This window comes from Candidatus Clostridium helianthi, from assembly GCF_045310795.1.
Classification (GTDB): domain Bacteria; phylum Bacillota; class Clostridia; order Clostridiales; family Clostridiaceae; genus Clostridium; species Clostridium helianthi.
This window is the reverse complement of record NZ_JBJIAB010000022.1, coordinates 1-57671: the sequence shown is the minus strand read 5'-3', so window position 1 is coordinate 57671 and position 57671 is coordinate 1. Positions and strand designations below refer to the sequence as shown.

Sequence of the window (57671 nt, the reverse complement as noted above, 5' to 3'; positions counted from 1 at the left end):
AACTTGATGTCCAAAATTATCATTTATATTTTTAAAATCATCTAAATCTATAAAAAGTAGTGCAAATTTTTTATCTTTATTTTTTAATAGCTCATTGATATTTTCTAACATCATTTTTCTATTAGGAATTTCTGTGAGAGCATCATAATATACATAATGACGTATTTGTTCTTCTGCACGTATTTTATCTTTTATTTGATCTATAAGTTTCGAATTTTTTCTTTCTAATTTTAAAGTGTATTTCTTTTCTAGCTCTGCTATTCTCTTTCTTTCTGAAATATCATGTATCAAAATTACAATACCTAGTTTATCGTCATACTCATCATATATAACTGTGCTTGATAATTCACATTCAATATATCCTTCATTTTTTTGTTGTAAATTAACCTCTACATTTTTCACATAACTATTTTTTATTATAGTATTGAAATCAATATTTTCATAAGATATTAAATCGCTGAACATTTTTCCTTCTAATTCTTTAAATTTATAATCAGTTATATTTGATGACGCTTCATTACAATTTTGGATTGCAAAATTCTCATCTAAAATAAATATTGGGTTCTTAACACTATTAAAAATGTATTCTGATAAATACTTCGAAGTAGTCAACATAAACCTATGCTTACTTATTGCATAGCAAACACCACCTAAAGCTATAGTTCCACTCAAAACTGCTGAAGGAAAGACAAGAATTCCAAACATAGGTAAAATAATATCTGTTAATACCCCTATGGTAATGCTTATAAAACATGTCCATAAAATAATTTTATTTTGCTTTCTTATTCTATTCTTTTTTGAATATCTTCCTCTATTAAATAGCATTACAAGACCTAATACATAAAAAATTATAGAACATATGCTGTATGCAATTTGACCAAATAAATTTGGAGCCACATCAATCCATCCATAAGGTCTTCTAATCATAGCTGAAGATGGTTCAACCATAATATTTAGCATAAATAATAATGCAACAGGAACGTGGGCTAAAATTATTATAATCCGATTGTATTTACTTTCTTTCTCATTATTTAATACAAATGCAAAATACAGCCAGTTACCAGAAAAAAAACAATACCCAAAAACAGAAACTGCCCTCCAAAAAAACGCTATATTTATATTTTCACAAGTCAGCATCATTGCATATCCAAATGCCCAAACAGCACAACACATGCTTAAATTTAAAAATATTTGATTAGCTTTTGATTTTTTGTCCATTCTGTATCCGTATATACCAATAAACGAATAAAAAACGCAACATAACATTAATGAAATAAATAAACTAATATAAATAAAACCACCTCCGGCATAAAATATTTTAATAAATTTTTACTTTATATAATTATTGAGAAACTATAACTTAAATTTTATACGTTTCTAATAAATAATCTCATATTTCAACATTTTCTGTCATTATATCATTTTATTCTTAATTTCATAAATATTCAAGTTCTGTAAATCTATACATTGCAAAAATTTTATCTTTTTACCAATAAATTTCATTTACATACATAAATACTTATTAATTAGACTTTTAGCAGTGCATATATAAGTTCTAAATGATATACTCACACCTTATAAAACCATTCACCTTGCATCATCTCATAGTTAAGATAGGCTTTTATAAATTAAACTTTTAAGAATATAGTATATTCCTAAAATAAGATTACAATACTTTAAATACAATAAATATAGAGGATGCAGATTTTTATAAACTTCAGCGTCCTCTATTACTAATTCCATTTCTTAAATAGTATTATTTATCTTCTCAAATATATTTCACATTTTTTATTGGTGACTTGAAAACTCTCGTGAGTTTTTCCTAAATTCTGTTGGAGTCATACCCTTTTTAGCCAAAAATTGTTTTATAAAATATGTATCATATTCAAAGCCAGTGGCACGTGCAATTTCGTTTAAGCTCATATCGGTATGAGTCAATAGAGTCTCAGAAACCTTTAATCGGTATGCTAGTAAGTAGCCCATTGCTGTGCATCCACATAAATCCTGAAAACTTTTATTTAGTGAAACACGATTTAAATGCGCACATCTTGTTAAATCTTCCAAGGTTATTTTGTCAGAATAGTTTATATGTATATATTCTAAAACTAAATTAGCAGGTGATTTTTCGCTATTGTGGTTTAGCTCTTCAATCACCCCCAGTATTTGGATTAAGTATTTTTTTATTCTGCAGACCCAAAGCGAATCACTTTGGGCATATACTTCTGTTCCCATAATAAAAAACCATTCATATAATTTCAAATATATTTTCTCATCTACAGCATATACCCTAGTATGAATTTTATCTTCTCCAAAAAGTAAAAGACCAGTTTTTATTTTTAGATTAGTTGACAGATATCCAGTAGTTTCTGAGAAATGAGCTGTATTAAAAAAATCTGGATGGAAACAAAATGATTGCGAAGAAACATTTTGTTTTTCAATAACTTCTATTTTATCCTCCATTGATAAACAAAGAATACTTGGAGCGACAATTTTCAAAGGGCGATCATTTAGTTGTAAATTCATGCTTCCACTCGTAATAAAAGTTATAGTTAAACGCTCCTTATAAGGAAGATTTACAAAGTTTTCATTTGCAATAAATTCTATATATACAGTTCTATTCTTGTGACGGTCTGCCTGCGGCATAAACATTCCTCCATTGGGTACATTAAAATAAATAATAAATTTAAATTACCATTTATATTTTCATTAATCAATAGCAAAATCTAAGACAAATGCTAAAAAAATCCCTATATCAAAAGTCGACGATTCCACAGTCGCCTTTGAGATTTTGTTCTTGTTCTTTTACAAATAGTATAGTTAAAAGCTTCATTTATGACATTGTATCATATTTTCTAAATGGTAGACTATTATTAAGAATTAAAGAAAGTTATGCAAAATAAGTCCATTAATAGCTTAATGTTCATAACTTATATGAAAGGAGAATTATTATGTCAATTAAAAAATTCAATATCCAAGTATCTGATGAGGTACTTAATGATTTAAAATACAGATTGGATCATATACGCTGGCCTGAGCTGCTAGAAAACTCAAGTTGGGAACGAGGCACTAATATAAATTATTTAAAATCACTTGTTTCATATTGGAAGGATGAATTTGACTGGCGCGCACAAGAAAAAGAATTAAACCGTTTTTCTCATTTTCGTTGTAATGTGGATGGGATAGATATTCACTTTATACATGAAAAAGGAAAAGGACCTAATCCAACACCAATTATACTTACTCATGGATGGCCTGATAGTTTCATACGTTATCAAAAGATTATCCCACTTCTTACTGACCCTGCAAGTTATGGTGGTGATCCTAATGATTCTTTTGATGTAATTGTCCCTTCATTACCTGGTTTTGGTTTTTCTAGTGCTTCAAAACATAGTGGCATGAATAATTATCGTGTTTCTGAGCTTTGGGCAAAGCTAATGACTGAAAAACTTGGCTACAGTAAGTTTGCTGCTGCAGGTGGAGATATGGGTTCAGGTGTTACAAGATACTTGGCATTAAATCATCCAGAACATCTAATAGGAATCCATCTAACTGATATTGGAATTATCAGAGATCTTATGATATCAGATGATACAAAGCTTTCAGAAGATGAATTGAGTTATAAGAAAATTGCTTCAGAATGGATGTCAAATGAGGCAGGTTATATGTCTATTCAATCTACAAAACCTCAAACCATTGCCTATGGACTTTCTGATTCACCAGTAGGCTTGGCTGCATGGATTATAGAAAAATTTCGCGGTTGGAGTGATTGTAATGGTGATTTAAATAAAAACTTTAGTAAAGATGAACTTCTCACTAATATAATGATCTATTGGGTCACAAATACCATAGGCTCATCAGCAAATGCATATTATGAAAATACACATTCATTGCCACCGATGGGACACATAGATGTACCAACTGGCATGGCTTTATTCCCAGCTGATGTATTGCTGCCACCAAAAGAATGGGCTATGCGCAATTTAAATATCACCCGCTGGACTACAATGCCTAAAGGAGGACATTTTACAGCCATGGAAGATCCTAAACATTTTGCTGAAGAAGTTCGCACATTCTTTAGAACTTATAGGTAAGCTTGAACTTATGTCATGGCTTACCGAAATTATAAACTTAAAGTTTCAACAAATTTGTGAATATGTTCATACAATAAATCTATATTTAAATTGTTTTGAAATTGGGAGCAATCGTTATTGATGCAACCTGCAATTTAGCACTTTCAGAGAAATTTTCATAGTCCTGCGAAATAACAATGTTTCTGTTTTCGGTGGATTATCACATAAGTCTCAAGTTAATTTAACCTTTAAACCTATATGTTTATTCATTTAGGATCCTCAATTAAAAGAAAATTAATTTAAATTCTAGGAGGTTTTAGTTATGGAATATTTTTACTTATGTCGTTTTTAACTGAAAAAAATGTTACTAAATTTGAAATTACTAAATAGTTAAATTCCAAAACAAAAAGTAAGCTGCTCCTTTACCTTATTCCTTTTACCCTTCATTAATAAAAGCGTTCTAGTTTACTAAAAGTGTTTAACACTTTATAGAACTAGAACGCTAATTAATAACTTATGCTATTATTCTATATTTCCGTACTTATCTTTTGAAAGCTCAATAAATTCTTTTAGAGCTTGAGAGACATACCGATTTTTTTGGTATCCAATAGCTAATGTGCCATGAGTTTTGTTGTACTTCAGATGATAAAGATTAACTCCAGTAATTGTATTCTTATCGAATATTAAATGTTTATTATTCATTAGAGTTTTTGGATAGAAAGTAATTCCCATTCCTTTAACTGAAAGTGCCAATACTGTTTCAATGCTTTCTGTCTCCAATATAATATTGGGTTTTATTTCTTTTTCATTAAACATTTCATCTGCAATAATTCTAACTCTATTTTTAGCATTAACCATTAGAAATGGGCAATCTTTTAGTAATGTAATATCCATATCTTTTTCAAGTTTTTGTTTTACTTCCTTATAATTGTTAGGAAAATATTTTACTAATATATTATCTGGAACAACCATCAGAACTTCTTCATTACAAAGTGGAACTATCTCTACATTTTCAACATTAAAAGGTAACATTCCTATTATTAAATCTACGTCACCTTTTAATAAAGCTGCATCTAGTTCCTTTGAGTTTCCTTCAAGTAAATGTAAATTAATATTAGGAAACTTTTCATTATAATAAGGAAGAATTTCTGGCAAAAAAGCTCGTCCCCTTGTATGTGAAGCTCCAATAAACAAATCTCCACGTTTGAAATCTTTAATATCTGCCAATTCTTTTACTGACTGCTCTTTTAAATCTAAAATTCTTACGGCATTTTTCACTAAACTTTTCCCCGCTGGCGTCAATGTTAATGGCACTGTACGATTAAATAATTCAACCCCCAAATCATTCTCCAATTTTGAAATATGAGAACTTAATGACTGTTGAGAAATAAACAATTTTTTTGCCGCTTTTGTAAAATTCAGCTCTTCTGCTGCTGTTAAAAAATACTCTAAATTAAGAAAATTCATCATAACGTAACACTACTCTACCTTGTATTTAATATAAATATATTGCATCTATAGATAAACCAATTATAAGCTAGATATATACTGTAAAATATATTCCAACTAGAAATATATGCATAAGTTTTAGGCTTAGTTGGTTTATCTATAATTTTACTTGATTATTTATCATCAAACGTATTTACTTTCCTAGCGTGATCTCTTCAAACTATATTCTAAAACATTCTATTCTCTTAAAGCTTTCTAGAAATTAGTACGCTTAATAACTCTTCTATTTTATCATATACTTCTTTTTCCTTGCAATCCAGAGTTTTCCCTATAAATTTATTTAATTTAGTATTTCTCCAGTAGAGTTTTAAATTTATAAATAAATTCTTTACATATTTTAGAAAAATAAATTTCTGTTTTAACAAATAATCTTTCGTTTTCTAGCTCCTAGTTTTAAATATCATCTCTACGTCATATTTTTTGCTTAAAGATTCTTATATACTTCTGCTAAATGCTTTGTTAACTTTGTATTTTCTCTATAATCAACCTGACAATCAATAATTACTGGCACATCTTGCTTAAAGGCTTCCTCTAAAATTGGTATTAAGTCTTCTGACTTTTCCACTCTATATCCTTTTGCATACATACTTTCGGCCATTTTAACAAAGTCTGGATTTGTGAATTCTACATAGCAGCTCTTGCCGTACTGATCTTCTTGTTTCCATTTTATTAACCCATAATTTCTATCGTTAAAAATTAAAACGACAATCGGAGTACCTATACGAAGTGCTGTTTCTATTTCCTGATTATTCATCATAAAACCACCATCACCAACAATTGCTAATACTTTCTTACTAGGATTTATTAATTTTGCTGCAATTGCACCTGGAACTCCTATTCCCATCGTTGCAAAACCATTAGAAATTATACAGGTGTTTGGCTCATAGCAATTATAGTGCCTTGCAATCCACATCTTATGTGCTCCAACATCTGAAACCACAATGTCATGGGGGCCCATAACTTTTCTGACATCACTTAAAATTTTCTGAGGTTTCATTGGAAAACTTTCATCCTCTGCATAGATTTGATGTTCATTAACCATTTTTTCTTTGATTTTTAGTGCGTCAACTGGCTCTTCTTTTCTAGATGTTCTTCTCATTATATTATATAAAGCATCTGAAATATCACCAACTACTTCAACTATTGGCTGATAAAGCTTATTGATGTGTGATGGTCTGGTGTCGACATGGACAATTTTAGTATCTCCATTTACATTCCATTTTGCTGGTGCATATTCTACAATATCATAACCAATTGTAACTACTAAATCAGCATCTTCAATAACTTTATTTACATAATCTTTCTGGGGAATTCCTATTGTCCACATTGAATATATATTATCAAAAGGAATTATTCCTTTTGCCATCATAGTATTTATTACTGGAATCTTTAAATTACTTGCGAATTCTGTAACTGCTTTTGCAGCATTATTACGAATAGCTCCACTTCCAGCTAAAATAACTGGATTTCTTGCTTTAAATATCTCACTTGCAGCTTCTTCTATTGATGCTAAGGCTGCATATTCTTTTGGTGGAATTTTCTTTTCTAATGGTTTTTCACAAATACTTACAGGCATCTTCGAAATATTTACAGGTAAGTCTATATGACAGGCTCCAGGTTTTTCGCTTTCAGCATATTTGAAAGCAATTCTTACAATTTCATTTACTGTATCTGGTCTAACAATTTGCTTACTTCTCTTAGTAATTGGTTCAAACATTTTACAAAGATCCAAAAATTGATGCGATGTTATATGCATTCTTTCAGTTCCAACCTGTCCAGTTATTGCAACTACAGGGGCACCATCGCTATGTGCATCTGCTACTCCTGTTACTAAATTAGTTGCTCCTGGACCAAGTGTTGATAAGCATACTCCTGCTTTACCTGTTAACCGTCCATATAAATCAGCCATAAATGCAGCCCCTTGTTCATGACGAGTCGTAATAAACTTAATACTTGACCCTTCAATAGCATTCATTACTTCTAAGTTTTCCTCTCCTGGAATTCCAAAAATATATTCTACTCCTTCTGCTTCCAAGCATTTAACTAACAGCTGTGCTGTATTTAATTGAGCTTTTTCATTTTTTTCTGTCCCCATAATAAACATCCTCTAATCTATATATTTTAGTATTATGCTTAATGCATTAATATTTTCTCAAACATCATACTTCAATTAAAAATGTTTTTCCAACAACTTTTTTCCTATTTAATTACAATAAAATGGTTGTGATTAAATGAGGAAAATCAAATAATTTATTTAACAACTGTTTAGTTGTAGTTCTACAATAAAAAATTTGTTTGAATGATGTTTAGAATAATGATAAAATTGTTTTGGTAAATATATTTAATTTTAAATAAATTCTTGAAAAAAATTTATTTTTTATGTAAAATTATAATTAAATAGTAAGACAATGGAGTCATTTATTAAAATGGCTCTTTTTTTATATTTATTCTTTTTAACTTACAGATGTTAATAAAAAACTTAATATAAGAATTATTTTTAAGGGGGAATAGTTTATGTACAAAATAGATTTAAATTCAGATCTTGGGGAAAGCTTTGGTGCTTATAAAATTGGCTCTGATGAAGAGATTCTTAAGTATGTTACTTCAGTAAATATTGCTTGTGGATTTCATGCAGGAGATCCGTCAGTTATGAGAAAAACTGTTAAAAACGCTCTACTCAATAATGTATCAATTGGTGCTCATCCTGGTCTTCCAGATTTAATTGGTTTCGGAAGAAGAAATATGTCAATCACTCCAGATGAGGCATACGACATGGTAATATACCAAGTTGGAGCCTTATACGGATTTATAAAAGCTGAAGGTGGAACTATGCAGCATGTAAAACCTCATGGAGCATTATACAATATGGCTGCAAAAGATGAAAAATTAGCAATAGCAATAGCACAAGCAGTTTATGATATAAATCCAGAATTAATTTTATTTGGTCTAGCAGGAAGTGAATCAATTAAACAGGGGCGTTTAGTTGGCCTTAGAACAGCTAGTGAGGTTTTTGCAGATAGAACATATCAAAATGATGGTTCTTTAACACCAAGAAGTCAAAGTGACGCTATGGTAACTGATGAAAAAGAATCTATAGAACGCGTTATACGTATGGTTAAGGATAAAAAGGTTAAATGTCAGCAAGGTAATGATATAGGTATTGAAGCTGAAACTGTATGCATTCATGGGGATAGTGCTAAAGCTTTAAACTTTGCTCTTGAAATAAATAACACTTTAACTAATTCGGGTATAGAAATTATTTCTTTTGAGTAATTTTTAAATTATATATGAAGAACTTATATTTATATCAATAAAAAATTTATATTATAAGGGGGCTATAATATGGAAGAATTAAAAGAATTAAAAGAAAGTCCAATCACGGAAGAAATAAGTGGGTTTAAAAGTACTTCTAAACTAAAATCTTATTTGGGTGCAATTTTTCTAATGGCAATCACAGCAATAGGCCCTGGGTTTTTAACTCAGACCACAGTATTTACTCAGAAATTAGGTCCTAGTTTTGGTTTTGTAATATTGGCATCAATAATACTTGACATTGGTGTTCAACTTAATGTTTGGCGAATTATTGTTGCTTCAGGGAAAAGAGGTCAAGAAATTGCTAATTTGGTCCTTCCTGGGCTTGGATATGTTGTTACAACTTTAATTGTAATTGGAGGTTTAGCTTTCAATATTGGTAATGTTGCGGGAGCAGCTCTTGGATTAAATGTTTTATTTGGAATACCATTTAAAGCTGGAGCCATAATCACTGCATTTATTGCACTATCTATTTTTTTATTTAAGCAAGTTGGAGAAATAATGGATAGATTTGTGAGGGCTTTTGGAATCGTCAGAATATTATTAGCTATATTTGTCATGATAGCTGCTACTCCGCCAGTAGGACAAGCTGCTGTGAAAAGTATTTTTCCCGATTCAATTGATATGATGTCTATAATCACACTTGTAGGAGGAACTGTAGGAGGTTATATAACTTTTGCGGGTGCTCATAGACTTATAGATGCAGGAATAAAAGGAAAAAACTTAGTTCCAGAAGCAACAAAAAGCTCTGTAACTGGAATTTTAATTACTGGAGTTATGCGCGTAGTTCTTTTCTTGGCTGCTCTTGGTGTTATTACAAAAGGATATGCGATAGACCCTACAAATCCTGCTGCTTCTGTTTTTCAAAGTGCCGCTGGAAATATAGGCTATAAAATTTTTGGAATAGTATTATGGTCAGCTGGAACTACATCAGTTATAGGTTGTGCTTATACTTCAGTATCATTTATGAAATCTTTCAGTGAAAAAATAGATAAATTCTATAGCAAAATTATAATTGCATTTATTGTTTTTTCTACTATTGTTTTTGTAATAGTAGGACAACCAGCAAAAGTTCTTGTTATTGTTGGGACAATAAATGGATTCGTACTTCCTATAACACTTACTTCTATTTTAATTGGTGCTCATAATAAAAAAATTGTTGGAGAATATAAACACCCTATCTGGATGACTATTGCTGGATTCATAGTTGTAGCAATTACAGCATATATGAGTGTTCATACTGCTCTTACGCAGCTTTTCTAATTATTAGGTTACTATCAAAGAGAATGAGGTTCCACTATTTTGGGCCTGTGGTGTAAACTCCACAAGCAGTTGCTATGGAAGTTAAACCAGAGATTATAATCACCCATTCTCCAAGGCATATGTTTATAACTGATATAAATGATGAACAGTTTAGTGTTTTATAATTTTCAAAAATCTTTGGAGGCTAATATACTATGGATAAAAATAAATTTGAAATTTCTCAAATAAGTGAAACATCAACTTTAGTTGAATTCGGGAAAGAAATTAGTGCAGATATAAATAAGAAAGTTCGTACTTTCTGTTCATATCTTGATAAACATCCTTTCACTGGAATGGTAGAATATATACCTGCCTTTGCTAGTGTTTCTATTGTTTATAATCCTTTAAAACTTAATACCGACTCTCCTTATGATGATGTAAAATCTATTTTAAATGATATATTGTCTAAGCTTGACTTTACTTCACCTGACAAGGAGCACATTGTTGCAATCCCGGTATGCTATGGAGGAGAATTTGGCCCAGATTTAGAACATGTGGCTAAAATTAATAATCTTACAGTAGATGAAGTAATTAAAATTCATTCAGAAGGAAACTATTTAGTATATATGATCGGATTTGCACCAGGTTTTCCTTATTTAGGAGGAATGTCTGAAAAAATTTCAGCACCAAGACGCGAGTCCCCAAGAGCAGCAATACCAGCCGGATCAGTTGGTATTGCTGGAATGCAGACAGGAGTATATCCAATAGAAACTCCTGGTGGATGGCAGCTTATTGGCAGAACCCCAATAAAATTGTTTAATTTAGATGGAAATCCTAAAAGTCTTTTAAAAGCTGGAGATATAGCTAAATTCTATCCTATTTCTTATGAAGATTATTTAAAGCTAAAGGAGGAAAATTAGTGAATATATCTGTTTTAAGTTCAGGACTCCTCACAACTATACAAGATCTTGGAAGAATTGGCTATCAAAAATATGGAGTTATAGTCAGTGGTGCCATGGATACTTATGCTATGAGACTTTCTAATATTATGGTTGGAAATGATGAAAATGAATCTGTCTTAGAAATGACATTAATTGGACCTTCCTTAAAGCTTGAAAAAGGAACTTTATTTTCATTAACTGGTGGAAATCTCTCCCCTACCATTAATGAAATAAAAGTTCCTATGGGAAGACCTATTTATTTAACTAAGGACTGTATCCTAAAATTTGGCCCATGCATTAAAGGCTGCCGATCTTACTTGGCTGTTGCTGGAGGCTTTGATGTTCCAAAGGTTATGGGAAGTAAAAGTACATACTTAAGGGCTGGATTTGGTGGTTTTAATGGAAGAGCACTAAGAAAAGATGATGTACTTAGCATTGGTGTTAAAAGTCAGCTATCACATGAAATAATAAAAAAAATGAAAGATATTGAGGGCAATGGAGACTTTGTTTCTTCAGGCTGGTATATGAAAAACTTCATGATGCAAAACCCTGATAGTACAGTTATTAGAGTATTTGAAGACAGACAATTTAATGCGATCTCTGAAGAAAGCATAAATAAATTCTTTAATTCAAAGTTTAACGTAGAAAATCAGTCTGATAGAATGGGTTATCGTTTATCTGGTGAAAAAATTGAACTTAAAGAAAAATTAGAAATGATATCTGAAGAAGTATCTGTTGGAACTATTCAAATTCCTCCAGATGGCAATCCAATCATTCTTTTAGCCGATAGACAGACAGCTGGAGGATATCCAAAGATTGCTCATGTTGCATCTGTAGACATACAAAAAATAGTTCAGCTAAAACCTAACGATAAAATTACATTTAAGAAAATCACACTAAAGGAAGCTGAAAAACTATATTTTAAAAGAGAAAAAGATATTATAGAGCTAAAAAAATCCATGAGATTAATAACTATATAGAGTTTAATGAGTGCATATATTATATAGTAGGAACTTTTAAAACTAAATTTTTAGAAATAAATAAAGATTTATACTAATGTACCTTTTTATCTTTTTAAATTCTTACCTTTTTAAATTGTAAAAAATTTAAAAAGGTAAGAATTTTTGATCTTTTAAAGTTTTATATATATATTTCTAGCATCATTTACAGATAAAAAATTTAAGAATTCAACTTATTAGATGAGAATATTTATAAAATTGCTAAAACTTTAGATTCATATCTTCACTAGAAATAATAAATATATTTGTAACCACAAGTGGCATAATAAGGATAAAATATTTGAAAATGAGCTGTTAAATATTTCGGTAAGTTACTACATAAGTATAGATTATAGCTGAAGAATTTGATTTATACTTTGCAATAAATACCATTCTAAAAAGCAGAAACATTTTTATGCAGCAAGCATTAATGGTGCAACCTGCAATTTAGCACTTTCAGCGAAATTTTCACAGTCCTGTGAAATAACAATGTTTCTCCTTTCGGTGGATTATTGCATAAGTCTATGTTATATATTGTTTATCTATAAATTTTTTGCTTTAATTAAATCAATCCATTTTTTTGTAGAAATTCTACAGCAACATCTTTAGGATCTTTTTTTAATTCATCTACTTCATAGTTTAATTCGCCCATTACATCATTATTAAGTAAATCTCCTACTTCTTCTACAAGCGGTTGAATTTCAGGATATTTCTTTAATGTCTCAGCTCGTACAACCGGAACCGCATAATATGGAGGGAAGAAGTTTTTATCATCTTTTAAAACACTTAAATCATATTTTTTTAATAATCCATCTGTTGAAAATGCATCTATAACATCACTTTCTTTATTCATTAATGCCGCATACCTAGGACTACCATCTATGCCTACAGTATTCTTAAGATTCAAATTATATTTTTTAGCTAAACCTACTAATCCATCTTCCCTATTCAGGAACTCTAAGGTTGTAGTTGCAGTAATGTCATTTGAAACTTTAGATAGGTCACTTATTGTTTTGAGATTATATTTTTTAGCAGTTTCTTTCGTTACAGCAAGTGTATAGGTATTATTAAATCCCATCTGTTTTAATACTTCTATATTATACTTATCTTTAAAATCTTTTTTTACTGTATTATAAACTTCTTCTACATCTGATATAGGTTTATACTTTAATTCATCTCCATAGGCTGTACCCGTATAATCTACAGACATATCAACATCTCCATTTTGCATAGCTGAAAATATAACCTGAGTACCACCTAATGCAAATTTACGATTAACTGAAATATCTGTTTTTCTTTCAATAAGCTCTGATAATATATTTCCTAAAATCTCTTGTTCAGTAAAGTCCTTGCTACCAATTGTAATAACTTTTTTATTAGAAATCTTTTTAGATAATCCACTTACTGCAAAAATCCCAATAAGTACACATGCAGTGGCTGCTAATATACCCTTTTGTATTTTTCTAGATCTTATTTTTGCTTCTTTGGATTTATTATTAGCTTTTTGCAAACTGATTGGTGTAACAAGTTTTTCCACAATACTAAATAATCCATCTACTAATAATGCTAATACACATGCAGGTATTGCTCCTGCTAAAATTTGATAATTGTTAACAGTTCTTATACCAGAAAAGACTAAATATCCTAGACCACCGCCACCAATAAATGCCGCCATAGTCATAAGTCCTACTGCTGTAACTGCTGAAATTCTTATTCCTGACATTATTACTGGTAGTGCTAATGGAATTTGAACCTTAACTAAAACTTGAAATTTAGTAAGTCCGATTCCCTTTGACGCCTCTAGCATGTCTGAATTTATACTATCAATCCCTGTTGTTGTATTTTTTATAATTGGCAATAATGAGTATAGTACTACCATTACAATCGCTGGCGGTGTACCAATCCCTAAGAACGGTATTGCAAATCCTAGAAGTGCCAGGCTTGGAATTGCTTGTACAACACTAGCTATTCCTAAGATTGGCTTGTTTAGCTTTTTCACATAGCTTGTAAGAATTCCTAGTGGCATACCAATTATTATTGCTATCCCAACGGATAATGCTGTAAGCTTAATGTGTTCAAGCAGTAATGTAATTATCTGATCTTTTGATGTAAATATATAATTTAAAAATTCGTTCATACTAATTCACCTCTTCCATATCTAAAAACTGACTACTTAGAGTTGTTACCAAGCTACTTTTGGTAATTATACCTTTTAAAACTCCAAAGTCATCAAGAACAGGTACTTGCCCTATTTTATGTTCTTTTACAAGTTCAAGAATGTCTATAATTGAATCATCAGGCTGTACACTTATAAATTTATTATTCATTATCTCTTCAACAGGAATATTTCTATCAGTTTTATTTTGAATCTGCTTTGCTGTAATAATTCCTAAAAGATAACTTTCTCTATCTATAACCATTAAACTATCAACTTTTGAACTTCTCATTTTTTCAATACATCTTAAAAGTGATGCATTTTTAAAACAAACAACAGGATGGTCAATCATTATATCCTTAGCTCTTATAAATTCTGGTGAAGACCATATTCTATTCTTCCCTATAAATTCACTTACAAAATCGTTTATAGGATTTTTAAGTATATTTTCAGGCGTATCATATTGCACAATTTCACCTTTATTCATTATGCAAATCTTATCTGCTATTTTTATTGCTTCATCCATGTCATGAGTTACAAACACAATAGTTCTTTTTAAGTTACTCTGTAAATCAATTAACTCCTCTTGAAGCTGAACTCTAGTAATTGGATCTAATGCACTAAAAGGCTCGTCCATTAAAATTATTTCTGGATTAGTAGCAAAGGCTCTTGCAACGCCGACTCTCTGCTGCTGCCCACCACTAAGTTCTGTTGGATATCTATCTAAAAAGTCATTACTGTTTAATCCAACCATATCCATAAGTTCAAGAGTTCTTTTTTCTATACTTACTTTATTTAACTTTTCAACTTTAGGAATCATCTCAATATTTTCTCTAATTGTAAGATGCGGAAACAATCCTGTCTGCTGTATTACATATCCAATATTTCGTCTAAGTTTTATCACATCTTTTGAAGCAATATCTTCTCCATTAATAAAAATCTTACCTGACGTTGGCTTAATTAGCCTATTTATCATTTTTAAGGTTGTGGTCTTTCCACATCCACTTGATCCTATAATAGCAACAAGCTCTCCTCTATTTATCTTTAGTGTAATATCCTTGAGTATTGTTTTGTTTTTAAAATCTTTGCGAACATTTTTAAATTCTATCAAAAATTCCACTCCCCTTCCGTTAACAACTTTCTATCTATATACAAGTTGTTACTTTTTATAGTTTTAGTAACAACTTAATTGTAATATAAGGTTGTTACTTTTGTCAAACTTGAACTTTTTTGCTTTTTGTGTTATAGAGTTTCATATTGAAAATCTGAGATACTACAAAGAGCGAAATTAGATAAATATTCATAAACTATTGAATCATAACATTCAATAAGCATCGGAAGTGAGCTGTTATATATTTAATTTTGATTTGGATTAAGATTTTTCACGCTAAAATTATAACGGGTAATATACTAACCATTTTTATAATCTAAATGGTTAGTATATTACCCGTTACAAATTAATTCAGAGATATATTATGGATATAAGAATTTATTTACTCTCTCATAGCAGCTTTCATCACCGACAAAATAAAAAATATCATTATCACGTAACACAGCATATGGTCCTGGTGACATTTCTAGACATCCATTTCTTTTAATACATACAATTGTTGCAGAGGTATTATGCCAAAAATTAATTTCAGCTACATTTTTATCTATGTAGGGGGTCTCCTTAGTTATACGTATCTCAAATGGTATGAATGGATTTATAGACTTAAATCTATCAGTCCTATCTAATAAATCAATTATTTGTTCTCTTAATAAATCATTTTCTTTTTTCTGTTCTTCTAATTTATCTAATATATCATTTCTTAAATCATTAACCGTCTTAACATCATTATACTGCTTGATAAATTTCATGGCATTTTCAGTTGATTTTATTATTACACCACTGCCCTTATTGGCATCTACAATATCCACATCCGCAAGTATTGCTATAGCTCTTCTAGCCGTTTCTGCTGAAACTCCATATTGACTTGCAAGTACAGAACGCGCATATATTTTTTCACCAACTTGATAATGTCCACTTGCTATTTTTGAAGCAATATCTGTGGCAATCTGCTGATAAACAGGACTAACTATTCTTATTTTTTTTTCCATCTTTTCTTCTATCCTCTTATTAAAATAAAATTTAAATACCTTTGAAAATATTACGGAATACTTCCAAAGGTATTTTATCATATATTTTTATTTTCTGCTATTTTTCTTAACTTATTATAATCTAACTTCATATAATTTATAAAATCCAGAGAATCAAAACCTTATAAATTTTAAAGCCTAAATAAATAACAAAAAAGTTTCATTACTACACTACTAATTTTTACTTAAAAGTTCTAAATTCATACCCTTGACCCTTTAAATACTCTATTATTCCTGGTAAGGCTTTAGCTGTTTCTTCTTTACCATATGTGTCATGCATTAATAGTACTACTTTTGTTTTGTTTTCAACAGTCTTCTTAACCTCTTCTATTAATTGATCTGCATTTTTATGAGGGCCTTCTGCATCTTTTGATAATGCATTCCAATCTACATAATGATAATCTTTTTCCTTCATTATTTTATCCACTTCCCCAGTATTTTTCCAAGACATATGCCCCCCTGGAAATCTAATAGCCCTTGTAGAAAAATCCTCTCCTAAAACTTTCTTTAATGACTCATTAGTTTTATTAATCTCCGACATGAAGTTATTTGTGTTGACACTTCCATTCGGATATAAGTACTTGTAATTATGTGAATATGAATGATTTCCTATAGCATGTCCTTCTTCAAGTTCCTGCTTTAGCAAATTTTTATTAGCTTCACTTTTGTCTATCGCTTTTCCAAGAACAAAAAAGTTGCCTTTACATTTTCATCCTTAAGAGTCTTTAATATTGATGGAGTATTAGTTTCAGATGGTCCGTCATCAAAAGATAAGTAAACGACTTTTTTACCATCAGTATCTTCAATTTTCTGTCCTTTCGCTTGTTGCGTTAAAAATTTCTCTACAGATGCAACATCATCAACATAAGAATCATTTTGCACTTCAGCATTTGTGTCATCTTCTTTGGGTTTACTAGCTTCATCATCTTGATTTGACCCAACAGCCTCATTAGATGCAAGTGCTTGTACATTTTTATCCTTTGAAAAAAATTTATCATCTATTATAGATGCAGCTAAACCGCCTAATGCCACAATTATAATAGTTAAAATTAATATTCTCTTTCTTCGTATGCGAGCATTTCTGTTATATCTACTATATCTGTAATTGTTTCTCATTTCCTTATCCCCTCGTATTTCCTATTATGTATATTACAAAAATAATCCTTTATAAATAATTCTAAAATATTACAAGAATTTTAGCTGCAATTCTGAATTGTAAAATATGTATTGTGAATTACAGCATATATAATATCTTTCCATAATTATCATTTAACTACTAAAAATTATACCTCATTATATAAGAAAATTGTATCATATAACAATAATCGCCAAAATATTTTTTATTCCGTGCAAAAACCAACACCTCAATAAGCCATATCAATATTTTAATTTAAAATACTTAATTATTTGTAACAAAAATATTACAATTTATTAACTTAGTTATTTGCCGTAATATATTGCAAGAATTTTAGCCATAATTGTGAAATATGTATTGTGAATTTCAGCATATAGATATCCAAAACAAAACTTAGACTTGTGCAATAACTTTCCGAAAGAAAAGATACTCTGTTGTTTCGGTTACTGAGAATATGCTGAGGCTTTCTAACCTCATAAGTTGCACCATTTCATCATGTTCCCAAGCAAACTCGTGACAAGCAAAACTAGAACAATTTTATATCTAATTTCTAGTATAATTCCCAAAAACTAAAGTATATGGATATCTATACATTACTAAAATAAGAAAAAAAGCTGAAACAACCTATTATTTTTTAGGTTATTCCAACTATTTTTAAAATTAATCCTATGTTATTTAGTTGCATTTCCATATAGATAACACAATCATAAACTATACTTAGACTATGAAATATCTTCCAACCAGAAATGAGTAATATACTTTTGTGGAATGTTTCATTGGTAATTTTGATGGATGTGATTCTTTGGCTATAAGTTGTTCCAAATGTGCTAGTTCAAAGCTTGTTCTTTGAGGCTAGCACTTTGGGTGCAACTTTATAGCCTTAGAATCACCCATCAGAATTACCTAGGAACTGGAACAAAAGTATGTTATTCATTTCGGTAAGTTATGACATAAAATTAGTTACTGCTAAGTACCCAAGGTTTTTCAATACTATTTTTTAGGATATTATAAGTATCGATAAGATTCATTAGTGAGTTATCTAAATCCTTACTCTTTAAAAGTTCAGCTTTGTAGTCATTTTCAGTTATTATTCCTAAATCTACTTTTGCTTTTAGAGACCTAAGCTTTGTATTATTAGATATAATCTGTTCATTTAGTCTCTTTATTTGATTTTCTAAGTCACATAATGTTGAATAATTCTCTTTTAATACATTTTTAAGACTTTTCTTTGAATCATCTAATTTAACCTTGGCTTCTGCCAAACTGTATCTGCCTTCTAAATAGGACTGATAATTATTAAATGCATTTAAGTATTGCTGCACATAGCTAACAATGGCTAAACAATATTCCTGAGTATTGAAAGTTTTGTTGCCATCACCATCAATCTCGTAATAATCATTCTTATTAACCTTCACCACTTTATTTTCATAATAACTAAGCTTATTCATATCCTCTTCTCGTAGCTCATGCATATAATCATCAGTAAGTTTAATAATTTCATCATTATACTTTAAATAACTATCTATTTTATCATCTAAATATTCATCTAGCGAGCCATCTATTTTTAAGATTTCATAACTAATACTTGAATCCAATGTATAATCTGATAAATTTAGATTTGTTAATACTCCTAAATAATCTAAATTATTTCTTAGTGAGTTTTCTTTAGCCTTTATCTCATCTTGTGCCTTATTCAATTCAATTTGCTTGTCCTCTAACTGATTAGGAATTGCAAGCCCTACTGAAACTTTCATTTTTAAAGCATCTAAATCATTATTTTTGATTTCTAAACCTGTTTTTAATTTGTCTATATCAATCTTTTTTAAGATGATTGAATTATATCTCTTTGTAACATCATTTGTTATTTGATCCTGCAAAAAAGCTTCAGACTGAGCAGTTTGTTTCTTTTGAAGTTTAAGCTTATCAGATGGAAAATCATCTACTTTATCATTGCCAGTCCTTAAATTATTATCATCAGAGAAATCATCTTTTTCATCCTGAAGATCCAACTTATCATCATACAGCTTCAATTCTTTTTCTTTCAAAGCTAACTTATCACTATTATCAACAGCAGATTTTATAAGCTCATCTAATGTAATAATCTTCTTTGTTTTACTAGTTTGTCCGCCTAAAGTATTAGTGTTTTCATCTGATGTACTTGAATTTAATACAATAGAATTATTTTTATCTTCCACTGTTTTCGTATTTTCAGCTGCAAAAGCAGGAATAATCGCTCCATTAATCATGCTAACTGTAATACCAGCTGCAATTACTTTATTTATCTTCCTATTCATTATTATTCACCCACTCAATTAATAATTTGATTTGTTACTCTTTCATATTTCTTGTACTAAATTTTTTCGTGTCTATAGCTTGCCCAGAAGCACTCATTAATGAGTTAAATATTTAAAATTAGAAATATCCCAACCACAGAAATTTGATACACATAAGTTCACTTCTCACTGAATAACACTATAGATAAACAATCTAATAATTTGATTTATACTTTGCAATAAATACCATATTAGAAAGTAGAAACATTTTTATGCAGCAGGCATTGAAAATGAGCTGTTAAAAGTTCTTAATTGTAGGTTGTTCCATTAACGCTTGTCACAATGAAATTGGGAGCAAGCATTAGTGGTGCAACCTGCAATTTAGCACTTTCAGCGAAATTTTCATAGTCCTGTGAAATAATAATGTTTTTACTTTCGGTAGGTTATTACATAAGTCTAAGTTATATACTGTTTGTCTATATATTTAATACAAATTATTCATTCTCGCCTTCATTAATAATTTCCTCCTCCTTTATTTCTACTTCTTTATTCTCTAGAACAATTTTATTTTCAGGCTTTTTGTCTACTTTGTACCAAGAAGCATAAATAACTGGAAGTACAAACAAGGTTAAGATAGTTGCTACAAATAGTCCTCCACTCATTGCCACTGCCATAGGGCCCCAGAAAGTATTTTTAATTAATGGTAACATCCCTAAAATTGCAGCTACAGCAGTTAAGATAATTGGCCTAAATCTTAAGATAGTCGAATCTATAATAGCTTCACGGACAGATTCTCCAGTCTTAATATGATTTGCAATTTGATCAACTAAGATGACAGAATTTCTTATGATTATACCCATTAGTGCTAAAATACCTAACACTACGACAAACCCCATTGGACTGTTAAGCATAAGTAAAGCTAATGTTACCCCAATTATTCCAAGTGGTGCTGTAAGTAAGGTCATTATCATCTTTGGTACGTTTTGTAGTTGAAGCATCAAGAGAATTACCATTAAAACTATCATAATAGGAACAACATCTCTAACCTGAGCCAATCCTTTATTACTTCTTTCAAGAGCTCCACCCATATCTATGCTATATCCTGAAGGGAGAGTCTTTCGTAAATCTTCAAGCTGATTGTATATATTTGTCTCAGCATCATTTCCTGTTATGCCTGGTAATACTTCTGCTTGGACTGTTATAGTCGGTTTTAAATCTCTTCTTACTATATAGCCATCTTCAGCATCATAATTTATTTTAGCAATTTGATCCATTGGTATAAACCCGCCGCTTGGTATTGGAATATTTATATTCTTTATATAACCAAGATCACTAATGTTAACTGAATCCATTTTAACTACTATATCTACTGTCTTATCATCTTGTCTAAATTGAGATACTGTAGTGCCTGACAATTGTCCTTGCAAGAATAATGAAATTTGTTGACTGTCTAAACCAAGTGCCCTAGCTTTATCCTGGTCCACTTCAATAGACATTGCTTTTGTTTTTTCAAACCAGTCGAAATTAATATTGTATAATTTCTGATTAGATGCCATGGCATCTCGTACTTTTCCTGCAATTTCACGCACTTTGTCATTATCATAACCTGTAACCCGAAACATGACAGGATAATTACTAGGAGGACCATTTTGGATAACCTTTATATGACTTTGAATATTTTCAAACCCACTATCAAGCAATTGCTGAACATTCTTATTTACCCTTTCTCTTGATGCAATATTTTTAGTAAATATAACAAACTGTGCAACATTGCTATTCTGTGAGGCAGGCTCTAAAGATAAAACAAATCGTGGAGCACCTCTTCCAACATAATAAGAATAATTAACAATGTCTTTATTTCCTTTTAAAGCTTCCGATAAACGATCTGCAGCTTCTTGAGTTGCACTAATTGATGAACCTTGTGGTAAAGTCATATCTACTAAAAGTTCAGGCCTTGTTGCCGCTGGGAAGAACTCTTTTTGAACATAATGTGAAAGTGCATAACCAGAGGTACAAAACAATATTAATGTTGTTGTTATTACTAATTTTCTATGATTTAAGCACCAATTTAAAACGCCACGAAATTTATTATAAAACTTGCTGTCATATACATCAGATTTTTTATTTTCATTATTTTTAATCTTTATTAAATCAAAACCTAATACTGGAACAAAGCAAACTGAAACAACCCATGAGAAAAGCAATGATATAGTAACTACAGTAAACACGCTTCCAGTATATTCAGATGCACTTCCCTTAGAAAATCCTATTGGTGTAAAAGCAGAACAAGTAATCAATGTACCTGTAAGCATAGGAAAAGCTGTTGATGTAAAGGCGAAACAACCTGCTCTAAACCTATCCCATCCTTCCTCAAGTTTAACTGACATCATTTCAATTGCTATAATTGCATCATCAACTAGTAGTCCAAGTGCAATTATTAAAGCTCCAAGTGATACTTTGTGAAGTGGAATCCCCAAAAAGTACATTCCAACAAACACCCCTGCAATAACCAGTGGAATTGATATTGCAACTACTAATCCTGTCCTAAAACCTAAGCTTACAAAACTTACTACCATTACGATAACAAGAGCTAAAACAAAAGTTTCTAAGAAATCATTAATAGAATCTGTAACAGCCTCAGGCTGATTAGCCACCTGATCTATATTTAAGCCAAGAGGTAAATCGTTTTTAATCTCATCTAGTGTTTTGTCTAAATTTTTGCCTAAGTTTAAAACATTTCCTCCCTTTTCCATGGAAACTGCAATTCCTATTGATTCCTTTCCATTAAAAAACATTTTAGGATCTGGAGGATCAGAATAGCCTCGTGTAATAGTTGCTATATCTCCTAAACGAAAGGTTTGATTACCTGCTTTAATTGGTAAGTTTGAGATATTATCAACATTATCAAACATTCCACTTACTCTAAGATAAACATTATCTGTTGATGTCTGAATCATTCCAGATGGTATAACAGAATTCTGTGTCTGTAGAGCACTGCTGATTGTATTAGGACTAATACCAAGTTGCGCCATTTTAGTATTTTCTATCTGAATAGATATTTTTTCTGTTTGAACACCTATTAAGTCAACTTTTTTAACATCTTTTACATTTAATAAAGTCCTACGAATATTTTCTGCTTTTTCTCTCATTTCTTCATAAGTATAGTCATCAGATGTTAATGCATAAACACAACCATACACATCATCATATCTATCATTGAAATTAGGGCCAACTATATTGGATGGCAAGTTACCTTTCATATCATTAATGTCATTACGAACTTCAACCCAAGTGTCTCTAATTTTATCTGAAGCCACGTCATCTTTTAAATCAATGAAAATAACTGATCTTCCAGGAAAGGAATAACTTTTTATATAGTCCTTATTAGGTATATCTTGAAGTCTTCTCTCTATTTTATCTGTAACCTGCTCCTCAACCTGACTTGCAGTTGAACCTGGCCAAACGACAGTTATGTACATCTCACGAATAGTAAATTCAGGATCTTCATTTCTTCCAAGTTTGGGATAAACAAAAATCCCAGACACAATTATTGTAATAGCTAAAAAATAAACCAGTTGTTTTCTATTAAGACACCACTCTGTCAGATTGAAACCCTTCATTAATTATCCCCCCCTACTCTTACTTCCTGACCTTCGCGTAGTTTGGTAATGCCGGCTGTCACCACTACATCTCCTTCGCTTAAACCCTCACTTACTGTAACCTGATCACTACCGAAGTCCTTTACTGTAATATTTTTTAGGGTAACTGCATTATCTTTAACAACCCAAACAGCAGGAGATGAATCTGGCTGATATACGGCTCCAAGTGGTATCCATATTTGACTTGATGAGTTATTTTCGTTAATAGACACACTAGAAGACATTCCTATTTTTATGCTAGGAGGTGGATCTATAAGATTTATTCTAACTCTATAAGTACGTGATGCATCATTAGCTACTGGAGAAATTTCTCCTAAAGAGCCTTTCAATTTAACATCTGATAAAGCCGAAAAGCTTATATTGATTTCTTTAGCACTTTTTAATTGGTCAATTCTATTTTCAGGAACATTAATTTCTACTTCTAATTGATTATTCTGAACTAGCGTTATAATCTTCTGCCCAGGTGTGACAACTTGTCCTTCTTCAGCATCAACACCACTGATTACTCCAGATTTATCAGCACATAATTTACAATAATCCAGTTGATTCAAACTTTGAGTATACAATGCATTGGCCTGCTCTAATGCATCCTTCGCTGTTTCATCAGCATTCACGTAATTATCATATTCTGCCTGAGATATAAATTTAGATTGATAAAGTGGCTCATATCGTTTCAAATTATCTTCAGCCAGTTTATATTTGGCTTCTGCTAGTGAAACTGCCGCTTCAGAATTTTTTACTGCTTGTTCAATATCTCTAGAATCAAGTTCCATGAGAACTGCACCTTGTTCTACCTTATCTCCAACTGACACATTTTTTTTAATAATCTTTCCTCCTACTTGGAATGCCAGTTGACTTTTATAGTGAGGTTGGACTACTCCTGAATAGATATATTCTGAATCTTTATTGGATGTTGAGATCGTTAGAGTTTTTACCACAGGAGGTGGCAAAACGGTTTCTTCTTTCTTTGAATTTGTTTTCACTACTTTAAAAACAAAAAAACAAATAGCCACTATTACTATAACGAGTAAAAACTTTTTTATCATCTTAATTTTCATTGTAAAGCACCCCTTTTAAATTTTCTTGATTGCATCTTCAATCTTTCAATCAAATTACATCTTTAATCACACAACACGGTGTTGTATAATTAAATTATAACTGATATGAAACTTTCATCAATCAACAAAAGATACCCAAGTGTTGGAAAGAAGGAGATAATATGAATAAACAGCCTGAAATTACCGAACAAACAAAAAGAAATATTATAGACGCATTTTGGAAGATTTTAAAAAAGAAACGATTAGATAAGATAACAGTAAAAGAAATAGCTGATGTAGCCGGCTATAACCGAAGTACATTCTATGCTTATTTCACAAGTGTAAGTGACATACTTGAACAAGAAGAAAATATTTTACTGCATTATATACATGATAATGCAAGCAAAATATTGTTTCCTCACTTAATTAAAGGTTTAAGACCTAAAGCTTCTGAGCTATATTTCTTTGCTAAAAGTGAACATTTGAAAATTTTGCTCAGTGAAAATGGTGATCCTAAATTTAAAGGAAAACTAAAAAAGACAATTGTTCCAATTGCCTTTAATGCATTTAACTTACCTAAGGATAATATTCACGCTGAGTATCTTTGTGAATTTTGTTTTTCTGCAGTAATATCAACCATAATCCATTGGTATGAAAATCAGGAAATCGAAATAGATGAATTATTCGATATACTTTGGACAATGGTTACAAAAGGTGTACTATTTGAATATAAAAAATTAATATAAAACAGACATACTTAGCTAAAACATTATACTTAATAAACTATGCATAATTTCTTCTACTTCTAAAGAAACTATGCACAGTTTAGACTTTACATTAATCATTCCTATTCTTAAACATAGAGTGTTGAAGTTGTAGCAAAAATTAAAACTCTTCAATAATATTAAAACATTTTTTTATATCACGCTCTCCTTTTGCTACCACATCACTTAGCAGCCAGGTATTTTCCCCTGCCTTTTGAAACTTCCAATATTGTACAAAAGTCTTAACTTTATTACTTCCAAAGAGAATCTCTCCATCTGTTTCATCTACAACATAATCTTTTGCATTATATTTAATGACGAACCAGACAACATCTTTATAACTATCATGATGATGAATAATTCCAACTGGGTCTGCTTCTATAAGTTCAAGTTCTTCTATTATCCTTACGACATTCTCAAAAGAGTATCTTTTACATTGTGATTGCAGAGCATCATAAAACTCAGTACCCATATATTTTTGGCACATTTCAAAGTTCATACGTTCCAGTGACTCAATTGCCTTAGAAAATGTTTCTTTTACAGTACTTCTAAGAAAAGCATAAGCGATATTTTTAGGATCTTTTTTTATTGTATTTATAAATTCATTTGTTTTCTTCTTTTTCTTATTAATCTCGTTATTATATATAAGATTATTAATGCAATAATTATCCAACTTTAAAATATGAATGATAATTATTACAAAACTTAAACCCACTAAAAAAGCAGATTTTATTGGAAACTTTCCTCCATTATCATACCATTTAATAATGTCAGGTAATCCTAACTTATTTAAAAGTGCTATTAACGTAATTATCACAATAAACATTTTAGTCTTAAAAAAGAATAGATCCGTCATAGCTTCCCTATCATATCTATTACGTCTATCAGTAGCCATATTTAAATAATACAAAGTCTCAGAGTCATTTAACATCTGAACTATCTTCTTAACATATCTACTGCGCTTATTTGGCTCTTTAAATATTTCCCACATATTATTCCCCCTGAATATATATAAGTTTATGAATTCCAAAATACTATCTTCATTAAGAAACTTCTTATTAAAATAAAATTGATTTTTTATTAGCTTCTAAAATGTTGCTTCAGCTGTTTTTTATCCTCAAGATGTAATAAATTCATGCATTTTTGTTATTTTGGACAGCCCAATATAAATACTAATCGAAGCTCGTTCAATATTTTTTCTTCCAAATGTATATTTGTGTAAGCACATTATCGTATGCTCGATTACACTGTTGTCATATAATAATTATAATATTAATTCCAATATTATGTATATAGATAAACAAATATAGATATATTCATTTAAAATCTATTATTTCTTATATTCTCAAGACGTTACATTTCATAAATCAATGCGGTTCTTGTTTAATATAAATTGTTATATTGTTAAATTTCTTTATTTGTAACTTTTTGACTTTTTAATTTTTTTCATTGTTAAAAAGTTTTATTGGAAAAAGAAAATACCCTACATTATCAAGTTACATATAAAGATACTTGTAACTCGTAAGCTCAAATGTTATAATTCATATATAAGTTACACATTTTATATTTTGTAACTCACAACTTTTAACTATGATAATATATTTAACTTGAAAGGTGGAATTTAACATGCGTATTTTTGTTACAGGTGCTACAGGATTTATAGGATCTAAAATCGTTAAAGAATTACTTGATGCAGGGCATAATGTAATAGGACTTGCTAGGTCAGATGTATCAGCTGCATCACTTACTGCTATTGGAGCTACCGCCCATCATGGCTCTTTGGAGGATCTTGACAGTCTTCGCAGTGGTGCTTCTTTCTCAGACGGAGTAATTCATGCAGCCTTTGATCATGATAATTTTATTACTAATTTTGAAGCTTGCTGCAAAACTGATCGTAATGCTATTGAGACCCTAGGTTCTGCACTTGCAGGAACTAATAAGCCATTAGTAATTACATTTGGAACCGCAGGCATCAAGATTGGTGATGTCGTAACTGAAAATGATAAAGCTAGCAAGAGTTTAACTGCAGGACCTAGAGCGGCTTCAGAAGCATTGGCACTTTCACTAGCATCTAAAGGTGTGCGTGTGTCAGTAGTTCGCCCTGCACCAATAGTATATGGTGATGGTGAAAAATATGGCTTGGTTACTATGCTTATTGAAATGGCTCGCAGTAAAGGCTTCTCTGCTTATGTAGGCGATGGCTTTAACCGCTGGCCAGCTGTTCACAGACTTGATGCTGCAAAACTTTATAGACTAGCACTAGAAAAAGCATCAACCGGATCAATATTTCATGCAGTAGCTAACGAAGGTGTGCCTATGCGCGAAATTGCAGAAGCTATCGGCCGTCGTCTTAGTGTACCAACCAAATCAATATCTCTAGAAGAGGCAACTAACCATTTTGGAGCTCTAGGACAGCTTATTGCTGCAGATATTCCAGCATCCAATGTTTTAACTCAAGAAAGACTTGGATGGAAGCCAGAACATTTAGGACTAATTAAGGCCATTGATAGAGCTTAGTTCTTTATATCTTTTTTAAATATCCTCTCAATTAGAGATAAGATAAAGAGCCAAGCAAAAACAATCCTTAAAATTGTTTTTTGCTTGGCTCTTAAATAATTTAGTTCATTTTAATCCAATTCTTATTCAAATACTGCCGCTACATCGTTTAAGCATTTTGTAATTTCTATATGTTGTGGACAATGTCCTTCACATTGCTTACACCCTATGCAATCAGAAGCCTTTCCATGCTCTTGAGTTAAATTATTATAGTAGACCTTGGAAATTCCAGGGCCAAATTGTTTATAGTTATTATATAGAGAGAAATATTTTGGTATTTGAATATTCTTTGGACATCCATCTACACAATACTGACATGCAGTACATGGAACTGCAATGCTACTATTAATAATATCTGTAGCTTTTTTAATAATTTCTTTTTCTTCATCATTTAAAGGCACAAAATCTTGCATATAACCTGTGTTATCAAGAAGTTGTTCCATATTTGACATACCACTTAATACCATCATTATTCCTTCGTGACTTGCTACAAATCTTATTGCCCATGATGGTACAGACATATCTTTATGGTATTCTTTAAACAATTTTTCTGCTTCTTCTGGTACATTTGCAAGAGTCCCGCCTTTAATTGGTTCCATAACAACAACTTGCTTATTATGTTTTCTTGCAACTTCATAGCATTTTCTAGATTGAATACTTTCATTGTCCCAATCAATATAATTAATTTGTAATTGAACAAAATCTACTTCTGGATGAGCAGTTAAAATTTCATCTAATAAATCTGCATTATCATGAAAAGAAAAGCCCATATTTTTTACTTTTCCTTCTTCTTTCTTTTTTTGAACAAATGCAAAACTATCAAACTTTTGAGCATTTTTATAATTTGATATACCTAAGTTGTGAAGGAGATAATAATCAAAATAATCCACGCCGCATTTTTCTAACTGCTCGTCAAAAATTCTTTCTTGATCTCCCTCTTTTTTCAAGAACATAGTTGGAAGTTTTGATGCTACTGTAAAACGATCTCTCTTATGACGTTTTACTAAAGATTCTCTTAAAGCAATTTCACTCTTAAATGCATGATACATATACGCTGTATCAAAATAAGTAAAGCCCCTTTCCAAAAAAGTATCTACCATTTTATTTAACATTTCAAAATCGATACTTTCTTGATTTTCTTGATCTTTTAGCGGAAGACGCATAAATCCAAATCCTAATTTTTTCTTCTCCATCTCTTCGTTTCTCCTTAACTCTTTTAAAATAGTAAATTATATTGTAATTTTCATGCCCTCAATCATAAAGTGAATTAAATATTTAAGTAATTCTTATTACAAACTAAATTCTACTACTTTGAGTAAACTCTAAGTCAAGTATTTTTTTCACTCTACCCCCTAAAATGAAAAAGTAATTTCTGGATTGCAATACTAAATTCATCTTACGCAAAGTTAACGCCTCATTTTCATGGGCTTCCAAGAATCAAAACCTACTTATTTACTTAACTTTATATTTAGAGGTGTATTCCTCCACGCTTATAGATACCCAATTTAAGAATTTGACTTATTAGATAAATATGCTTATAGAGTTTTCAAAACTTTAAGTTCATATCTTCACTAGAAATCATAAATATATTTGTGGAGAAAACATTTGAAAATGAGCTGCTAATATTCTTAGTTGTTGGTTGTTCCACTTTAGCTTGTCATACTGAAAGTAGGAGCATGCTAAAGTGGTGAAACCTGCAACTTAGAATTTTCAGTGATATTTTCATAGCTTTTCGGAACAAAATATTTATGATTTCGGTAAGTACCACATAAATCTAGCTTTAAATTTGGATATCTATTCACCCCAACTATTTTTGCATATCTTATATATTTCATATATTTCTTCATCAGTATATTTTTCAAAAACATGCTGATTCCAATCCCATCTACTATTTTGCACTCTATAATTTCCACAACAACTTATTTTAGGATGCTCCATTACATTTAAATTTGGGTCCGTTCCTTTAACTAAAGAAATTAAATCTTTTTTATCTAAATCAAGCTTCAAATCCATATCTCCTTTGATTTCATTACTTAATTATATTCCTAATAAATTATTATATTCACTTATCTTTTAGTATCATTTTTTATACTATGTTACAGAAAAGTGCGCTCTTATATAAACTGGTTAATTATGTTATAAATATATTATAGAAATATCAATTTAACTTTCTCCGCAAGGAATAACATAAAATATATGAATTAGGGGGACCTTTAAAATGACAAGACAATCTATATTAATAAAACGTTATGATAAGCTAAGCACAAAAATAATTGAGGCTTTGAAAAAGCGTCATTTTGATGCTTATTATTGCAAGACTAAGGATGAAGCAGTTAAGCAAATTTTGGATTTAATTCCAGAAAATCACGTTGTATCTTGGGGTGGCTCTGAAACCTTAACTGAAATTGGCATAAAAGAACTCGTAAAAGAAAGAGGCTATCAAGTTATAGATAGAGATACTGGAAAAAGTCCAGAAGAACGGACAGAACTTATGAGAAAAGCACTTTTATGTGATACATTTTTAATGAGCAGTAATGCTATAAGCGAGGATGGTCAGCTATTTAACATTGATGGAAATGGTAATCGTGTTGCTGCAATGATTTTTGGGCCTAAAAGTGTCATAGTTGTGGCTGGAATGAATAAAGTTGTGAAAACTCTTGATGATGCAATTCAAAGAGCTAGAACAATTGCCGCACCATCAAATATGCAGCATTTTCAAGATATGAAGACTCCATGCTATATAAATGGCAGCTGTGGAGACTGTCTAAGCCCAGATTGTATTTGTTCGCAAATGGTAACAACAAGAACTAGCAGGCCCGCAAAAAAGATAAAGGTTATACTAATTGGAGAAGACCTTGGCTTTTAAGCAGAAAACCAGAATCTGTGATTCGGTGTGAATCGCTTACTCAGCGAACGTATGTGAATCGAGTTTCCTTTTAAAGGTTCGCAAGACAACCGAAAATGAATACATATTAGTTCCATAGGACTGCGAAAATTTCGCTGAAAGGTTCTAAAATGAAAGGTTGCCGCCATTACTGCATGCTCCCGCTTTCAGCGTGACAAGCAGTAAGTGGAACAACCTTCCATTAAGAACCTATGCAGCTTATTTTCAAATGCCTATTACACAAATATGTATCCAATTTCTCTGTTTGTACGAATTTAAAAGTAACAAATTTTTAAATATATAAATACACATCGGAAGGTGCCACTGAAAAAGTCCACATATTTCTGCTTAACTTTTTTAAGCAAATAAGCCCAGTGTTATAAGGCTATCTAATAGCCTTATAATCACCTTTTAGATATATTTAGCTATTAATTTTAAGCCATATTAGTTTTATCTAAGCCATTATCAACAAAAATAGCATACATTGTACCATCTGCTTTCATCTCACTAATTTTTTCATTAAAAGCATTCAATAATGTTATGTCATTTTTTCTCATAGCTATGCCAACATTGTTAGTTAACTCTGGAGTATAATCTCTTAGTAATCTTAAAGGAAGCTTAGAATTTTTAAATAGAGAATATTTTCCGACAACAGAATCTAATATACCTGCATCAACTTTTATACTACTTACGGCATTAAATAATTCAGGCAGAGTATCAAAAGTTGCTATATCTTTTATTAAGTTATCATTCTTCCATCTTTCTGCTAACTTTTCATATACTGTACCTTTTACAACTCCAACCACTGAAGTTTTTAAATCACTCTTAAAATTAATAGTTGATAATGCTGGAACCACAATAGATTCTGAAATTTTATATAATGGCTGAGTAAATGCTACAAGCTTTTCACGTTCTGGCGTTATAAATATTCCGCCTGATGCTATATCTATAGTATCATCAATAGTTAATTTTTCTAAAAAATTTAGAAATGTTGCTTCGTTGATTTCAATTTTTGCATTCATCCGAAGCCGTTTTATAATTTCATTTAGTATATCGGCTTCTATACCAGATACCTTATTTGTATTGGCATCTTTATAAAAATATGTACGACTGCTTGTTATTGCCGCGACATTTATTACTCCTTTTTCTTTTATTCTCTGCAACCTATCTTCTTCAATTGAGACATTTGCTAATGCAGTTTTACTATTATCTTTTAGAGCAGTACATTCAAACATTATTCCAATAAAATTTACTATAACAATAAATATCAATAATTTCTTAAGTATCTTTTCCATATAAGCCTCCCTTTTAAAATAAAATAGTAATTTTTAAATCCACTGATATTTTGCTTAATATAATAAATTTTAAACATTTTTTTCTATAATCAAGAAATTATTCTAATAAGCAATCTTCTCATTTTGATATTTATATACATAAGTTCAGGTTTTAGTTGGGTATCTATATCGATCCCCAACCCAAAAGATATATCTATACTTTAATCTTTGTGAATTATACTAGAAATTTGATACATGTTTTTGAAAGATGCATTTGATATTGAGTTGTAATGTTTATTAGATGAACAAATTTGCAAAATTGCTAAAACTTTAAGCTCATATCTTCACTAGAAATCATAAATATATTTGTGGAGAAAACATTTGAAAATAAGCTGTTAAAGGTTCTTTGCTGTAGGTTGTTCCATTTTAGCTTGTCAAACTGAAAGTTGGAGCATGCTAAAGTGGATACAACCTGCTGCTTAGAACCTTCAGCGATATTTTCATAGCTTTTCGGAATCAAAATATTTATGATTTCGGTAAGTTATCACATAAGTAGTTGAATATCTATATAAATGCATAAAAAATAACAAGTTCCCTACAATTGTAGAAAACTTGTTATCCTTATATAGTTTATTTAAATAGGTTTAATTCACAATCTGAAAATAATAAATCAGTATGCAGGTTGATTTATTATTTTCTCATGTGCCTAATGTGAGGGCATTTTAATTTTAACTAGTTTTTTATAATATTATCTAAGCATCCATCCTGAAAGTACCATCATTTGAACTTCTGATGTTCCTTCATAGATTTCTGTTATCTTAGCATCACGCATCATTCTTTCAATTGGATAATCACTTGTGTATCCATAACCACCAAATAATTGTAAACAACGATTTGTTACATCAGTAGCATTTCTAGCAGCAAATAATTTTGCCATAGCAGCTAAATGTGTGAATTTTTGGTGATCGTCTTTTGCACATGCAGCTTGATATACTAAAAGTTTTGCAGCTTCAGTATTTGCACGCATTTGAGCAAGTTCAAATTGTGTATTTTGGAATTGAGCAATAGATTTTCCAAATTGAACACGTTCCTTAACATATTTCACAGTCTCTTCTATTGCACCTTCTGCAATACCAAGAGCTTGTGCAGCTATACCAACACGGCCTCCATCAAGAGTTGCCATTGCAATACCAAATCCTTTTCCTTCTTCTCCCAAAAGATTTTCCTTTGGAACTATACAGTTATCAAAGAATAATTCACATGTAGAAGATGCACGGATTCCCATCTTTAATTCATGACTTCCAACTGAAAATCCTGGGAAGTCTTTTTCAACGATAAACGCTGAAATACCTTTTGTTCCTTTACTCTTATCTGTCATAGCAAAAACAATATAGATATCTGCATATCCTGCATTAGTAATAAAGATTTTGCTTCCATTTAATACATAATTGTCTCCATCTAATACTGCTGTTGTCTTTTGCATTGAAGCATCAGTTCCAGCTACAGGTTCAGTTAATCCAAAGGCACCTAATTTTTCACCTGAAGCAAGAGGTTTTAAATATTTTTCTTTTTGAGCATCTGTACCATATGTGTAAATTGGTGTTGCACAAAGGCTTGTATGTGCTGAAACTATAACACCTGTTGTAGCACAACATTTAGATAATTCTTCTACACATTGTACATAACTTAATGTATCCATTCCAGCTCCGCCGAATTCTTCAGGAAATGGAATTCCAAGCAAGCCCATTTCAGCCATTTTTGCTACATTTTCTTCTGGGAAACGCATACTTTCATCTATTTCTTTTGCAATTGGTTTTACCTCATTTTCTGCAAATTCACGATACATTTCTTGTAATTGTTGGTGATTCTCATCTTGTTTAAAATCCATTTTAATTTCCTACCTTTCTTTTTTTTCATCTTTTCCTTTTTTTATTTCATGGGATATTAATATATATATAAATTATTAATTATGAGCTTAATTTTCTATTGGACAGCATACCTTACCTGGATTCATAATAGAATTTGGATCAAATACTTCTTTAATACCTTTCATTAATTCCATATTTATTTCTCCAACGCTATCAGCTAAATAACTCATCTTTCCACTACCAATTCCATGTTCACCTGAAACAAGTCCACCGCATTTGATTGCTTCTTCGTAAATGATCTTAAAGAATTTATCAACTCTTGTTTTAAATTCTTCTTCTTCTAAATCGTTACTACATTGATATATGTGAAGATTTCCATCTCCTGCATGTCCAAAACTCTTAATAGTTAATCCACACTCTTCACCAGTTTTATTTACAAAAGCAAGATAAGGAGCTATTTTATTTACTGGAACTACAACATCACATTCATCTAACAATTTTGTTTCTGCCATAATAGCTTCTAAGAAACTTGAACGTGCAGCCCATGCATCTTTTATTTTTGCAGGTGTATCAGCTACAAGAACATCAATTGCTCCTGCTTCTAATACTATTTCACTTGCTTGCTCAATAAGATTATTTAATTCATCTTCATTACCTGCATCTATAGTAACAAGTAAATAAGCATTTGCAGTAACTCCATCAATTACTTGTGGGAATACACTCTTTCCAATATATCTTTCACTAGATAAAACAATTTCTCTTTCCATGAATTCTATCGCTTGTGGATTCATGTGTTCCATTCTAAATTTTGGAACAGTAGAAATACAATCATCTAAATTTTCAAAAGGAATAATTAAACTTGCTACTACCTTTGGCGCTGGCATTACTTTCAATGTAAGTTCTGTAATAATTCCAAGTGTACCTTCTGAACCAATCATTAGATTTAAAAGGCTATAACCCGAACTTGTTTTTGATACTGTAGCACCGAATTTAGTAATTTCTCCTGTTGGAAGAACAACTGTCATTGCACGTACATAATCACGTGTTGCACCGTACTTAACAGCTCTCATTCCACCAGCATTGGTTGCAACATTTCCACCTAAACAAGCAAACTTTTCACCTGGATCTGGAGCATATAATAATCCTTGTTTTAAACAATCCTCTGCAAGATCATTTAATAGAACTCCAGCTTCTACATGAACAACAAAATTTTCTAAATCATAAGAAATTATTTTGTTCATTTTTGTAATATCAATTAAAACTCCTCCAAGTAGTGGAACTGCTCCACCTGTAAGTCCTGTTCCTGCTCCTCTTGGAGTTACTGGTATTTTATTTTCATTACATATTTTTACTACTGCAGCAACTTCTTCTGTAGAATGTGCCATAAACACAACCTGTGGGGCTACTTTTCCGTAAATAGGCATTTCATCGTGACTATAGTCGTCATTTATATCAGCGCCTGTTAAAATATGCCCTGGTGCTGCCTCCTGTAATTTTGAAATTATCTCTTCTGTCAATTGATTATACTCAGCCATAATATTCATTCCTTTCTAAGATATTAGATGTAAAGTTCACTTTATCTTTTTTTAGCAAATTACTACGCCGAACTAATTCAGTTTACATCTTATACCCTAAGGGTATAAAATGTAGACTTTTGAATAAATTCTTCAATTTTCTAAAAGCCACTGAATTTTCCTGGTAAACTTTAAATGGTCACCTGTAATACATATCAACTGCCTTAAAGTGTTCCAACAAAACATACTATTCCAGCTATAACTACATAACAAACAAAATATTTAAATACGCTTTTTAAAATTTTACTTTCCGAACCTGATTGATTAATTGCACTTGCACCAATTGCAATACTTTGAGGACAAATCATCTTTCCTATACCTGCTCCAAGAGTATTTGCTGCTGCCATCCATGCACCAGAAAGTCCAAGATTTTGCGCAGTTTGAACTTGTAATCCTCCAAATAAAACACTGGTTGATGTACCTGATCCAGTTACAAATCCTCCAATGGCTCCAATTAATGGAGAAATTAATGGGTATGCTCCTCCAGTTACTACAACTAAAAGACTTGCAATATCTGAAATCATTCCACTATACCCCATTACCTTTGCCGTTGACATAACTGCACAAATTGTAACGATTGTTTTCCAGTTTGCTTTTAATGTGCTACGCAGTACATCAAGTATTGTTGATATTTTTGCGCCTTGAACGAGACCGCCAATGACTGCTGCAACAAGAATGATAATACCTGGTGTATTAATCCAGCTAAATGTTAGGGTATTTCCACCTTTGCCAGCATATACGCTTGTACTTGTTTTAAATACTGCAATTGCATCATGAACTGGTGCACATAATGTTGATGTAGCCATTAACATTACAAAGATTAAAATAAATGGGCACCATGCTTGTACTGCTTTACCAAATGATAAAGCTGTTTCTTCTTTTTTCTTGTTAATTTGAATACAATACTCATCTTGAGGCTTTTTATTAAAGATTTTTGCTGCTGCAACTGTACATACCATACAACAGATAGATCCTACTATATCTGGAAGTTCTGCTCCAACTGCTGTTGCTGTAATATAAGCAGGTACTGTAAATGATAATGCAGCAACTAATGTAACAAGAAATGCCCCCTTCAATGCCTTTATTCCTCCACCTACGATGCATACCATAATAAATGGACTTATAAAGCAAAGAATTCCTTCAATTATTACTGTATTTACTGCCAATGTGTTTGATCCAACTCCGGTTACTGCTGAAAGTGTTACAAGCGGTATTCCTACTGAGCCAAATGCTGTTGGCGTACTGTTAGCAACCAAACATGCTAGAACTGCTGAAAATGGATTTAATCCAACGCCAGCAAGCATAGATGCTGGAATAGCAACTGCTGTTCCAAACCCAGCCATTCCTTCCATGAAGTTACCAAATCCCCATCCAATAATTAATGTTAAAACCCTTTTATCCATAGAAACTCCGGCCAACATTTCCTTTATGAAATCCATTGCACCCGTACGTAAAATTAAATTATACGTAAACAAAGCTGCAACAATAACTAAACAGATTGGCCACAATGCGTTGAGCACTCCTTCAAGTACTCCTGTCACAGTATAAACCACATTTAATTTCCAGAAAAAAATAGCTAAAAACATTGTAAGAACAAGTGCAATAGAGCAAGCTTTATAACCCGGCATTTTTAATCCACTGAGTGCAACTATAAGCCAAATGATAGGTAATATCGCCATTAAGAATTTAAAAAACAACATTCCTTTATCCTCCTCATACGATTTTTAAATGGTATAACCTTTTAAAAATCGTTATTACTTTTTTGGTCTTAATTACATAGCTTCCCACTTGTTGATTCAATACTATTTTTACATATATTCGGATTTAGTTGTTTTTTATATGCTGCGTCTCTTATTCAATTATGTTTTTTAATAATTCTCCATGTATACAAGTGTGAAATTTATACATAATTTCATTTTCTTGTGAATTGAGATTTATTTTTTAGGCTGTCGTGCTAATTTTTTAGTGCGACAACCTTTTATCTTATCTGGAAAAAGTATTTATTCTGCTTTTGCTTTTTTCATTTCTTCAATCATAATTGGAAGGATTTCATTTACATTTCCAACAATTGCTACATTAGCAACTTCAAAGATTGGAGCTTCTTCATCTTTATTAATTGCTACAATATAATTAGAGCCTGTCATTCCTGATGTATGTTGTGTTGCTCCTGAAATACCACACGCAATATAAAGTTTTGGTGCTACGATTTTTCCTGATTGTCCAACTTGGTGTGCACGAGAAATCCAACCGTCTTCAATTGCTGGTCTTGTTGCGCCCACTACGCCTCCAAGTACACGTGCTAATTCTTCAACTAGTTTGAAGTTTTCTGCACTTCCCATTCCACGTCCACCAGAAACAATAACTTCAGCTTCTTCTAAATTAACGGATTCAGAAATTTCTTTTACTGTATCAATAATTTTTGCCTTAACAGCATCAGCTGGAATTTCTATTTTCTTTTCTGTAACGTCTGCATTTGAAGTTGCTTCTGGCTTAGGAAAGCTTCCATTTCTAACTGTTACTACAGCTGTTCCCTCTACTTCAATATGTTCTAAGATTGTGCCGCCATAAGCTGGTCTAGTATATATAACTTTATTATCAGCCTTATTCATTCCTATTACGTCACTTACACATCCCAAATTCATACGACCTGCAATACGTGGTGCAACATCTTTAGCAAGTGTTGTATTAGCTAATAAAACAATATCTGGATTTTGTTCCTTAACAGTTTCTGATAATACTTCTGTCATAGTATCACAATCTGTAGCTGTATCAGTAAAAATAACTGGAATTCCAAATGCTGCTATTGTATCTGCAATAGCTTTATTTCCTACCACAAGAGCAGTTCCTTCTGCATCTAATGCTTTTGCTGCACTAATAAGTTCAATACTTCCACCTAATGCCTTTTCTCCATCTGTTTCAATGAATAATAATGCTTTCATACTTTCGTTTCCTCCTTAATTAGATTGCCTTATCTTTTTTCATTTGCTCCATAACAGCACTTACTGCTAAAGTAGCATCCTTCTCTTGAATCTTGATACCAGCCTCTTTCTTAGGAGGTGCAACATATTCTATGCAACGTACTTTTGCTTGTTTTACCTCTCCAATTTCTGCTGCTGAATAAGTTGGTATTACTGCCTTACGGCTTGCCATCTTACTTTTTATAGTAGGATAACGTGGATCATAATCTGGCTTGCTTACTGTTACTACAGCTGGACATTCTAGTGAAACTAAATTATATCCTTCTTCAGTTTCTTGATGAATTTCCATAGAATTATCTTTTAAATCGATTTCAATAGCGCTGCTGACATAGCCTGTCTTTAATTTTTCTGCAAGCATAGCTCCAACTTGACCAGTAATTTCATCTGTAGATTCTTTTCCACAGAGAATCAAATCAAATTTTTCACCTTTGTCTGCTTCAATCTTATGAATAGCATCTGCCAAAACATCAGCTGTTCCCATAGCATCTAAATCTGCATATAAGTCATCTTTTACAAAAAATGCTTCTTTAGCTCCTACAGCAATGCAATTTTTTAATGTGTTTAAAGAATCATCTGCTCCAACTGTTAATACACTTACTTTTCCTCCATGAGCCTCAGTAAAACGAACCGCTAGCTCTAATGCATATGTATCAAATGCATTTGCAACCAAACTGACTCCATTTAATTTAGGTTTTTTCTTTTCATTATCCAAATGGATTTCAATTGAATCATCTGGAACCTGCTTTACACATAACAGAATCTGCATACTTTCCCTCTCCTTTATCCTTTTATATTGCTAAATTGTTTTTTGATAAAACCATTCTTTTCTTTGGTGGTAAAAAGTACCATCAAATAAATATTATCGCTAATTCATTTCTTGTATACGATATCGTGAATTGGTCTTACCAATTCACAAGTAAATTCTAACACACGGTACCATATATTTCAATCCCTAATATAAAAATTTTTTTATGAATATATTTTAGGTTGCGATATTGCTTTTTTAGTGCATTATAACTGAATTTACTATTAAATAATCTCATTTAATCTTACATAACTTCAAAAAAAAAATATCAACCACTACATACATAGATGTGATGGTTGATATTTCGTATCAATTATATTTTGAACTTTTGAACTATTTCACTAAGCTTTTGAATAATCTCTCCTTGCTTATGTATAGTAAGCGCCTCTTTTTCTATGGCAGTTGTAGTTCCACTCATGCTTTCTCTTATGTTTTCTGCTTGTTCATTTGATTTTTGTGAATCTTCAGCCATATTTTGAATAGCCTCGCTTACTTGTCCAACTGTAGCCGTGATTTCTTCAGACATTGCAGCAATTTCTTCAGTCATTTTGCTTACAAGATCCGAATCATTATAGTACTGAGTACCTGTTTTACCATAATCATTAAATTGTTCATCTACCTCTGTATTTATAAATTCTAATATATCACTTCCTGTATCAATACTGCTTCTAAATGCTTCATGAACTTTAACAATGGTTTCTTGAATATTTATTACCGCCTGAGCTGATTGCTCTGCAAGGTTCCTAACCTCTTCCGCTACTACTGCAAAGCCTTTTCCATGTTCTCCAGCTCTTGCCGCCTCTATTGCTGCATTTAATGCAAGTAAATTTGTTTGCTCTGCTATATCTCCAATAGTATCTGCCATAACTTTTATGCTATCTACTACTTTCCCATCTTCAATAGCCTTTACCATCATTTTTTGTTTTTCAGCATATATTTTTCTGGTTTCATTTATTGCTTTTTGGCTGTTATTTTTAACTTCTATTGATCTTTCTTTAGATTGGCTTGCATTGCTGCTTCCTTCCATAGCTTTAGAAGAAAGTATATTAATACTTGAATCAACTTCTTGAATAGATGCACTTATCTCTTCTGTGGCAGCACATGTGTTTTGCATTCCAGAAGCAATAGCACTTACTGATTCATCTACAGTAATAGCTTTAAAGTATAAATCTTCAAAAACTTTTGAAATTTCTTGTTTTGATGCACTTAAATCATGTGAATTTTCAATAATTGCTTTTACTAAGTTTCTTACATTCTCTTGTGCAATATTTAAGGCTATTCCTGCTTGTCCAAACTCATCTTTTTCTACTACTACAATTGGAGTTGAAAAATCATAGTTTGATAATCTTTGTGCTAACTCTTTTATTTTCTTTAATGGCATATCTACACTTTTCTCTAGCATGAATGCCATTAAATTTGCAATTAAAAATGCTATAATTGTAAAAATTATTATTGTATATCTAACGCTATTAAATTCAGCTGTATTAGCTAAATTAGCTTGCTCTGCGGAATCTTCATTTATATCAATACATTTTTGAATTTTTTCAAGAATAGTATCAGTTATTGGAACTATATCTGAATTATAAAGCTTAATTGCATCATCATAATTATTAGCTTTTGCAAGATCAATTACCTTACCTCTTGCTTCCTTATATTTCCCTAAGTCATTGGCAAAACTAGAATATATCTTTTCTTCTTGTGATACAACAGGCAAGCTATCATATTCATCTAAGAATTTTTGATGTTCTTTATCTATATCATTAATGGTTTTAATATACTTGTCTAATTTATTTACATCTCTTTCAAAAACTATTGTAACTAGATTTGCCCTGGTTTCATTTATGCTACCTTGAATTTCTTCTAAATCCTTAATTGACACTAAATTATTACTATACATTTCCTTTGCATTATTATTTATTTTTTCAGAACTTAATATACCTTCTACTCCTATAAAAATAATTAAAATAAAGATTGATAAAAATACAGTAACAATCTTTTTCTTAATACTTAAATTTGCAAATAATTTCATTTTTGCACCACCTCTTTTTTAAACATATTCTTCAATATTAATATTCTCGCCTACTTGATCCTAAAGAAATAAATACTGCTCATATATAGCATATCATACTTTTTTTGAGAAATACAGAAACATGTCGAAGTAGAGGATTACATTTATAATTTAACCAATATTATAAAAAACAACCATTATCTAAAGTTAATAGTTGACATCACCATCACATACTTTCATCGATTACCACGTGCTCACAACATACTGGGCACACCGTAAAAATAAGAGCTTAAATTATATAAGCTCTTACCAATTAATTAATTATTTATTAAATTTCTTTTGACCTCTTCTTTATCTTTCTTTTTTTGCCTTAAGTATGTTGTAAATAACACCAAGAACTATAAACCATACAGGAGTTACAAATAAAGCAACACGAGTTTCATTGTTAAGTGCCAATACAACTAATATAAAAGCAAAAAATGCTAGAATTATATAGTTTATTATTGGATAAAGTGGCATTTTAAATTTGCTCTTTGCAGCAAGTTCAGGATTAGTTTTTCTATACCTCATGTGGCAGATAACTATGATTGCCCAAATATAGATAAAACAAAATGTCGATATACTTGTTATAAGTACGAATACCCCTTCTGGCATAACAAAATTTAAAATAACTGAAATCAAAATAACAATTGCTGAAAACATTGTAGCATTTGAAGGTACTTGACTAGATGTCAGCTTTTTCATTGATTCAGGTGCATTTTCCTCTTTAGCAAGTGAATAAACCATACGGCTTGTACTGAAGATCGCACTATTACAAGCAGATGCTGCTGATGTTAATACAACAAAATTTACAATACTTGCTGCTGCCACAATTCCTACGGCTGCAAACACCTGAACAAATGGACTTTTATCTGGATTAATTGAATTCCAAGGATATATGCTCATGATAACAATAAGAGCTCCTATGTAGAATATAATGATTCTAATTGGAATATTGTTAATAGCTTTTGGAATAACATGCTCTGGTCTTTCAGTTTCTCCAGCTGTAAGGCCAACTAATTCAATTCCAGCAAAAGCAAACACTACCATTTGGAATGAAAGAATAAAACCATTTATTCCATTTGGAAATAAACCGCCGTGGCTCCAAAGATTTGCAAAGCTTGATGTACCAGCATCTGTAGAAAATCCTCTAATAATCATAAATATACCAATTATAATTAGTGCTAAGATTGCAACAACTTTAATTAAAGCAAACCAAAATTCCATTTCACCAAATAGTTTTACTGCTGTAAGATTCATAATTAGTAAAATTACAAGAACAATAAGACTTGGAAGCCATTGAGGTATATTAGGAAGCCAGTATTGTATGTATAACCCTGCTGCAGTCAAGTCAGCCATACCAACTGAAATCCAGCAGAACCAATATGTCCATCCAGTAATAAATGCCGCTCCATTCCCTAAATAATCATATACAAAGTCTACAAATGAATGATAATTTAAATTAGATAATAATAATTCCCCAAGAGCACGCATAATAAAGAAGCATATTATTCCTGTTATTATGTAAGCAAATAAGATAGATGGACCAGCTAAGTGAATTGATCTTCCTGAACCAAGGAATAATCCTGTACCAATTGCACCTCCTATAGCAAGTAACTGAACATGCCGATTTTTTAGTCCTCTTGATAAATTTTGATTTTCTGATGTTGATTTATCCATTTTATTCCTCCATATTTATCAAAGCATATAGATAAATGCTTTTTTATTCTTTAGAAATTTATATTCCAATAAAATCTGTGGACGAGGTACTCCTTGAGGGTATAACTTAAAAAAGGTTGATTAATTAGTTCTTGTATCTATTATTTCCCCAATATATTCCTCTAAAAATTTAATTTTCACTGTTAAATACTAATACATTTTTGACAAAGTTGCAATGATTTCTTGCTTTTTATAGCAAATTTATATAAATATAAATATTATTTTGTCATAATATTTTCATTATAGACTTTATCACAGAAAAAAACATATATTTTCCACAAAATTAAATTTATCAAAATTCATCATAAAATATAAAATAATATATTTCAAATGGCTTTCTAAATTCCAGTCTTCATCTATTACTTAGTTCATTGAATTTTCAAATGTAAGTCTATTTTTTCGGAATCAAAATATTTATGATTTCGGTGAATTATCACATAAACTTAGTTTTGATTAGGATATCCATATATAGATACCACAATCATAAGCTATACTTAGAATATAAAATATCTTCCAAACAGAAATGAGTGATATACTTTTGTGGAATGTTTCATTGGTAATTTTGATGGATGTGATTCTTGGCTATAAGTTGTTCCAAATGTGCTAGTTCAAAGCTTGTTCTTTGAGGCTAGCACTTTGGATGCAACTTTATAACCTTAGAATCACCCATCATAATTACCTAGAGACTGGAACAAAAGTACATTATTCATTTCGGCGAGATATACGCATAAATATAGATTATAGCTGGTTTATCTATAAAGATATATATTTAAAGCTTTAGCTTATGTAAGCAATTAATTAGAAATCATATTATTTTTATCAAGCCCATTTTCTACAAGAATTGCATATAAAGTGCCATCTGCCTTCATCTCTTTTATTTTTTGATTAAATGCATCTAATAGCGTTTTATCATTTTTTCTAACTGTTATAGCTATATTTCCACTTAATTCCGGCGTATAATCTTTTAATATCCTTAAAGGTATATTTTTATTTTTTAGCAGAGAATATTTCACTATAACAGAGTCTACTATCCCTGCATCTATCTTTCTTTTATATATAGCATCCAATAATTCAGTTGAATTTTCAAAGATTGCTATATCCTTTATTATTTTATCATTTTTCCACCTTTCCCCCATGCTCTCATATACTGTACCCTTTTCTACTCCAACCACTGCATTTTTTAAATCGCTTTTAAAATTTATATTTGAAAATGTTGGAACAACAACAGCTTCTGTAGCCTTATATATTGGCTGAGTAAAAGCGACTATCTTTTCACGTTCTGGAGTTATAAATATTCCACCTGATGCAATGTCTATACTATCATCAGCATTTAATTTTTCCAATAAATTTACAAATGGTGAGTTCTTAGTTTCAATTTTATTGATTCCAAGCCTACTTGCAATTTCGGTTATTATGTCAGCCTCAGTACCCTCTATCTTTTTTGTATTTTGATCTATATAAAAATATGAAACATCGTTTTGCGGTGAAGCGACAGTTATCACGCCTTTTTCTTTTATCAATTGTAACCTATCCTTTTGTTCTGATACGTTGGTTACTATTGCTCTACTATCATATCTTCCTGCACTGCCTTCAAAAATCATTCCCAAAAAATTTATAATAGTAATTAAAATTAATACTTTTTTCGATAATTTCTTCATGTTGCCCTCCTTTAGATGTCATTTAAATTTATAAAATGCCATTGAGTCATATCCTGCAAGTTGTATCAAATAAAATGAAACCTCTATATTTAATGTACTATTACTATTTTGCTATAAAATAGTAAATTTTAAACATAGAATTCAGTTTTTAAACAAAAATAAGAGTTTACTTAACATAAACTCTTATCACCTATATTTCTCATTAAATAATTGAAACTTCTGCTTCATCCTTAAGGAATAACGGTATTATTTCTAATGGAGCGTTATAGTCTATTACTTGTCCGCCATTAAATATCTTCCCAGAATTTACATCTTTCCAATTTGCACCTTTTGGCAAATATACTTTTCTTGATCTATCTCCTTTATGGAGTACTGGTGCAACAAGAACATCTGGTCCAAACATATACTCATCTGTAACATCCCAGCAAAGCTCATCTTCTGAGAAATCATAAAATAGCGGTCTTATAACTGGAGTTCCTTTTTCATGTGCTTCCTTCATGATTTTAGTAATATAAGGTTTCATCTTTTCCCTGATAAACATATATTTCTTAAATATTTCATATGCTTCATCACCATAACTCCATACTTCATTAGCTGCACCGCTTGCACATAGTCCTCCACCGCTAGTTCCAAGTGGCTTTGAATGTGGTTCACGATCACCATGTAGCCTAAATACAGGGCAGAATGCTCCATATTCAAACCATCTGATTATACATTCTCTAAAGTCTGGATCATCTGGATTTCCACCATGGAATCCTCCTATATCAGTTGTCCACCATGGTATACCTGCAATTCCCATGTTAAGACCTGCTGCAAACTGATTTCTTAAAGATTCAAAGCTAGAATCAATGTCTCCAGACCATACAAGTGCTCCATAACGTTGACTTCCTGCCCATGCACATCTAAGAAGATTAATTATATTTCCCTGCCCTTCTTTCTTCATGCCATCAAAAAACGTTTTTGCATACATAGTCGGATAAATATTACCTATTTGTGCATTTGGACCTAAGTGATACCTATAATTCTCGAAGTCGTAAACCGAATATTCTGGTTCAGCTTCATCAAGCCAAAATATTTTTATGCCTTTATCATAGTAGTTTTTCTTAGCAATTTTCCATACAAAGTCACGAGCCTCTGGATTTGTTGGGTCATAGAAAACAGTATCTCCTAAAAAGTCCATAGTTGTTCTAATTCCCCTATCAACTCTTACTAAATAACCTTTTTTAAGCATCTTATCATAATTTTCGCTTGTCTTATCTACTGTTGGCCAAATAGAAACCATTAATTCAATGCCCATTTCTTTAAGCTCTTTAATCATAGCATCAGGATCAGGCCAATAATCTAAATCAAACTTCCATTCTCCTTGTTTTGGCCAGTGAAAAAAATCAACCACTATAACTGAAATTGGAAGGTTTCTTTTCTTATATTCACGAGCGATGTTTAATAACTCTTCTTGAGTTTGGTATCTCAATTTACATTGCCAAAAACCCATAGCATAATCCGGCATCATTGGCACTGTTCCAGTTGCTTTTGCATAAGCTTCTTCTATTTCTGCTGGCGTATCACCTGCTGTTATAAAATAATCTAATTGCTTAGTGGAATCCGCCATCCACTCTGTAATATTTTTTCCAAAAGTAACTTTTCCAATGGCTGGGTTATTCCAAAGCATTCCATATCCTAAACTTGATAATACAAATGGAACACTAGCTTGGGAGTTTCTATGTGCAAGTTCAAGTACGCAATTTTTCAGATCTAAATTTGGCTGTTGATATTGTCCCATGCCAAATAACTTTTCCTTTGGATTTGATTCAAATCTCATAGTTAAAGTATAATCCCCACCAAGAATAGGCTTAAATTCACGTGCTTCTATCTCTAACGCACTGCAAAATCTATTAACATTTTTCCTATTTCTTACATACTCCTCTAAAAGAACATCATTTTTATCATTATAAAATGTGATTTTTCCTTCCTTATCTATCCTTGCATGAATTTTTCCATTCTCTATATATGCTTCGTTATTTTCAATCTTAATTTCACAATTTTCTTGTGGCAATAAGGCCCAATCATTATTTATAAATTCTGCTTGCTTAGTGCTTCGTATGCGTAAACTATTTTTTCCCCAAGGCTCAATTTGTAATGTTTCACAGTCATATTTGCGAATTAATACATTTCCATAAGCTTTAAAAACACTATCATCTAAATTATATTCCATATATGAACTCTCCAATCTTTGAATAATTATATCTCTACTTAAAATTTGAATAATTAAATTCATCCTTAGAAACAGCACCTGCTAATTTATTATCTTTATATTAGTTTTAAGACTTTCCTATGTTTTCTTTAAAAGTATTTATCCCTAGCCTTTAACAGCACCATTAGTTAATCCTCCAATTATATATTTTTGAAGGAATATAAATATTAAAACAACAGGCAAAACCAAAAGTACTCCATAAGCCATTATTGAATTCCACTGTATTCCATACTTACCCATGAAATTATATATACTAGCTGTCATAGTTCTCCTTTCAGGGCTGGTTAAGAATGTTAGTGAATAAGCTAAATCTCCCCAAGCATATAAGAATGAAAAAGCTCCTGTCATTATAAGACCTGGATAAGATATTGGAAGCATTATTTTTGTAAATGCTGTAAATGTATTGCATCCATCAATCTTTGCTGAATCTTCAAGTTCTTTTGGTAAAGCAAGAAAATAAGTTCTAAGAATAAGAACCACAAAAGGAACAGATATTGTTGCATCTGATAGAATTGGAGCCCAGAGAGTGTCTAGTAGATGTAAATTTTTATAAACTAAAAACATTGGTGTAAGTAATAGTGCTACTGGAAGCATCTGAGTTACTAAGAAGATCAAGATAAATACCTTTTTCCCTCTCATACTAAATCTTGCCAAACCATATGCAGCTGGAATAGCTAATACACATGCTAAGATCATTGAAGCAAATGCAACCTTGCAGCTATTACCTAGTGTTACTATTATGCTGCTCTTTCCTGTAAATTGGTCTGTATAACTACTTAATGTAAAATCTTTAGGTATAAAAGTTGGAGGTGCTGCAAAGATTTCAGCATTGGTTTTAAATGAACTTACTATAATCCAATATATTGGGAAAAGCATAATACAAGCTATGCAAATTGATACACAGCATAATATTATATTTTTTTGTTTATCCTTAAGAATAACCTTCTTCATTATCCAATCACCTCATCTTCCTTTATCAATTTGAGGTATCCTAAACTTACGCAGAATAAAATAGCAAACAATACATTGGCAACAGTGGCACCTTTACTAAATGAAAATTGCGTAAATGAAAGTTTATATGCAAAAGTTGACATTAGTTCAGTACTATTAACTGGACCTCCATTTGTCATAACAAATACTAAATCAAAAACTTTAAATGTATAAATAAATCCAAGAACTAATACAGATAAAATCGCTGGTCTTAATGATGGCAGAGTTATTTTAAAGAATCTCTGAATCACATTAGCCCCATCAACTTTAGCTGCCTCATATAAATCATACGGAATATTACTTAACCCAGTTGTTAATAACAACATATTAAATGGAATTCCAACCCATGAGTTTGTTAATATAACTGAAAACATTGAGGTTTTACTGTCTATAATCCAGCCTATTGGCTGTGATATTAGATGAAATTTCATAAGTAATTCATTTATTATACCTCCGCTTGTACTATACATAAATTTGAACAATAATGCAGTTACTGTCATCGGTACAAGATAACTGACTACCATAAGTCCTCTAAGAGGTTCTGAAAGCTTAAATTTCAAATTGAAAAGCAAAGCTAGTCCGAGTCCTATAATAAATTGAATTGATATACTTCCAATAGTGAAAACTAAAGTATTCCAAATACTTATTGGCATTGCTGGATCTTTAAATACTTCAATATAGTTTTCAATACCAACAAATGGTTTCACAGGCTGACTAAATGTCGTTACATTTACATCACGAAGACTTAGAATAAAATTATATATAATCGGATATCCCACAAAAGCCAGCATAAATATTAGTGCTGGGAGCACAAATATGTACCCTTTTCTTTCTTCCTTAATAAATTCACTGCTATATTTATTTTTCAAAATTAATTTCACCTACCTTGCTTCAATTTAAAGGTCTCCTTCACTAAATTTTAGGCACCTTTAGATTTTTTATATAGTTATATAATTTAATAATTTTACAAAATTGATAACATTTTAAGTTCATATCCTAACTAGAAATCGTAAATATATTTGTGTAGAAAACATTTTAAAATGACCTGTTAAAGGTTCTTCAGCGATATTTCATAGCTTTTCGGAATCAAAATATTTTTGATTTCGTTAAGTTATCACATAAGTTTAGTTTTAAATTTGGATATCTATATAGGTAACACAATCATAAACTATACTTAGACTATGAAATATTTTCTAACCAGAAATGATTAATATACTTTTGTGGAATGTTTCATTGGTAATTTTGATGGATGTGATTCTTTGGCTATAAGTTGTTCCAAATGTGCTAGTTCAAAGCTTGTTCTTTGGGGCTAGCACTTTGGGTACAACTTTATAGCCTTAGAATCACCCATCAGAATTACCTAGAAACTGGAACAAAAGTATGTTATTCATTTCGGTGAGTTATATGCATAAGCTTAGGTTTTGTGTTGGATATCTATAAATTTATTTTAATACTGCATCAACCTTAACCTGTGCATCTTTTGCTGCTTGCTCTGGTGTCTTTGCATTTGTAAAACTTTCCTGCATTGCAGTAGACATTGCATCTGATATTTCAGGCCATTTTGGATGTGGTCCTCTTGGCATAGCGTATTGCAATTCATCTAGGAATACACTCATAACTTGGTCTTTAGTAATTTTATCATCACTTTCAGCAACATCTTTTCTAGATGGAATGTAACCAAAATCAGCACAATATTCAGTCATATTATCTTTTTGCTGAGTATATTTAATAAAATCCCAAGCTTCAGCTTCATGATGACCTTTAATGATGCCCCAGTTTTCTCCACCTAAATCCGATGCAAATACTTTATCTTTAGGAATTTTTACAACTCCCCAATTTAGGTTTGGTGCATCCTTCTTAACCGTATCTATAATCCATGGACCATCTGTAATCATGGCTGCCTTATTAGTTACAAATTGTTTTTCTAAATCATTTTGTGTCCAGTTTATAACTTCTTTACTCATTGATCCATTTTTTATAAGATCAGTGAGATATTGAAGCGAACTTATTCCCGCCTCACTTCCAATTTCATTAAATTTAGCTCCTGTTGAAATAAGCCATGGAAGATATTGAAATGTTCCTTCCTCATTCTTTGGTGCAGCTATAGCTAAACCATAAGTATCTCCTTTTGTCAATTTCTTAGCTGCAGTCTTTAATTCATCAAAAGTTGTAGGTGGCTCAACTCCTGCAGCACTTAGCATGTCCTTATTATAAAATAAAGCTAAATCATTACTTCCAAGTGGAATTCCATAATACTTTCCATCTAACTGACATGATGAAATCGGACCTGGGTAAAATTGATCTTTACCATCATAGGAATTCATTTTGTCTGTAATATCTGCAAATAATCCCATTGCCGAAAATGAAGCCATATCTGGATTATCAACTAAACCTATGTCAGGTAGCTTGTCAGCAACAAGACCTATTGTAAACTGCTTAGTAAGTTCAGCTCTTGGTACAAATTCCACTTGAACTTCTACCTTATCTTGAGATTTATTATATTTATCAGCAAGATTTTGCATTGCATTTTGTTGTTGCTGCCCATCAAAATAGTGCCATACTGTAATCGTTGTCTTTCCTGCCGGATCAGCTTTAGTTTGAGTTGTGCCCCCACCACTGCTTCCACATCCAATAAATATAGTCGCCGACATTGCAATAGCTGTCAAACAAGCCAGTAACTTTTTAGTTTTTTTCATATTATTTACCTCCTAAATTCTTATAAATAATAACGTTTTCTATAACTTAATATTACATCTTCTAAATTACTTCTAATATTCTATTATCATGAAAAAAGTGTAAAATCATGATATTAATTTTACACTTTGCATTTAAGCTTATTAAATAAAATAGCAAGCATACTGACTTATTCTTTCTTTATCATCTCTTAATAAAATTTCATATATTCTTTTGGAGACATACCTGTTGATTCTTTAAAAACTTTGCAAAAGTATTTAGAATCACTATAGCCTACCTTCTCCGCAATTTCATAAATTTTTAGTTTATTACTTCCTAATAATTCCTTTGCTTTATGAATTCTAAACTCTTTTAAATAATCTGAAAAACTTTTTCCAAGTTCCTTTGTAAATAACCTACTTAAATATTCTGGAGTTATATTCATCCCACTTGCTATTTCTTCAAGAGAAATTTTATCGCTATAATACTCTTTTATATAATTTATAGCTTTTCTTACAATCAATGAATTTACTTTAGTTCCCTCATCATTTCTTTCACACATCTTACTAATTACATAATTTAGCCGTTCTTTTAACTCATCAAATGTAAAACTATTTTTAATTGAATCTAAAACACCTTCATTATTAAACTCAGTATAAAGATTGCTATTATAGCTTTTAGCCACAGTTAAAATTGAAAAAATATACTTGCTGCTTACATCGATTATCTCGCATGGGTCGTAGATGTTTTCTTTCAAATATGATACAAATCTTTTATTAATATCAACCAACTTTTTCTGATCATTGTTTTTTATGCCTTTTAGCACTTCCTTTTCAAGATCTCTTGGATAATTACAATGATTTATTTTTAATTTAGATATTAGTTCTTCATAGATCACTTCATTATTTCCAAATGAAATAGGCCATCGAGACAATCTTTGTAGCTTTTTAAATGAACTTTTAATTTCAGATAGTTCATTTAGATTAATAATACTAATAGTAGTATTTAAGAATCCATTCTGCCTAAGTGAAAATAATATCTTATGCTTTAGCATTTTTATAAATTCTAAGTAAGGTGTTTTAGTAATTACCAAAATAGGCAAGTAATTGTACTCTTTTAATATAGAGTAATAGAAATTTACAATATTATAATTCTTCATAGCTTCATAAAGCTCTTTTATTATAAGTTCAATCTTATCTTCGTATTTATCTCTAAGATGCAAATTAACAACATATATATTTTCATTTTGATTTACTTTACTTTCAATTATTTTGTAAAAATGCTCTAAATTTTGTCCTTTATTTAGTAGTACTTGTCCTAATATTTCTTCCTTAAGTATACCTTCTTCTAAAAGTGCATCTTTTTCCTTACTTAAATTAAGCTTTTTTTCAATATCCTCCATGGTATTTTTTAAAGCAGTATAAGTTATAGGTTTCAATAAATATTCATTCACTCCAAGTTTTATACCTTTTTGTGCATACTTAAAATCTGAATATCCACTAAGTATAATAATAATATATGGATCTTGACCACAATCTTTAATTTTTTGGAGCATATCTAATCCATTTATTTTCGGCATTTCAATATCAGTAAAGATAAGATCAGGCTTATGCTCTTTAGCTAAAAGGAACCCTTGCTCTCCATCAGAAGCTTTTCCGCAAACAATGTAATTTTCATTAATCTTTCCTAATAAGTTACCCAATCCTTCTCTTGCATTAATTTCATCTTCTACAATTAAAATTTTCATAAATATCCCCCTTAAAATATCAATGAAATAATCAAAGTTATTGTAGTTCCTTGTCCTTTTGCACTTTCAATACTAAACTTAGCATCTTCACCATAATAAATCTTTATCCTGTCATATACATTTTTTATACCTATATTTTCATCTTCATCTTTCCCTGATTTTATATTAATAATTATGTCTTTGAGCTTTCTATCTTCTATACCTAATCCATTATCTTTTACTACGATTTTTACATACTTATTTTTAAATCTATTTATGCTAACTTTTAATATTCTTTCACTATCATATCCTTTAAATCCATGAATAATTGAATTTTCAATTAAGGGCTGTAATATTAACTTATGAATTCTAGCCCCTAATATATTTTCATCTACATCTAAATCCAATACAAAGCTATTATTAAATCTAAGTTGCTGCAAATATACATATTTCTTCAACCATTCAACTTCATCATAAATAGTCACTTCCTTATTAATATCACCTATGCTATATCTTAGTATTTGCGCAAAGCTTCCAATAGTATCACTAACTTCATAATTCTCATTTTTAATTGCCATCCAGTTTATACAATCCAAAGTATTATACAAAAAGTGAGGATTAATTTGAGCAACAATTGCCTTTATCTCAGCTTCTCGTCTTTTATTTGATAATTCAACAATAAAATTACTTTGATCTTTTATATCTCTTATCAAGATATTTATTGTAGACAACATTTCATTAAATTCGTCTCCTATAAATGACATTTCATCTTCTGTGCTTAGCTTTATTTTTACATTGAAATTTCCTTTTTTAGCTTCCTTCATTCCACTGACAATAATTTTAACTGACTCGTACAATTTATTTGAAAATATTATAATAACTATTGTTAAGATTATAAGTATCAATCCTAGAAATACAAAAGTTAAATTTCTTAATAACTTAACTTCATAAAATAAATTATCTTTATCAACAACATTAATTACTTTCCAGCCAACACTATCTATAGGAATACTGCTAACAGATATATTTCTATTCTTAAAACTCGGTATTGAATATATTAATTGATTTAGTGTTTCCATATTATCAGTATCATTAATCTCACTGCTAGAATAATCTTTTACATATGTCCCAATGTACTTCTTATCTTGAAATGATATAACTCTCCCATCATTATCAACTATTACAGAGCACATATTAAGCTTATCTTCCTCAAAATCTTCCTTATCCATCTGAACATTACAAACATCAAATAGAATTTGTTCATCAAAACTCATAATAATTATCCCAATTTCATCTTTAGTTCTGATATCTCTAACTTTTAGTCCTATGTGAAACATATACTCAGATTTTCCATGAATAAAGCTATTACAAGTTGTAGGTAATATTACGGGAATATTACTATTTAAGATTTCAGAATAAATTTTGCTTTTTTCAGAATTACTATATTCTTCCCATATTCTATTATTGATTCCTTGATTACCTTTATCATAATATACATTTCTTCCATTGTTCCCAACAAAGGTTATAGCTCTAATTTGATTTCTTGAATAAGAATAAGATCCAAAGGCATCTCTAATCTTATTAATAGACGCTGCTTTTTCAAACTCATTTCCGTCGTTAAACATTTTCTCTAATTCTAAACAATCATTATCTGCTGCAATCCTATATAAAATATCCTTATAATAATTCATATCAGTTTCTATGTTAGTTTTTATGTAAAATAAATTTCTATCCGTAAGATTTGTAATCTTCTTTTCGAGATAATGTTGTGACAGCTTATATAAAAACACTTGACTAAGAACCATTGGTATAATTGAAATAATTATAAATATGCTTAACAATTTTGCTTTTATACTATAACGTTTCCAATTCAAAAAATATCTAATTGTATTCGTAGCATTGTTAAAAAGTTTCATTATTTATAATTTCACCACTCTTCAGACAAATGAAAATAAATAGCAAGTCCAAAGTTTCTTTGAATGCTTTTCCTTAGACAAGGCGAGGTGATATATTACCCTCATGGTGCCCCTCATTAGGTGAATTTGTCAATAGCATGATGGATGGAATAATTGAACATAGGCTCACAAATGGACTTTTATTCATTTAATTGTGTCTCATTATTTTAACTTAATACATACATTATATTCCATTATTTTACTGTCAATCAACCGTACAACTTAAAATTATTTTCAAAAAAGTTACGAATATAAAAAGGTAACAATGTAACTTTTTATATTCGTAACTTTTTTCATTTCTTACTTTTTTTCTTTTTTAATTGTAAAAAAGGTTTATTGGAAACTATTTAACTTTTTTACTTCTTTCAAATTTATATTTTGGGGTTATATATAAGTTATAGAAAGCTTAATTCATCACGGTTTATCATAATCTATCAGATACCAATACTACTGTAGAAAAGGTGATATTAAAAGAGGAACAAAAGCAAAAATGCTAGTTACTTAACAAAAATTTCGTAACTAGCATTCTTATTTAGCTTATTAAAGATACTCATTTATCTCTTGCTGGGTTTACATCATCAAAACTTCCAATAACAAAATACGAAGCCTGAGCTTGCACAAGGAGCTTCTCATGCTCATCAAATATTTTGCATGCACACCTCATTATGTTTTCACCATTACTAACAACCTCACCTACTGCTGTAATTGTGCTTCCTGCATTTACATTTTTTATATAGCTAATACTTAAATCTGTAGTTACTATACGCTTTCCTAAAGTTGTACAAGAAACTCCCATTACAACATCTGCAATTGACGCCAAAGTTCCCCCGTGTATATATCCATATATATTACAATGCCTATCAATAATTTTCATTTCGTATATAACTTTCCCATCTGTAACTTCAACAATTTGAGGATCAAGAAAATTTTCTAGTATAGATTTATTATAGTTTTCCTCTAAATAACTTTTTAACCAAACAAGATGTTCTTTTGACATAATAACTCCTCCTTCACTTCCACGCATTGCCCAAGATATCTTTTTAATAACCTTTAAAGCAATTACTAGTTTTACCTTTGTTTTACGCAAATATATATTATTTTAACTCAATCTTGTATTACGTATAAGATTATAGATATCCCACTAAGACCTTGATTTATACATATAGCTAGCCAAAATGAATAACATACTTTTGTTCCAAAAATTTATGAAAATATATTTATGATTTCTAGTGAAAGTACTAACTTAAATTCTTAGCAACTTTGTAAATATGTTCATCTAATAAATCTAATTTTTAATTTATACTTTGCAATAAATACTATGCTAGAAAGCAGAAACATTTTTATGCAGCAGGCATTGAAAATGACCTGTTAAAAGCTCTTAATTGTAGGTTGTTACATTAATGCTTGCTCCCAATTTCATTGTGACAAGCATTAATGGTGCAACCTGCAATTTAGCACTTTCATCGAAATTTTCATAGTCCTGTGAAATAACAATGTTTCTCCTTTCGGTGAATTATTGCATAAGTCTACGTCATATATTATTTATCTATATTATAGCAAACAAATTAAATATATCCTAACTTACAACTAATTCTTAGAATTGAAATATAATCTACTTCATATTAATTGTGAAACAAAATATATACATATTTTTATATACCGTCTAAACAATCTTAATTTATAAAGTTTTACCTTAAACTATCATTTGATAAAACCAAATAATTTGATAAAGAATACCTTGTATTATTTAGCTTACACAAAAATCCAAGTTGAATATAATTTGGATTCTTATTGATTTTTATAGAAATATTATATAAAATGAATTAGTAGACTAATTGATAACAATATTCAATTAAGAATCAAGAGGTGAATGATTTGAATATAGGAAAAAACAAACTACTTTTTATATATAGTTTAATATCATTAATTAATTTTACTTTAAATGCTAAAGCTTTTGCTTCAGTAAAAAACAGTATAAGCGAAGACGCTCCTTTATACACTATCATAAATTTTGCTAGCTATATTTATAATAATTACAAAACTTTTATATTCATTATTTTAGGTATTATTTGTATATCATTATTAGATGCTTTTTACTGCCTTGTCGTAAAAGCAAGAGAACAGTCAAAATATCTTAAAGACTTAGATTTAGAACGCGAAAAATATTTTATAGTTGTTGAACAATTAAATGATATTATCTTTGATTTTGACATAACTGAGAAAAAAATCTTAAGTTCCTCTAAGTTTGAAGAAACCTTTGGATGGACATTAAATATTCAAGATTATAATAAAAGTTTTTTAAATGAATTGAAAATACATCCTGATGATAAGATATTAATTAATAAAATCACCGATGACATGAAAGCTTTAAACAAACAGTCCATTATAAAACAAATCCGACTAATGAAGAGCAATGGTGACTATCTTTGGTGTGAGTTAAAACTAAACTATATACAAAGAGATAGTAAGATTGTCAGAGTAATAGGTAAAATTACTGATATTGACCATATTGTAAAAGAACATTCTATGCTAAAGCTAAGATCTGAATATGATCAGCTCACACAAATATATAATAAATCTACATTCTATGAAAAAGTTAAAAATTATATCATAGATAACAAAAATGATAACTGCATGCTGATTTTTATAGATTTAGATAATTTTAAAGCTATAAATGATAATTTAGGACATATGGTTGGTGATGAAGTTCTAAAGGATACTGCAAATAAAATTTGTGACGTCTTTAACGGTACAGATGTTATTATTTCACGATTTGGTGGAGATGAATTTTGTGTATTTAAACCAAGTCATTCTATTTCATTTATAAAAGATAAAATTAGTATTTTATGCAATAACCTTAATGCTACATATATTGGCAATAATACTGAGATAACTGTATCTGCAAGCATCGGTGTTGCCTTTTACCCTAAACATGGAGATACTTTAGAATCTTTAATTCATAAATCAGATATAGCATTATACAGTTCTAAAGAAAATGGAAAAAATCAATTTACCATATACAGCAAAAGGCTTGAAATTGAATGTTGAATTAAATTACCATATACAACAATAAGCTTGAAATTGAATGTTGAGTTAAACCAAAAATTAAGAAATCCTCAAAATTACTATCGAGGATTTCTTAATTTTTAGGTTGAAATAGCAAATATTTCAATTCAGCATTCCATTGGTAAAGTTCTAGATTTTCTTTTTCCGATATGCATCCTTGTATCTATCTCTTCATGTCGTATAAACATGATTAATTATAATCTAAAAAAATAAGTCCTAGATAAACTAGAACTTACTTTTCAACTTGGTGACTCCTAGGGGAATCGAACCCCTGTTACCACCGTGAAAGGGTGGTGTCTTAACCGCTTGACCAAGGAGCCATATTAAGTTTCATTTAAATGGAGCTGGCAATAGGAATCGAACCTACAACCTGCTGATTACAAGTCAGCTGCTCTACCGTTGAGCCATGCCAG

General features: G+C 30.6%; 39 protein-coding genes, 1 tRNA gene and 1 pseudogene (1 of these 41 running past the window's edge). 10 read left to right on the top strand and 31 right to left on the bottom strand.

The annotated features are described in order from the left end of the window. On the bottom strand, positions 1 to 1266 hold the 5' portion of the coding sequence (locus ACJDTP_RS16525; protein ID WP_406761858.1) for an EAL domain-containing protein. The gene continues 1113 nt to the left of window position 1, outside the view; 1266 of the gene's 2379 nt are visible here — the first part of the coding sequence; the start codon lies at positions 1264 to 1266; its stop codon lies beyond the left edge, outside the window. Between the two features lie 522 nt (positions 1267 to 1788). Continuing rightward, on the bottom strand, positions 1789 to 2643 hold the full coding sequence (locus ACJDTP_RS16520; RefSeq protein ID WP_406761857.1) for a helix-turn-helix domain-containing protein: 855 nt from the start codon (positions 2641 to 2643) through the stop codon (positions 1789 to 1791). Between the two features lie 305 nt (positions 2644 to 2948). Between ACJDTP_RS16520 and ACJDTP_RS16515 the strand changes: the two genes are divergently transcribed. Continuing rightward, the gene (locus ACJDTP_RS16515; protein WP_406761856.1) at positions 2949 to 4091 is read left to right on the top strand and encodes an epoxide hydrolase family protein; all 1143 of its coding nucleotides are present in this window, start codon (positions 2949 to 2951) and stop codon (positions 4089 to 4091) included. Between the two features lie 501 nt (positions 4092 to 4592). On the opposite strand, the gene ACJDTP_RS16510 is transcribed toward ACJDTP_RS16515, so the two are convergent. Together ACJDTP_RS16510 and ACJDTP_RS16505 are read right to left on the bottom strand one after the other, a co-directional pair. After that, on the bottom strand, positions 4593 to 5540 hold the full coding sequence (locus ACJDTP_RS16510; protein WP_406761855.1) for a LysR family transcriptional regulator: 948 nt from the start codon (positions 5538 to 5540) through the stop codon (positions 4593 to 4595). Between the two features lie 463 nt (positions 5541 to 6003). Continuing rightward, positions 6004 to 7674 (bottom strand): acetolactate synthase large subunit, encoded by a 1671-nt coding sequence (locus tag ACJDTP_RS16505; protein ID WP_103698891.1) that lies wholly within the window; start codon positions 7672 to 7674, stop codon positions 6004 to 6006. A gap of 419 nt (positions 7675 to 8093) precedes the next feature. On the opposite strand from ACJDTP_RS16505, the gene ACJDTP_RS16500 reads away from it, so the two are divergent. The 5 genes from ACJDTP_RS16500 to ACJDTP_RS16480 all read left to right on the top strand — a co-directional run bounded on the left by ACJDTP_RS16500 (position 8094) and on the right by ACJDTP_RS16480 (position 12054). After that, positions 8094 to 8852, top strand: a complete 759-nt coding sequence (locus ACJDTP_RS16500) for a LamB/YcsF family protein (protein WP_103698892.1) — start codon at positions 8094 to 8096, stop codon at positions 8850 to 8852. A gap of 69 nt (positions 8853 to 8921) precedes the next feature. Next, positions 8922 to 10154: an NRAMP family divalent metal transporter gene (locus ACJDTP_RS16495; RefSeq protein ID WP_406761854.1), complete on the top strand. Its 1233-nt coding sequence runs from the start codon at positions 8922 to 8924 to the stop codon at positions 10152 to 10154. A gap of 74 nt (positions 10155 to 10228) precedes the next feature. Then, entirely contained in the window at positions 10229 to 10318 is a 90-nt protein-coding gene (locus ACJDTP_RS16490) for a hypothetical protein (RefSeq protein WP_406761853.1), read from the top strand. Positions 10319 to 10348: 30 nt separating this feature from the next. Next, positions 10349 to 11053, top strand: a complete 705-nt coding sequence (gene pxpB, locus ACJDTP_RS16485; RefSeq protein ID WP_406761852.1) for a 5-oxoprolinase subunit PxpB — start codon at positions 10349 to 10351, stop codon at positions 11051 to 11053. Next, positions 11053 to 12054, top strand: a complete 1002-nt coding sequence (locus ACJDTP_RS16480) for a 5-oxoprolinase subunit C family protein (RefSeq protein ID WP_077844895.1) — start codon at positions 11053 to 11055, stop codon at positions 12052 to 12054. The genes pxpB and ACJDTP_RS16480 overlap by 1 nt, the downstream gene beginning before the upstream one ends. Positions 12055 to 12634: 580 nt before the next feature. Here the strand turns inward: ACJDTP_RS16480 and ACJDTP_RS16475 are convergent. The 7 genes and pseudogenes from ACJDTP_RS16475 to ACJDTP_RS16445 form a co-directional block, all read right to left on the bottom strand. Beyond that, on the bottom strand, positions 12635 to 14209 hold the full coding sequence (locus ACJDTP_RS16475; protein WP_406761851.1) for an ABC transporter permease/substrate-binding protein: 1575 nt from the start codon (positions 14207 to 14209) through the stop codon (positions 12635 to 12637). 1 nt (position 14210) lies between these two features. Continuing rightward, positions 14211 to 15338, bottom strand: a complete 1128-nt coding sequence (locus ACJDTP_RS16470; RefSeq protein WP_406761850.1) for an ABC transporter ATP-binding protein — start codon at positions 15336 to 15338, stop codon at positions 14211 to 14213. A 362-nt stretch (positions 15339 to 15700) separates the two neighbouring features. Next, the gene (locus tag ACJDTP_RS16465; protein ID WP_017212945.1) at positions 15701 to 16327 is read right to left on the bottom strand and encodes a GntR family transcriptional regulator; all 627 of its coding nucleotides are present in this window, start codon (positions 16325 to 16327) and stop codon (positions 15701 to 15703) included. Positions 16328 to 16547: 220 nt separating this feature from the next. After that, positions 16548 to 17482 (bottom strand): annotated as a pseudogene (locus ACJDTP_RS16460) (polysaccharide deacetylase family protein). A gap of 975 nt (positions 17483 to 18457) precedes the next feature. After that, the gene (locus tag ACJDTP_RS16455; protein WP_406761849.1) at positions 18458 to 19795 is read right to left on the bottom strand and encodes a hypothetical protein; all 1338 of its coding nucleotides are present in this window, start codon (positions 19793 to 19795) and stop codon (positions 18458 to 18460) included. Between the two features lie 473 nt (positions 19796 to 20268). Next, positions 20269 to 23394, bottom strand: coding sequence for an efflux RND transporter permease subunit (locus tag ACJDTP_RS16450; protein WP_406761848.1), 3126 nt, complete (start codon positions 23392 to 23394; stop codon positions 20269 to 20271). Further along, positions 23394 to 24491 carry an efflux RND transporter periplasmic adaptor subunit gene (locus ACJDTP_RS16445; protein ID WP_406761847.1) on the bottom strand — a complete coding sequence of 366 codons (1098 nt, stop codon included), beginning with the start codon at positions 24489 to 24491 and terminating at the stop codon, positions 23394 to 23396. The genes ACJDTP_RS16450 and ACJDTP_RS16445 overlap by 1 nt, the downstream gene beginning before the upstream one ends. Before the next feature lie 161 nt (positions 24492 to 24652). Here ACJDTP_RS16445 and ACJDTP_RS16440 point away from each other — a divergent pair, with 161 nt between their 5' ends. Continuing rightward, the gene (locus ACJDTP_RS16440; protein WP_406761846.1) at positions 24653 to 25216 is read left to right on the top strand and encodes a TetR/AcrR family transcriptional regulator; all 564 of its coding nucleotides are present in this window, start codon (positions 24653 to 24655) and stop codon (positions 25214 to 25216) included. A gap of 139 nt (positions 25217 to 25355) precedes the next feature. On the opposite strand, the gene ACJDTP_RS16435 is transcribed toward ACJDTP_RS16440, so the two are convergent. Then, positions 25356 to 26225 (bottom strand): Tim44 domain-containing protein, encoded by an 870-nt coding sequence (locus ACJDTP_RS16435; RefSeq protein ID WP_406761845.1) that lies wholly within the window; start codon positions 26223 to 26225, stop codon positions 25356 to 25358. Between the two features lie 635 nt (positions 26226 to 26860). Between ACJDTP_RS16435 and ACJDTP_RS16430 the strand changes: the two genes are divergently transcribed. Beyond that, positions 26861 to 27751 (top strand): SDR family oxidoreductase, encoded by an 891-nt coding sequence (locus ACJDTP_RS16430; protein WP_406761844.1) that lies wholly within the window; start codon positions 26861 to 26863, stop codon positions 27749 to 27751. Positions 27752 to 27873: 122 nt separating this feature from the next. Here the strand turns inward: ACJDTP_RS16430 and ACJDTP_RS16425 are convergent, their stop codons facing one another. Both ACJDTP_RS16425 and ACJDTP_RS16420 read right to left on the bottom strand, forming a co-directional pair. Then, complete coding sequence (locus tag ACJDTP_RS16425; protein ID WP_406761843.1) at positions 27874 to 28983, bottom strand: aldo/keto reductase; 1110 nt, start codon at positions 28981 to 28983, stop codon at positions 27874 to 27876. A gap of 601 nt (positions 28984 to 29584) precedes the next feature. After that, the gene (locus ACJDTP_RS16420; protein WP_373866470.1) at positions 29585 to 29803 is read right to left on the bottom strand and encodes a hypothetical protein; all 219 of its coding nucleotides are present in this window, start codon (positions 29801 to 29803) and stop codon (positions 29585 to 29587) included. Between the two features lie 205 nt (positions 29804 to 30008). On the opposite strand from ACJDTP_RS16420, the gene ACJDTP_RS16415 reads away from it, so the two are divergent. Further along, entirely contained in the window at positions 30009 to 30656 is a 648-nt protein-coding gene (locus tag ACJDTP_RS16415; protein WP_406761842.1) for a lactate utilization protein, read from the top strand. Between the two features lie 452 nt (positions 30657 to 31108). Here ACJDTP_RS16415 and ACJDTP_RS16410 read toward each other — a convergent pair whose 3' ends face one another. The 16 genes from ACJDTP_RS16410 to ACJDTP_RS16335 all read right to left on the bottom strand — a co-directional run bounded on the left by ACJDTP_RS16410 (position 31109) and on the right by ACJDTP_RS16335 (position 55189). After that, positions 31109 to 31969, bottom strand: coding sequence for an ABC transporter substrate-binding protein (locus ACJDTP_RS16410; protein ID WP_406761841.1), 861 nt, complete (start codon positions 31967 to 31969; stop codon positions 31109 to 31111). Positions 31970 to 32696: 727 nt separating this feature from the next. Continuing rightward, positions 32697 to 33836, bottom strand: a complete 1140-nt coding sequence (locus tag ACJDTP_RS16405; protein ID WP_077840757.1) for an acyl-CoA dehydrogenase — start codon at positions 33834 to 33836, stop codon at positions 32697 to 32699. A gap of 87 nt (positions 33837 to 33923) precedes the next feature. Further along, a complete protein-coding gene (locus tag ACJDTP_RS16400) occupies positions 33924 to 35351 on the bottom strand; it encodes an FAD-binding oxidoreductase (protein ID WP_077840756.1) in 1428 nt (475 codons plus the stop codon). Between the two features lie 203 nt (positions 35352 to 35554). Further along, positions 35555 to 37090 (bottom strand): L-lactate permease, encoded by a 1536-nt coding sequence (locus tag ACJDTP_RS16395; RefSeq protein WP_161222974.1) that lies wholly within the window; start codon positions 37088 to 37090, stop codon positions 35555 to 35557. Between the two features lie 300 nt (positions 37091 to 37390). Continuing rightward, positions 37391 to 38329, bottom strand: coding sequence for an electron transfer flavoprotein subunit alpha/FixB family protein (locus tag ACJDTP_RS16390; RefSeq protein ID WP_161222973.1), 939 nt, complete (start codon positions 38327 to 38329; stop codon positions 37391 to 37393). Between the two features lie 19 nt (positions 38330 to 38348). Next, positions 38349 to 39134 (bottom strand): electron transfer flavoprotein subunit beta/FixA family protein, encoded by a 786-nt coding sequence (locus ACJDTP_RS16385; protein WP_264647227.1) that lies wholly within the window; start codon positions 39132 to 39134, stop codon positions 38349 to 38351. Positions 39135 to 39486: 352 nt separating this feature from the next. Beyond that, positions 39487 to 41202: a methyl-accepting chemotaxis protein gene (locus ACJDTP_RS16380; protein ID WP_406761840.1), complete on the bottom strand. Its 1716-nt coding sequence runs from the start codon at positions 41200 to 41202 to the stop codon at positions 39487 to 39489. Positions 41203 to 41532: 330 nt separating this feature from the next. Continuing rightward, on the bottom strand, positions 41533 to 42900 hold the full coding sequence (locus ACJDTP_RS16375; protein WP_406761839.1) for an amino acid permease: 1368 nt from the start codon (positions 42898 to 42900) through the stop codon (positions 41533 to 41535). An 833-nt stretch (positions 42901 to 43733) separates the two neighbouring features. Further along, positions 43734 to 44597, bottom strand: a complete 864-nt coding sequence (locus ACJDTP_RS16370) for an ABC transporter substrate-binding protein (protein ID WP_406761838.1) — start codon at positions 44595 to 44597, stop codon at positions 43734 to 43736. Between the two features lie 202 nt (positions 44598 to 44799). Next, complete coding sequence (locus ACJDTP_RS16365; RefSeq protein ID WP_406761837.1) at positions 44800 to 46809, bottom strand: glycoside hydrolase family 31 protein; 2010 nt, start codon at positions 46807 to 46809, stop codon at positions 44800 to 44802. A gap of 144 nt (positions 46810 to 46953) precedes the next feature. Beyond that, positions 46954 to 47799, bottom strand: coding sequence for a carbohydrate ABC transporter permease (locus tag ACJDTP_RS16360; protein ID WP_406761836.1), 846 nt, complete (start codon positions 47797 to 47799; stop codon positions 46954 to 46956). Next, positions 47799 to 48707, bottom strand: a complete 909-nt coding sequence (locus tag ACJDTP_RS16355) for a carbohydrate ABC transporter permease (RefSeq protein WP_023975408.1) — start codon at positions 48705 to 48707, stop codon at positions 47799 to 47801. Before ACJDTP_RS16355 ends, ACJDTP_RS16360 begins: the two co-directional genes overlap by 1 nt. A 573-nt stretch (positions 48708 to 49280) precedes the next feature. Then, on the bottom strand, positions 49281 to 50534 hold the full coding sequence (locus ACJDTP_RS16350) for a sugar ABC transporter substrate-binding protein (protein ID WP_173708049.1): 1254 nt from the start codon (positions 50532 to 50534) through the stop codon (positions 49281 to 49283). A 188-nt stretch (positions 50535 to 50722) separates the two neighbouring features. After that, on the bottom strand, positions 50723 to 52258 hold the full coding sequence (locus tag ACJDTP_RS16345) for a response regulator transcription factor (RefSeq protein WP_406761835.1): 1536 nt from the start codon (positions 52256 to 52258) through the stop codon (positions 50723 to 50725). Positions 52259 to 52269: 11 nt separating this feature from the next. Next, on the bottom strand, positions 52270 to 54153 hold the full coding sequence (locus ACJDTP_RS16340) for a cache domain-containing sensor histidine kinase (protein WP_406761834.1): 1884 nt from the start codon (positions 54151 to 54153) through the stop codon (positions 52270 to 52272). 589 nt (positions 54154 to 54742) lie between these two features. Beyond that, on the bottom strand, positions 54743 to 55189 hold the full coding sequence (locus ACJDTP_RS16335) for a PaaI family thioesterase (protein ID WP_271813578.1): 447 nt from the start codon (positions 55187 to 55189) through the stop codon (positions 54743 to 54745). 878 nt (positions 55190 to 56067) lie between these two features. Here ACJDTP_RS16335 and ACJDTP_RS16330 point away from each other — a divergent pair. Next, positions 56068 to 57240 carry a sensor domain-containing diguanylate cyclase gene (locus ACJDTP_RS16330; RefSeq protein ID WP_406761833.1) on the top strand — a complete coding sequence of 391 codons (1173 nt, stop codon included), beginning with the start codon at positions 56068 to 56070 and terminating at the stop codon, positions 57238 to 57240. Positions 57241 to 57503: 263 nt separating this feature from the next. Here the strand turns inward: ACJDTP_RS16330 and ACJDTP_RS16325 are convergent. Further along, a tRNA-Glu gene (locus ACJDTP_RS16325) sits at positions 57504 to 57578 on the bottom strand. Positions 57579 to 57671 lie beyond the last annotated feature (93 nt).

What these genes read in the sequence shown, in the direction of transcription:
- ACJDTP_RS16445 (WP_406761847.1), bottom strand. Translation starts at nt 24,491, where the DNA reads ATGAAAATTAAGATGATAAAAAAGTTTTTACTCGTTATAGTAATAGTG.
- ACJDTP_RS16515 (WP_406761856.1), top strand. Translation starts at nt 2,949, where the DNA reads ATGTCAATTAAAAAATTCAATATCCAAGTATCTGATGAGGTACTTAAT.
- ACJDTP_RS16360 (WP_406761836.1), bottom strand. Translation starts at nt 47,799, where the DNA reads ATGAAGAAGGTTATTCTTAAGGATAAACAAAAAAATATAATATTATGC.
- ACJDTP_RS16450 (WP_406761848.1), bottom strand. Translation starts at nt 23,394, where the DNA reads ATGAAGGGTTTCAATCTGACAGAGTGGTGTCTTAATAGAAAACAACTG.
- ACJDTP_RS16520 (WP_406761857.1), bottom strand. Translation starts at nt 2,643, where the DNA reads ATGCCGCAGGCAGACCGTCACAAGAATAGAACTGTATATATAGAATTT.
- ACJDTP_RS16490 (WP_406761853.1), top strand. Translation starts at nt 10,229, where the DNA reads ATGGAAGTTAAACCAGAGATTATAATCACCCATTCTCCAAGGCATATG.
- ACJDTP_RS16340 (WP_406761834.1), bottom strand. Translation starts at nt 54,153, where the DNA reads ATGAAACTTTTTAACAATGCTACGAATACAATTAGATATTTTTTGAAT.
- ACJDTP_RS16415 (WP_406761842.1), top strand. Translation starts at nt 30,009, where the DNA reads ATGACAAGACAATCTATATTAATAAAACGTTATGATAAGCTAAGCACA.
- ACJDTP_RS16335 (WP_271813578.1), bottom strand. Translation starts at nt 55,189, where the DNA reads ATGTCAAAAGAACATCTTGTTTGGTTAAAAAGTTATTTAGAGGAAAAC.
- ACJDTP_RS16505 (WP_103698891.1), bottom strand. Translation starts at nt 7,674, where the DNA reads ATGGGGACAGAAAAAAATGAAAAAGCTCAATTAAATACAGCACAGCTG.
- ACJDTP_RS16345 (WP_406761835.1), bottom strand. Translation starts at nt 52,258, where the DNA reads ATGAAAATTTTAATTGTAGAAGATGAAATTAATGCAAGAGAAGGATTG.
- ACJDTP_RS16425 (WP_406761843.1), bottom strand. Translation starts at nt 28,983, where the DNA reads ATGGAGAAGAAAAAATTAGGATTTGGATTTATGCGTCTTCCGCTAAAA.
- ACJDTP_RS16510 (WP_406761855.1), bottom strand. Translation starts at nt 5,540, where the DNA reads ATGATGAATTTTCTTAATTTAGAGTATTTTTTAACAGCAGCAGAAGAG.
- ACJDTP_RS16390 (WP_161222973.1), bottom strand. Translation starts at nt 38,329, where the DNA reads ATGAAAGCATTATTATTCATTGAAACAGATGGAGAAAAGGCATTAGGT.
- ACJDTP_RS16350 (WP_173708049.1), bottom strand. Translation starts at nt 50,534, where the DNA reads ATGAAAAAAACTAAAAAGTTACTGGCTTGTTTGACAGCTATTGCAATG.
- ACJDTP_RS16500 (WP_103698892.1), top strand. Translation starts at nt 8,094, where the DNA reads ATGTACAAAATAGATTTAAATTCAGATCTTGGGGAAAGCTTTGGTGCT.
- pxpB (WP_406761852.1), top strand. Translation starts at nt 10,349, where the DNA reads ATGGATAAAAATAAATTTGAAATTTCTCAAATAAGTGAAACATCAACT.
- ACJDTP_RS16395 (WP_161222974.1), bottom strand. Translation starts at nt 37,090, where the DNA reads ATGTTGTTTTTTAAATTCTTAATGGCGATATTACCTATCATTTGGCTT.
- ACJDTP_RS16365 (WP_406761837.1), bottom strand. Translation starts at nt 46,809, where the DNA reads ATGGAATATAATTTAGATGATAGTGTTTTTAAAGCTTATGGAAATGTA.
- ACJDTP_RS16440 (WP_406761846.1), top strand. Translation starts at nt 24,653, where the DNA reads ATGAATAAACAGCCTGAAATTACCGAACAAACAAAAAGAAATATTATA.
- ACJDTP_RS16405 (WP_077840757.1), bottom strand. Translation starts at nt 33,836, where the DNA reads ATGGATTTTAAACAAGATGAGAATCACCAACAATTACAAGAAATGTAT.
- ACJDTP_RS16435 (WP_406761845.1), bottom strand. Translation starts at nt 26,225, where the DNA reads ATGTGGGAAATATTTAAAGAGCCAAATAAGCGCAGTAGATATGTTAAG.
- ACJDTP_RS16475 (WP_406761851.1), bottom strand. Translation starts at nt 14,209, where the DNA reads ATGAACGAATTTTTAAATTATATATTTACATCAAAAGATCAGATAATT.
- ACJDTP_RS16380 (WP_406761840.1), bottom strand. Translation starts at nt 41,202, where the DNA reads ATGAAATTATTTGCAAATTTAAGTATTAAGAAAAAGATTGTTACTGTA.
- ACJDTP_RS16400 (WP_077840756.1), bottom strand. Translation starts at nt 35,351, where the DNA reads ATGGCTGAGTATAATCAATTGACAGAAGAGATAATTTCAAAATTACAG.
- ACJDTP_RS16385 (WP_264647227.1), bottom strand. Translation starts at nt 39,134, where the DNA reads ATGCAGATTCTGTTATGTGTAAAGCAGGTTCCAGATGATTCAATTGAA.
- ACJDTP_RS16375 (WP_406761839.1), bottom strand. Translation starts at nt 42,900, where the DNA reads ATGGATAAATCAACATCAGAAAATCAAAATTTATCAAGAGGACTAAAA.
- ACJDTP_RS16495 (WP_406761854.1), top strand. Translation starts at nt 8,922, where the DNA reads ATGGAAGAATTAAAAGAATTAAAAGAAAGTCCAATCACGGAAGAAATA.
- ACJDTP_RS16465 (WP_017212945.1), bottom strand. Translation starts at nt 16,327, where the DNA reads ATGGAAAAAAAAATAAGAATAGTTAGTCCTGTTTATCAGCAGATTGCC.
- ACJDTP_RS16420 (WP_373866470.1), bottom strand. Translation starts at nt 29,803, where the DNA reads ATGGATTTGAAGCTTGATTTAGATAAAAAAGATTTAATTTCTTTAGTT.
- ACJDTP_RS16430 (WP_406761844.1), top strand. Translation starts at nt 26,861, where the DNA reads ATGCGTATTTTTGTTACAGGTGCTACAGGATTTATAGGATCTAAAATC.
- ACJDTP_RS16410 (WP_406761841.1), bottom strand. Translation starts at nt 31,969, where the DNA reads ATGGAAAAGATACTTAAGAAATTATTGATATTTATTGTTATAGTAAAT.
- ACJDTP_RS16370 (WP_406761838.1), bottom strand. Translation starts at nt 44,597, where the DNA reads ATGAAGAAATTATCGAAAAAAGTATTAATTTTAATTACTATTATAAAT.
- ACJDTP_RS16455 (WP_406761849.1), bottom strand. Translation starts at nt 19,795, where the DNA reads ATGAATAGGAAGATAAATAAAGTAATTGCAGCTGGTATTACAGTTAGC.